Here is a 53,079-nt window from a genome sequence, read left to right on the forward strand (position 1 = left end):
CGCGACGACAGACACCGCTCGGGGCGAAAAACGCTTGCCCAGCGAGCAAAATCAGGCGATCTTGAAGTCAAGCGGCGGGCCACTTGGGGAATGTCGGATAAATAAGGTACGGTCCAAATGGGCGGGGATAACATCCTCACGACCGAAGGGCTGACGAAGGAATTTGCGGGCTTCGTCGCCGTCAGGGACGTCAATCTCAACGTGCGCCGGCACAGCATTCACGCCCTGATCGGGCCGAATGGCGCCGGCAAGACGACGTGTTTCAACCTGCTGACCAAGTTCCTCCGCCCCAGCCGGGGACGCATCACCTATAACGGCCGCGACATCACCAGCGCCAAGCCGGCCGATATCGCCCGCAGCGGCCTGGTGCGCTCGTTCCAGATTTCGGCGGTCTTCCCGCATCTCAGCCTGCTGGAAAACGTGCGCGTCGCGCTGCAGCGGCCACTCGGCACCTCGTTCCACTTCTGGCGCCCGGAAGGCAGCCTTGATGGTCTGAACGACCGTGCCGAGCAACTGCTGGAAGCGGTCGGCCTGATCGAATATCGCCGCCATACTGCCGGCGAGCTGCCCTATGGCCGCAAGCGGGCGCTGGAAATCGCCACGACCCTGGCACTCGAGCCGGAAATGATGCTGCTCGACGAGCCGATGGCCGGCATGGGCCATGAGGATATCGAGAAGATCTCCGACCTGATCAAGCGCGTCTCGGCCAACCGCACCGTGCTGATGGTCGAGCATAACCTGAACGTGGTGGCCAAGCTGTCGGACACCATCACCGTGCTGCGCCGCGGCGAGATCCTTGCCGAAGGCGATTACGAGACGGTGTCGAAGAATCCCGAAGTCGTCGAAGCCTATATGGGGACCGGCCATGCATGACGCCGCCATCGCGCCGGCTGGCACCATCGGCACCGCCGAACTTGTGGTCAGCGGCCTGAACGCCTGGTACGGCGAGTCCCATGTGCTGCACGGCATGGAGTTCGAGGTCCGTCGCGGCGAGGTGGTCACCCTGCTGGGGCGCAACGGCGCCGGCAAGACCACCACCATGAAGGCGGTGATGGGCATGATCCCGGACCGCAAGGGGTCGGTCCGCTTCGGCGGCACCGAACTGATCGGTATGCCATCGAACAAGATCGCCCGCCTGGGGCTGGCCTTCTGCCCGGAGGAGCGCGGCATCTTTTCCAGCCTGAACGTGCTGGAAAACCTGACCCTGCCGCCGGTGGTCAAACCCGGCGGCATGAGCCTCGAGGAGATCTACCAGATCTTCCCGAACCTGCAGGAACGCCTGAAAAGCCAGGGCACCAAGCTGTCCGGCGGCGAGCAGCAGATGCTGGCGATCGGCCGCATCCTGCGCACCGGCGCCGATTTCCTGCTGCTGGACGAGCCGACCGAAGGCCTTGCCCCGGTCATCGTGCAGCAGATCGGCGCGATGATCCGCCTGCTCAAGCAGCGGGGCTATACCATCCTGCTGGTCGAGCAGAACTTCCATTTCGCCAGCACGGTGGCCGACCGCCACTACGTGGTGGAACACGGCAAGGTGATCGACACCATTGCCGGCGACCAGTTGCAGGCCAATATCGCAAAACTCGAGACCTATCTCGGCGTCTAACCAGAAGTCAAAACCAGGAGGAAACTATGCGATTGAAATCCCTTGCCATTACCGCAGCGATGACGCTCGCCGCCGGCGCGGCCCATGCCCAGTATACCGACGGCGTCATCAAGATCGGCGTCCTCAACGACCAGTCCGGTCTCTATGCCGACGTTTCCGGTCCCGGCGGTACCTGGGCGGCCAAGCAGGCTGTCGAGGATTTCGGTGCCGCCAAGAAGGGCATGAAGGTCGAGGTGGTCTTCGGTGATCACCAGAACAAGCCCGACGTCGGCTCGAATATCGCCCGCCAGTGGTACGACGTCGATCATGTCGACATGATCGTCGACGTGCCGACCTCGTCGGTCGCGCTCGCCATCAACCAGATCACCAAGGAAAAGAACAAGGTGTTTCTGGCTTCCGGTCCGGCCACCGCCGACTTGACCGGTCCGCAGTGCAGCCCGAACACCGTGCACTGGACCTATGACACCTGGGCGCTGGCCAACGGCACCGGCAAGGCGATCGTGCAGACCGGCGGCAAGAGCTGGTTCTTCATCACCGCCGACTACGCCTTCGGCCATGCGCTGGAGCGCGACACCAAGGCCGTCGTCGAAGCCAACGGCGGCAAGGTGGTCGGCGCCGTGCGCGCGCCGTTCCCGGGCACCGACTTCTCGTCCTTCCTGCTGCAGGCGCAGGCCTCGAAGGCGCAGATCATCGGTCTGGCCAATGCGGGCGGCGATACCATCAACTCGATCAAGCAGGCGGCCGAGTTCGGCATCGTCGAAGGTGGCCAGAAGCTGGCCGGCATGCTGATGTTCATTTCCGACGTGCATGCGCTGGGCCTGAAGACTGCCCAGGGCCTGAACTTCACCACGGCCTGGTACTGGGATGCCAACGACGCCAACCGCGCCTTCGCCAAGCAGTTCGCGGCGGCCAACGGTGGCAAGATGCCGACCATGGTACAGGCCGGCATCTATTCCGCGGTCACGCATTACCTGAAGGCCGTGGAAGCGCTGAAGAGCGATGCCGATGGCGCCAAGGTGGTGGCCGAAATGAAGAAGCTGCCGACCGAGGACAAGCTGTTCGGCAAGGGCATGATCCGCGAGGACGGCCGCCACATGCATGACATGTATCTCGTCGAGGTGAAGAAGCCGAGCGAGTCGAAGGGTCCGTGGGATTACCTGACCATCAAGAAGACCATCCCGGCCAACGAGGCGTTCCGTCCGTTGAAGGACGGCGGCTGCCCGCTGGTGAAGAGCTGATCGTCTGAAACAGGGCCGGCCGTGCCGATCGTCCGAGATCGGCCGGCCGGCCCGCCTTTTCTGTCCAAGGGACCGCCCGCATGTTCGAATTGCTTGGCATACCGTCGCAGGCGTTGTTCGGCCAGCTGCTGCTCGGCCTGATCAATGGTGCCTTCTATGCCATGCTCAGCCTTGGGCTGGCCGTGATCTTCGGCCTGCTCAACGTCATCAACTTCGCCCATGGCGCACAGTACATGATGGGTGCCTTCTGCGCCTGGATGCTGCTCAACTGGCTCGGCATCCCCTACTGGGGCGCCCTGATCCTGGCGCCGCTGATCATCGGCGCCTTCGGCATCCTGCTCGAGCGCCTGTTTCTGCGCCGGCTCTACCATCTCGACCATCTCTACGGCCTGCTGCTGACCTTCGGCCTCGCCCTGATGATCGAAGGCGTGTTCCGCCAGCAGTTCGGCTCGTCCGGCGAGCCCTATGCCAATCCGCTGCCCGGCGGCACCCGGCTCAGCTTCATGTTCCTGCCGAACTATCGCGCCTGGATCGTCATCGCCTCGTTGGTGATCTGCTTTGGCACCTGGTTCCTGATCGAGCGCACCAAGCTCGGCGCCTATCTGCGCGCCGCCACCGAACGGCCGGATCTTGTGCAGGCCTTCGGCATCAATGTGCCCCGCATGATCATGCTGACCTACGGTTTCGGCGTCGGCCTGGCCGGACTGGCCGGGGTGCTGGCCGCGCCGGCCTACAATGTCAGCCCGCTGATGGGCTCCAACCTGATCATTATCGTGTTTGCCGTGGTGGTGATCGGGGGCATGGGCTCGATCATGGGATCGATCGTCACCGGATTCGGCCTCGGCATCATCGAGGGCCTGACCAAGGTGTTCTATCCGGAAGCGTCCAACACCGTCATTTTCATCATCATGGCGATCGTGCTGATGGTGAAGCCGGCGGGCCTGTTCGGCACCCCCAAGTGAGGCCCGCGTGATGACGAAGAACCGCGATCTCCTGATCTTCGCCGGCCTGATGGTCATCGGCCTGGTGGCGCCGGCGGTGGTCTATCCCGTCTTCCTGATGAAGGTGCTGTGCTTCGCGCTGTTCGCACTCGCCTTCAACCTGCTGATCGGCTATGTCGGCCTGCTGTCCTTCGGCCACGCCATGTTCTTCGGCGCCGCCGCCTATATCGCCGCCCATACCGTCAAGGTCTGGGGCTGGACGCCGGAACTCGGCATCCTCGCCGGCACCCTCTGCGCCGCCCTGCTCGGCTTCGTCGCCGGCCTGCTGGCGATCCGCCGCCAGGGCATCTATTTCGCCATGGTCACCCTGGCGCTGGCGCAGATGATGTTCTTCTTCTGCGTCCAGGCGCCGTTCACCCATGGCGAGGACGGCATCCAGGCAGTGCCGCGCCGCGCCGTGCTCGGCCTGATCGACACCACCAAGGACCTCAACCTCTACTACGTCGTCCTGATCGTCTTCGCCTTCGGCTTCCTGGTGGTCTGGCGCACCATCCATTCGCCGTTCGGCCAGATCCTCAAGGCGATCCGCGAAAACGAGCCGCGCGCCATCTCGCTGGGCTACCGGGTCGACCAGTACAAGCTGCTGGCTTTCGTGCTCTCGGCAGCGCTCGCCGGCATGGCCGGCGCCACCAAGGCGATGGTGTTCCAGCTCGCTTCGCTGACCGATGTCGCCTGGCAAATGTCAGGCGAAGTGGTGCTGATGACGCTGGTCGGCGGCATGGGCACGGTGTTCGGCCCGATCGTCGGCGCCGGCATCATCGTCACCATGCAGAACTACCTCGCCGGCTTCGGCGAATGGGTGCTGGTGATCCAGGGCGCCATCTTCGTGGTGGTGGTGATGGCCTTCCGCAAGGGCATCGTCGGCGAGATCCAGGCCTGGTGGCAGCGCCGCCAGGCCCGCAAGTCGGCTTAAACGCAAACCGCGCTATGCCGGCGGCAAGGCGAGGCCGTTCGGCAGCGATATCCAGATGACCGTCTGCGCCTCCGGGGAATGGCGGGACAGATGGCCCTTGCCGTGCGTGTCCTCGACCAGCACGAAGCTGCCCGCCGGCACATGGCACACCTCCCCGTCGCTCGTCTCGTAGTCGACCGAACCGTCCAGGCGGACCGTCAGCACCGGTTCCGGGACCGTATGCCAGGCAACCTCGCGCATGCCTGCCGGGATGCGGGTGAGGCGGACGCGGGATGCCGGATAGCTGGCCGAAACTTCGAACGGCACGGCATCGGGGTGCACCGCTCTCTGCGTCACCGGCAAATCGACTTCGTCAAAATGCGACTCGCCATCCGGGGTGGCATAGATGCGCAGGCACTTCATTGCGGCCGGGTCTCCCCTAGCCCAATCCGATACGCTGGCGGCCGTAGGTCTCGGTCGCCCGCCGGCACCAGGTGCCGTTGTCGAGATACCATTGCACGGTGGCGCGCATGCCGGTGGCGACGTCATACGTCCGCCGCCAGCCGAGCTCGCGCTCGCATTTCGCCGGATCGATGGCATAGCGGGCATCATGGCCCGGCCGGTCGGTGACGAAGCGGATCTGGCTGGCATAGCCGGCGCCGTCGTTGCGCGGCCGCAGGTCGTCGAGAATCGCGCAAAGCGTATGCACCAGGTCGATGTTGCGCTGCTCGCCGCGGGCGCCGACCAGATAGGTCTCGCCCGCCCGGCCCTTCTCGACCGCAAGCTGCAGGGCGGCAGCATGGTCGTCGACATGGATCCAGTCGCGCACCTGCAGGCCCTTGCCGTAGACCGGCAGGTCCTTGCCCTCCAGCGCGTTCAGCACGGTCAGCGGGATCAGCTTCTCGGGGAACTGGTAGGGCCCGTAATTGTTGCCGCAGTTGGTGATCAGGATCGGCAGGCCGTAGGTGCGGCCGAAGGCGCGCGCCAGATGGTCGGAGGACGCCTTGCTGGCGGCATAGGGTGAGTTCGGCCTGTAGGGGCTGTTCTCGTCGAACAGGCCGGTCTCGCCCAGTTCGCCATAGACCTCGTCGGTCGAGACCTGCAGGTGGCGGAACTGCTGCTGCGCGGTGCCGTCCAGCCCGCGCCAGTGCTCCAGCGCCGCCTCCAGCAGCACCAGCGAACCGGTGACATTGGTCTCGATGAACGGCGCCGGGCTGTCGATCGAACGGTCGACATGGCTTTCGGCGGCCAGATGATAGACCGCGGTCGGCTTCACCTCGGCATAGATGCGCCGGATCGCCGCCCGGTCGCAGATATCGACCTGCTCGAAGCGGTGCAGCTCCGGCCGCGGCAGGTTGGCGATATTGTCCGGATTGCCGGCATAGGTCAGCTTGTCGATGGTCACGACCGCCTGGCCCTGGGCATTCAGCCGGCGCACCAGCGCCGATCCGATGAAGCCGGCGCCGCCGGTAACAATTACAGTCATGTGCCCTTCACGCGGTTATGGCGAGGCCTGGCGGGGGTTGCATCCAGCCCCCTGTATAGCGGAGGCCCCGGCAGCCCGGAAGCCCCCGCCCGGTTGCTGACAGCGTCCTGGCAGCAGCCGGCTGCCCGGGACAAAAGCCCGCTGTGCCGGGCCATTCCGGGGCGGGGCCGGCGCTTGGCGCGGCGCCCCCGGCACCCCATATTGGCAGCCATGAGCCAGGCCCCGACTCCCCAGACCGTCGAACGCCAGATCGAGGATCCGGACCGTTTCGCGGACGCGAATTTCCCGGATTTCACCCCGCATCGCCCCGAACGGCCGGCGAAGAGCGAGGGCGGCATCGCCTATGACCTGCAGGCCCCCTACGAGCCCAGGGGCGACCAGCCGCAGGCGATCGGCGAACTGGTCGCCGGCGTGACCGGCGGCGAGAAGGACCAGGTGCTGCTCGGCGTCACCGGCTCGGGCAAGACCTTCACCATGGCCCAGGTGATTGCCCGCACCGGCCGGCCGGCGCTGATCCTCGCCCACAACAAGACACTGGCCGCCCAGCTCTACGGCGAGATGAAGGCCTTCTTCCCCAACAATGCGGTCGAGTATTTCGTCTCGTATTACGATTATTACCAGCCGGAAGCCTATGTGCCACGCAGCGACACCTACATCGAGAAGGATTCCTCGATCAACGAGCAGATCGACCGCATGCGGCATTCGGCTACCCGTGCCCTGCTGGAGCGCGACGATGTCATCATCGTGGCTTCGGTGTCCTGCATCTACGGTATCGGCTCGGTCGAGACCTACACGGCGATGACCCTGTCGCTGGAAGCCGGCCAGATGGTGTCGCGTGACGAACTGCTGCGCCGGCTGGTCGACCTGCAGTACAAGCGCAACGACGCCGCCTTCGCCCGCGGCACCTTCCGGGTGCGCGGCGACGGCGTCGAAATCTTCCCCTCCCATATGGAAGACCGTGCCTGGCGGCTGTCGCTGTTCGGCGACGAACTGGAAAGCATCGTCGAGTTCGACCCGCTGACCGGCCACAAGACCGGCGAGATGAAGTCGGTGAAGATCTACGCCAACAGCCACTATGTGATCCCGAAGCCGACGCTGCAGCAGGCGATGAACCAGATCAAGAGCGACCTGCATCTGCGGCTCGACCAGCTCAACAAGATGGGCCGCCTGCTGGAAGCCCAGCGGCTGGAACAGCGCACCAGCTTCGACCTAGAAATGATGGCGGCGACCGGCGCCTGCGCCGGCATCGAGAATTATTCCCGCTACATGACCGGCCGTAACCCGGGCGAGCCGCCGCCGACCCTGTTCGAATACCTGCCCGACGACGCCATGCTGTTCGTCGACGAAAGCCATGTCACGGTGCCGCAGATCGGCGGCATGTTCCGCGGTGACTTCCGGCGCAAGGCGACCCTGGCCGAATACGGCTTCCGCCTGCCATCCAGCATCGACAACCGGCCGCTGCGCTTCCGCGAATGGGACCGCCTGCGGCCGCAGACCGTGTTCGTCTCGGCGACACCGGGCAAATGGGAGATGGAACGCACCGGCGGCGTGTTCATCGAGCAGGTGATCCGCCCGACCGGCCTGATCGATCCGCCGGTCGAGATCCGCCCGGTCGAGCACCAGGTCGACGACCTGCTGGCCGAATGCAAGCTCGTGATCCAGCAGGGCTATCGCGTGCTGGTCACCACCCTGACCAAGCGCATGTCGGAAGACCTGACCGAATACATGACCGAGGTTGGCCTCAAGGTGCGCTACCTGCATTCCGACATCGACACGCTGGAGCGCATCGAGATCATCCGCGACCTGCGGCTCGGCGTCTTCGACATCCTGATCGGCATCAACCTGCTGCGCGAGGGCCTCGACATCCCGGAATGCGGCCTGGTCGCCATTCTGGATGCCGACAAGGAAGGCTTCCTGCGCTCGGAAACCTCGCTGATCCAGACCATCGGCCGCGCCGCCCGCAATGTCGATGGCCGCGTCATCCTCTATGCCGACAGGATGACCAACAGCATGCAGCGCGCGCTCGACGAGACCGACCGCCGCCGCACCAAGCAGCAGGCCTACAACGCCGAACACGGCATCACGCCCGCCAGCATCAAGAAGCAGATCGGCGACATCCTGCAGTCGGTCTACGAGCAGGATCACTACACGGTGGATGCCGGCGCGGCGCAGGACGGCCATCTGGTCGGCCATAACCTGAAGGCCTATATCGCCGAACTCGAAAGCCGCATGCGCGATGCTGCCGCCAATCTCGAATTCGAGGAAGCTGCCCGCATGCGCGACGAGATCAAGCGGCTGGAAATGAGCGAACTGGAAGTCCCCACCGGCGGCATGGCGCTGAAGCCGCTCGGGCTCGCCGAGGACGGCGCACCGGCTTTGCGCCCGGTCGGCCGCTCGACCGCCGGCAAGGCCGGCTCGCGCCGCACCTACCGGGGACGGAAAAACTGATGGCTGTCGCGAAGCAAGCTCCGGCCGCGCTGGTCACCGGCGCCGGCGTCCGCATCGGCCGCGCCATCGCGCTGGAACTCGGCCGGCGCGGCCATGCCATCGCCGTGCATTGCAACCGCTCGCGCCAGGATGCCGAGGCCGTCGCCGCCGAGATCACGGCGGCCGGCGGTCGCGCCGCCGTCGTGCAGGCCGACCTGTCCGACCATGCCGCGGTGGCCGGGCTGGTGGCGCAGGCCGCCGCGGCGCTGGGTCCGCTGGCGGTGCTGGTCAACAATGCCTCGCTGTTCGAATACGACCATGTCGAGACCGCCAGCGAGGACAGCTGGGACCGTCATCTCGATACCAACCTGAAGGCGCCGTTTTTCCTGTCGCAGGCGTTTGCCGCGCAGCTGCCCCAGGATCTCCCCGGCGGCGCGGCCGGCAACATCGTCAACATCGTCGACATGCGGGTCTGGCGCCTGACGCCGCATTTCGCCTCCTACACGGTGGCCAAGGCCGGTCTGTGGACCCTGACCCAGACGCTCGCCATGGCGCTGGCGCCGCGCATCCGGGTCAATGCCATCGGCCCCGGCCCGGTGCTGCCCAGCCCGCGCCAGAGCCCGGAGCAGTTCCAGCGCCAGTGGCAGGGCACCCCGCTCAGGCGCGGCGCCCATCCGGAAGAGATCGCCGCCACGGTCGGTTTCCTGCTTGACGCCCCGGCCGTGACGGGCCAGATGATCGCCATGGACGGCGGCCAGCACCTGCCCTGGCAGCAGGCAGGCGCGCCGCTGTCGCCCGGCTCCGCGGATCTGGAGGAATGACATGACGATCCATGACCGCGCCCGCGCCGCCTGGGCGGAAATCCCGGTCCCCGGCCTCGCCGCGGCCGAACATCCGGCCCGCCGGGTGTTCGTGCGCGACCTGATGCTCGACGGACTGATCGGCATCTACCCCGAGGAACGGCTCAAGCCGCAGAAAATCCTCATCAATATGGAATTATGGGTGGCCGAGACGCCAGGTCGGCCACCGCGCGACTACAGCGAGGTGGTCTGCTACGAGCAGCTCGTCACCAGCGCCAAGGCGCTGCTGGCCGAGGGTCATGTCGACCTGGTCGAGTCGCTCGCCGAACAGCTGGCCGCCCTCTGCCTCGCCGACAGCCGGGTTGACCGCTGCCGCGTGCGGGTGGAAAAGCCGGATGCCATCGCCGAGGCCTCTGGCGTTGGGGTTGAGATAGAGCGCAGGCGTAATCAACTGTAGATTTCTCTACAGGGGTGTGACCAGCGCTTGACATTGCAACACCGAGCGGTTCCACGCCTGCGGTTGTGCACAGGCGGGCCGGGCGACTCGGCGCCGGCTACAATCGGCAGGGCTGCACCCGGCATGCTGTGCATAACGGTAAAAACCATATAGATGCCAATGGCTTGTTTTGTGGCTTGGACATTACATCTCCGGATATGGGCCGGCGTGGCGATACAATCTTTCCCCGTCCACAGAGTTTCCCCACAAAGTTATCCACAGGCTTGGGACGCTTTTGTCAACGCCGTGTAATCGTTGATCTTTTCTGGATATGGTTCTGCGTATGAGTGAGACCGGCAACGACCTTCCGCCTGATGTCGCACCGCCCGCCGGCAAGATCGGCGCCGCCGCGATCGCCCGCCATCTGCGCACCCTGCCGATGGGGCCCGGCGTGTACCGGATGATCGATGGCGCCGGCGAGATCCTCTACATCGGCAAGGCGCGCAGCCTGCGCAAGCGGGTCACCAGCTACACCAAGCCGACCGGCCTGAGCATCCGCATCCAGCGCATGGTGCGCCAGGTCGCCACGGTCGAGGTCACCACGACCCATACCGAGGCCGAGGCCCTGCTGCTGGAAGCCAACCTGGTCAAGCGCCTGCAGCCGCCCTTCAACGTGCTGCTGAAGGATGACAAGTCGTTTCCTTATATCCTGGTGGCGCGCGATCACGACTTCCCGCGCATCACCAAGCATCGTGGCGCCCGCACGGTGCCCGGCGACTATTTCGGTCCCTTCGCCTCGACCGGCGCGGTCAACACCATGCTGAACGCCCTGTCGCGCGCTTTCCCCTTGCGCAACTGCAGCGACAGCGAATTCGCCGCCCGCACCCGGCCCTGCCTGCAGTACCAGATCAAGCGCTGCCGGGCGCCCTGCGTGCAGCGCGTCACCGCCGAGGATTACGGCCGCATGGTCGACGAGGCGCGCGACTTCCTGCAGGGCCGCAATCGCCGCATCCTCGACGAATGGCAGCGGCGCATGCAGGCGGCCAGCGATGCACTGGACTTCGAGGCGGCGGCCGAGATGCGCGACCGCATCCGCGCGCTGGCCCATATCAGCCAGAAGCAGGACATCAACCTCGAGGAGCTCGGCGACGCCGACGTGATCGGCGTGCATGCCGAGGGCGGCCTGGTCTGCGTGCAGGTGTTCTTTTTCCGCGCCGGCCGCAACTTCGGCAACCGTGCCTATTTCCCGGCCCATGCCCGCGACGCGGAAATCAGCGAGGTGCTGGATGCCTTCATCGGCCAGTTCTACGCCACCCGCGATCCGGCCCCGCTGATCCTGATCAGCCATCCGGTCGACGGTGCCGCGCTGATCGAGGAAGCGCTGACCAAACATGGCGGCCACAAGGTCGAGCTGCACCAGCCGCAGCGCGGCCCGAAGCGCGACCTCGCCGATTATGCCGTCACCAATGCGCGCGACGCCCTGCACCGGCGGCTGGCCGAGACCAGCTCGCAGCAGAAACTGCTGGCCGGCGTCGCCGACCTGTTCGGGCTGGATGCTCCGCCCGAACGCATCGAGGTCTACGACAACAGCCATATCATGGGCCGCCATGCGGTCGGCGGCATGATCGTCGCCGGGCCGGAAGGCCTGCGCAAGAACGCCTATCGCAAGTTCAACATCAAGGGCGAGGACATCGAACCGGGCGACGATTACGGCATGATGAAACAGGTGCTGACCCGGCGGTTCCAGCGCCTGCTGAAAGAGGAAGACCGCGCGGAAGGCGACTGGCCCGACCTGCTGCTGATCGACGGCGGCAAGGGCCAGCTCGGTTCCGTGCTGGAGGTGATGCGCGAACTGGGCGTCGACGACGTGCCGGTGGTCGGCATCGCCAAGGGCCCGGAGCGCAATGCCGGCCGCGAGCAGTTTTTCCTGCCCGGCCGCGAACCCTTCATGCTGGAACCGCGCGACCCGGTGCTGTTTTTCCTGCAGCGCCTGCGCGACGAGGCGCACCGCTTTGCCATCGGCACCCACCGGGCCAAGCGGGCCAAGGACCAGATCCGCTCGCCGCTCGACGAAATCCCCGGCATCGGCGCCGCGCGCAAGAAGGCCCTGCTGCTGCATTTCGGCTCGGCCAAGGCGGTGTCGCGTGCCGGCCTCACCGATCTCGAGGCGGTGCCCGGCGTCAGCGGCACGGTCGCCCGGAAGATTTACGACCATTTTAATGGCGGTTGACACACCCGTGACGGCTGCGGCTCTGGCCGCGGCCGGCCCGTCATGCGATACTCGATTCCGATGCTGAACGGCCTTCCGAATATCCTGACCGTATCGCGTATCCTGGCGATTCCCGCGATCTGTGCCGCGTTTTTCCTGCCCGGCGTCTGGAGCGCCTGGGTGCCGCTGGCGCTGTTCGCCGCGGCCGGCATCACCGACTGGTTCGACGGCTATCTCGCCCGCAAATGGGGCCAGATGTCCGATCTCGGCCGTTTCCTCGATCCGGTGGCCGACAAGCTGCTGGTTGCCGCCGTCATCCTGATGCTGATCGCCTTCGAGCGCATCGACCGCACCACCAGCCTCGCCGCCGTGGTCATCATGTGCCGCGAGATCACGGTGACCGGCCTGCGCGAATTCCTCGCCGACCTGCGCGTGAAAGTACCGGTCTCCCGGCTGGCCAAATGGAAGACCACCGTGCAGCTGATCGCGCTCGGCATCCTGATTGTCGGCGATTACGGGCCGGACGGCTTCCACATCCGCCTGGTCGGCGAGATCGGCATCTGGGTCGCCGCCGTGCTGACGCTCTATACCGGCTGGGATTACCTGCAGTCCGGCCTGCGCTATATGGCCGGCCATCCGACGCCTGCGGCCAAACCGCCAGTCTCGGAAATTCCGGGCCAGGACGCATCGGAGCAGGAATTCCCCGCCAAGGGAGCGGAATGACCATGCGGGTGCTGTATTTCGCCTGGCTGCGCGAACGGGTCGGAATCCCTGAGGAAACCGTCACCCCGCCGGCCGAGGTGCGCAACGTGGGCGAGCTGGTCGCCTGGCTGCGTGGCCGCAGCCCGCAGCACAGCGCGGCGCTGGCCGATCCCGCCATCGTCCGCGTTGCCGTCAACCAGGATTACGCGCGGCCCGACCATGCGGTCGGGCCGGACGACGAGATCGCCATCTTCCCGCCGGTGACCGGGGGCTGACCGTGACGGTCCGTGTCCAGCACGAGGATTTCGACACGGCGGCCGAGCTGGATCGCCTGGGGCGCGGCAACGCGCAGATCGGCGCCGTCGTCAGCTTCACCGGCCTGGTCCGTGAATTCGCCGGCGGCACAGGCAGCAGCCAGCGCATGACGCTTGAGCATTACCCCGGCATGACCGAGCGCCAGCTCGAGACCATTGTCGCCGAGGCGCGGCAGCGCTGGCCGCTCGACGACTGCCTCGTCATACACCGTTATGGGGAGCTGGCGCCCGGCGACCGCATCGTCCTCGTGATCACCGCCTCGGCCCATCGCAAGGCCGCCTTCGAGGCAGCCGAATTCCTAGTCGACTGGCTGAAAACCCGGGCGCCGTTCTGGAAGCTGGAAGACAACGGCACGACGCGCCAGTGGGTCGAAGCCAAGGCCGGCGACGACCAGGCCGCCGACCGCTGGCAGCGCTGAAAAGCCCCCCTGCACTACTGACAGTTATATAGCTTTCGGTTTACTGCGGGGCTGGCGTGTGCTGTCATAAAGCCGGCGGGGAACAGCAGCCTTTATACAAACAGTAGTGCTGGCGATGGCTGACTCCCGCGTCGGTTTGTCGTAATAGCTTCGAAGTCGGCAGTCGCCATGAACAGTCCTCCGTCAGATCCGAATATTCCCCGCGTCGAGGTCATCCGGTCCGTGACGTCCAGTCGTATCCGAAGCAAATCACTGCGCGGGCTGCTTGCCTATTGGGAAGCCAAGGAACAGGCGCTCGGCCGCATGCCGGCCAGGCAGGACCTGCAGCCGGACGAGATGGTGCCCTTCCTGCCCTTCGTGTCGCTGATCGACATCCAGCAGCAGCCGCTGCGGTTCCGCTTCCGCCTGGTCGGCACCGGCATTGTCGGCGCCTTCGGCCAGGAAACCACCCGTCGCCTGGTCGACGAGGACCTGTTCGGCTCCAATGCCGACGAGGTCGAACGCTTCTTTTCGATTCCGCTGCAGACCCATGGCCCGGCCTATGCGGCGGGCGAATATGCCGTGGCGCCGACCGGCCGCTCGCTGGGTTTCGAATCCCTGCTGCTGCCGCTGTCGACCGACGGCCAGGCCATCGACATGCTGCTTGGTGGGCTGGTCGGCCAGCGCCTGCAGCCCGACGAGCGGGTCAGCGGCTTCCAGTACGAATTCTACTGCCCGGTCGTGCCGACGGCCGCCGGATAACCGGCGGCCGTCAGTTTCGTCCGTTCCAGAGCGGGCTTGCGCGTCAGGCGGCAGCCTTGCGATGCGTCGCCGCATCGAAATCGGCCAGCAGCTGCTTGCAGATCGTGCCCGGGGTGAACTTGTAGGGACCGATCTCGGAGACCGGGGTGACCTCGGCGGCGGTGCCGGTCAGGAAGCATTCCTGGAACCCGGTCATTTCTTCCGGCTGGATCGCCCGCTCGATCACCTCGATGCCACGTGCCTTGGCCATGGCGATGACGGCGCGGCGGGTGATGCCGTCGAGGAAACAGTCCGGCGTCGGCGTGTGCAGCTTGCCGTCCTTGGCGAAGAAGATGTTGGCGCCGGTCGCCTCGGCGATCTGGCCGCGCCAGTCGAGCATCAGGGCATCCTGATAGCCTTCGCGCTCGGCCTTGTGCTTGGACAGCGTGCAGATCATGTACAGGCCCGCCGCCTTCGCCTTGGTCGGCGCGGTGTTCGGGGCCGGACGGCGCCAGTCGCTGATCTGCAGGCGCAGGCCCTTCATCTTGGCCTCCGGCGAGAAATAGCTCGGCCATTCCCAGACGGCGATGGCGACATGAATCTTGTTGTTCTGCGCCGAGACGCCCATCATCTCGGAACCACGCCAGGCCACCGGCCGCACATAGCAGCTCGGCATCTTGTTGGCGGCCACGGTCGCCCGGGTCGCCGCGTCGATCTCGGCCGCCGAATACGGCAGCGTGAAATCCATCAGCTTGGCGGAATCATACAGGCGCTGGCTGTGCTCGGTGAGGTGAAAGACCTCGCCGTCATAGGCGCGCTCGCCCTCGAAAACGCAGGAGGCATAATGCAGCGCGTGGGTCAGCACATGCAGCTTGGCGTCGCGGAACGGGATTAGCTGACCGTCGAACCAGATAAAACCGTCGCGGTCATCATAAGGGATCAGGGACATGCTCAACTCCTTCGGCGGAACGGGCGGACAGGGTATTATTATTACCAAACACTTGGTGATGGGGTAACATTATGAGGCAAATATGTCAATACTGCTGACATAATTTTCCCGGAGGCCGGCGCGGCATTATATTCCCTGCGTGCTTGCTGGCAGCTATCTCTTTGGGCGATATAGAGGTTATGACCGATCTGAAATCGCTGGCTAACCCTCTGTTCCTGCGTGAGGACGAACTTCGCCAGGGCATCGAGCTGCTGTTCTATGCCTATCGCGACTTCACCCGCGGGCCGGACGAACTGCTCGAGCGCTATGGCTTCGGCCGCGCCCATCACCGGGCCCTGCATTTCATCGGCGGCAACCCCGGCATCACGGTCGCCGAGCTGCTCGGCATCCTGCGCATCACCAAGCAGAGCCTGTCGCGTGTCCTCTCGGCGCTGGTCGAGGGCGGCTTCGTCCGCCAGCAGCAGGGCACCCGCGACCGCCGCCAGCGGCAGCTCTATCTCACCGACGAGGGCAAGACGCTGGAGCGACAGATCAGTGCCGTGCAGCAGGCCAAGGTGGCACAGGCCTACCGCGAGGCCGGCGCCGAGGCCGTCGCCGGCTATCGCAAGGTGCTGGCCGGCCTGATCGACGAGCCGGAACGACCGACCGTCCTGCGCGCGATCCAGCGGCGCTGACGGCGGCGGCATGGACCACACCGAGCCGCATATCCTGGTCGTCGATGACGACGAGCGCATCCGCACGCTGCTGGCGCGCTTCCTGACCGGACAGTCGTTCCGCATCACCACTGCCGAGGACGCCGCCGATGCCGCGGCGAAAATGACCGCGGTCGCCTTCGACCTGCTGGTGGTCGACGTCATGATGCCGGGGCAGGACGGCTTCGAATTCGTCGCCGCCCTGCGGCAGCGGCAGAACCATGTCCCGGTCATCCTGCTGACCGCGCGCGGCGAGGCCGAGGACCGCATCCGCGGCTTCGAGACCGGAGCCGACGATTATCTGCCCAAGCCGTTCGAGCCGCGCGAACTGGTGCTGCGCATCAATGCCATCCTCAAGCGGGCGGCCCTGCCCGCCCCGGCCCCGGTGGCGCAGACGATCCGCTTCGGCGATTTCGTTTTCGACCTGGTGCGCGGCGAGCTGAAGCGCGACGGCACCCCGATTGCCCTGACCACCGGCGAAGCCCAGCTGCTGCGCATTCTCGGCCGCAGTCCCGGCATCACCGTGCCGCGGGCTGCCCTGTCTGAGCCCGGCGTTGCCGTCGAAAGCCGCGCCGTCGACGTGCAGATCACCCGCCTGCGCCGCAAGATCGAGGCCGATCCACGCAACCCGCGCTACCTGCAGACCGTCTGGGGTGAGGGCTATGTCCTCTGGCTGGAATAGCCGGCGCCGGAAAGACCGGCCCCAGAAAGATTGGCGATGCGGCTGATCAAACGGTTGCTGCCGCGCACGCTGTTCGGCCGCTGGCTGCTGCTGCTGATGGCGCCGATCGTCATCCTGCAGGGCCTGCTCACTTACATCTTCTACGAACGGCACTGGGATACGGTGACCAGGCGTCTGGCGCTCGGGCTGTCGGGCGAAATCGCCACCATCATCGACATGCGCGACCGGTCGAGCAGTCCAGTGGTGCTCGGCGACCTGCTGCTCGGCATGCAGAGCACCCTGCAGCTTTCCGTGACCTTCACGCCGAACACGAAATTCCCCGTCGACCTGCCGCCACCGCGCGTCTATTCGATTCTTGACCGCATGCTGGTACAGGCGCTCGGCGAACGGCTGACCCAGCCCTACCTGATCGACACCCAGCGCGACGACGGCAATATCGCCATTTACGTGCAGCTGCCCGACAGCCTGATGACCGTCATCGCTCCGGAGAACCGGGTGTTCTCCAGCAGCACCTATATCTTCATCATCTGGATGGCCGGCGCATCGGCGATCCTGCTGGGTATTGCCGTGCTGTTCCTGCGTAACCAGATCAAGCCGATCCGGCGTCTGGCCGAAGCGGCAGATGCCTTCGGCAAGGGCCGCGAGCTGGCCTCCTTCCGGCCGGCCGGTGCCGAGGAAGTTCGGGCCGCCGCGCGTGCTTTTCTTGCCATGCGTGACCGCATCCGCCGCCATATCCGCGAACGCACCGACATGCTGGCCGGCGTCAGCCACGACCTGCGCACGCCACTGACCCGCATGAAGCTGCAGTTGTCGATGATGGCGGCCGGCAGCGAAACCGCGGAACTGAAGCGCGACGTCGACGAGATGGACAAGATGGTCGCCGCCTATCTCGCCTTTGCGCGCGGCCAGAGCGAGCAGCCGGCCGAACCGACCGATCTGAATAACCTGCTGCAGGAACTGGCCGACGATGTGCGCCGCAGCGGCCGTGAATTGCAGTTCGAGACGGCGCAACCGGTGACTCTGATGCTGCGCCGCCTCAGCTTCAAACGCGCATTGTCCAACCTGATCGAGAATGCCCTGCGGTTCGGCCGTCGCGTGCGTCTGACCATGGAACGGCGGCGCGACAGCGTGGAGCTGCATATCGACGACGACGGGCCGGGCATCCCCGAAAAGGAACGCCACAAGGTGTTCCGCCCGTTCTACCGCCTCGACCAGGCCCGGCATGGCAGCGGCAATGTCGGCCTCGGCCTGACCATCGCCCGCGATGCCGTGCTGGCGCATGGCGGCGAAATCAGGCTGGCCAATTCACCGATGGGCGGCCTGCGGGTCAGTGTCCGCCTGCCGATCTGAAGCGCCGGATGCGCTTCAGTTGGCTGGCGCGGTATCGTCAGGCTTGGTGAAGACGAAACGCTGTTCGGCCTGCAGACGGCCCTCGCCATCCTTCAGCAGCACCGCCCAGTCGCCGGGGAAAATCCGCGACTGAGACCAGATCCGCCAGTTATGGCTGATATCCACGCGCGCCTTGGATTTAGCGACCTCGCGGTCGTTGTGCATCCAGTGGAACCAGAAGGTCTCGCCACCCTGGCCGACCTGACTGCAATCGAGCCGGGCGAAGGCATAGGCGCGTTCGGTGTCGGGCGGGTAGATGCCGTCGACGATACCGACCGGCTCGAGGTTGACGACATTTTTCGCCGTGGCGAACTGACGCACCACGCAGTCATGATCCTGGGCTGCGGCCGGCAATGCGGCGGCGGCAAGCGCGATCGACAGGGCAAGGGCAGCGGGGCGAAGCATGGGCGGGTCCGTGGTGATTGTCGGATGGGGATCGGGCGGGGTCAATACATTCGGCCGCCGTCCGGGACCGGATGACCGGGACCGATCAGCACCACTTCGCCATCGGGATCGGGCAGGCCAAGCACGAGAATCTCGGACATGAACGTGCCGATCTGGCGCGGCGGGAAATTCACCACCGCGAGCACCTGACGACCGACCAGGTCTTCAGCGCGGTAATGCCGCGTGATCTGCGCCGAGGATTTCTTCACGCCGATCCCGTCGCCGAAATCGACCCACAGCTTGATCGCCGGACGACGCGCCTCGGGGAACGGCTCCGCCTGCCGGATGGTCCCGACGCGGATGTCGACCTTCTGGAAATCGTCGAAGCTGATCGTTGCCATGCGTTCCTCTCGCGGCCCGCCGGCAAAAAAATAGCGGGCGGGTGTTGTAACCCGCCCGCCCGTATCAGGCAAATCCGCTGCCGGCTGCTGCCGTTATTTGCCGGGCTTGATGAAACTCTTGCGGAAATCTTCCATCGTCTCATTCATGCGCTGGCTGATTGCCTCGAAGGCCTCGGTGTTGGTCTTCGATGCCATCTCGGCCAGCTCGCGCATCTGGGCGACGGCCTTCTCGACTGCCTGGCGCATGACGTCCGCCTGCTTGGTGGCATTGACGTCGGGCGTCGACTTCATCATCGAGGCAACCTCTTTCAGGTTCTCCTGGAAGATTTCAGCCTGCCGCTTGGCAATGGCCTGATAGCCCTCGATCGCCCGCTTGTTGGCGGCCGTGATGGCGTCGATATTCTTCTGCTGCGCCGCGGCCACGGCGGCCGGGTCGAAGCCCGGCATCTTCAGGTCACCGAGCATCTTGTTCAGGTCGAACGCGGCGAAGGGGTTGTCGATCTTGGTCATTCGGGGCTCCATGGGAACGGGTTTGCGAGGGCGGGACTACAGGCAGTCTAGTCCTCAGGCTGGGCATCGTCAAACACTTATTGTGCACTGCAACATAAAATATTATCATCTATATCAGATGATTATGCGGCATCCGCCATTTTATCTCGCATATGCGAGAAAAACCCCGGGCGGCTGAGCGGGCCGATCGCCTGACTGAGCCGCTTGTCGAGCCGCGCCATGGTCGGCCCGAGATCGGCGCTGTCATCCTTCAGCCAGACCCGCAGCGTGTCGAGATAAACCAGTCCGAGCAGCTTGCGCCGCAGCAGCCCGCGCGGCCCGGCGGCATCGAGGGCCGCGGCGGCCAGGGTCCAGTCGAGGCCACGGCGCAGGCCGCCATACAGGAAACAGAGCAGGGCCGCCGGGTCGCCGGGCAATTCCCGCGCCAGCACGCGCACGGCCGCCTTGTGCGGCGCCAGGGCATCGAGCCGGGCCATCACGGCTTCGAACAGCCGGTCCTTGGCGGCATCGGGCGTGGCAGCGGCTTCGGCCGGCGCATCCCCCAGGGCGGCCAGCATGGCGGCATCGATCCGCCGGGCATAAGCCGCCAGCAGGTCGTTCTTCGCGCCATACTGCAGGTAGAGGTCGGACAGTCTGAGGCCGCTGGCCTCGGCGATGCGGGCGAGCGTCAATCCCCGCCAGCCTTCCGTCGCCACCAGATCCAGCATGACCTCGACCGGATCGGCCTCGACCGGCGCGCCGGCCCTGCCCTGGGCCTTACCCTTGCCCTGCGACTTGCCCTTGCTCTGCGACTTGCTGTGGGCCGGTTTCGCCATGGCAGCCTCCCGTCAATCTATCCCAGTGATGTGGGGATGCCCGGGCGACCGGACAAGGCGGCCTCAGCCGGCAAGTTCACGCGAGCGCCGGGCGGCGGCGGCCACCGCGCGGTCCATCAGCGGGCCGAGCCCGTCCGGCGCCATCAGCACGTCGAGGGCGGCTTGGGTGGTGCCGTTCGGGCTGGTTACATTCTTGCGCAGCTGGGCCGGACTGTCCGGGCTCTGGCGCATCAGTTCGCCGGCGCCGAACACGGTGGCCCGTGCCAGCCGGGCGCTGAGCGCGGCATCAAGGCCGGCCTTCTCGCCGGCCGCGGCCAGGCATTCGGTCAGCCAGAAGACATAGGCCGGGCCAGAGCCGGAGACCGCCGTAACCGCGTCGATCAGGGCCTCATCCGCGACCCAGCCGACTTCGCCCACCGCTTCCAGCAGGGACTGGCAGGCGTCGCGCTGGCCGGCGCCGACCGTGGCGCTGGCGCAGCAGACAGTGATGCCGCGACCGACGGCGGCCGGTGTGTTCGGCATGCTGCGCACGATCGCCGCGCTGCCGCCGAGCAGCGCATTCAGCCCCGCGATGGTCTTGCCGGCGGCAATCGACAGGAAGCAGGCGCCCTGCGCGGCATACCCCGCATAGGCCGGCGTCGCCTGGTCCATGGCCTGCGGCTTCACCGCCAGCATCACGATGTCGGGGGCAAAGTCCGCCGGGATCGCGGCTGCTTCGGCGACCTGCCGCAGACCGGCCGGCAGGTCGGGCACGGGGTTGGGTTCGACCACCACGACATCGGCTGCCGCAATCCCGCGGTTGAGCCAGCCGGCCAGCAGTGCACCGCCCATCTTGCCGCAACCGACCAGCAGTATTTTCGTCATGCGCCCAGTTCCTCCAGAGAAGAGAAGAGATAAGTCCCCGCATTAAAATGCGGTTATCCATCAAATCCTAGCTGTACAGCAACCGTGGCGAGCCGGGCGCTGCGCGACTGTGCTGTGGCGCCATGGATCGACCTGATACAATTGCGGCATTGCGGGGCTGTGGTGGTCTGGCAGATGGCTCTTACCGAAGGCGCGATGCCGGAGATTCATGCCCGGCTATTCGCCCAGATGCTGGATCAGGCCGCCTTCGACCTGCCGATACCCAAGCGCGCCCTGCCGGATGCGCGTTTCCGCATCGACTGGGCGATCGTCCCCCCCCCGAAAAGCGGTCGGCTCAAAGGCGAGGCTGATCGCGACTGCCTGCCCATACCGAGACGCGCCATCGACGATTAGGCCGGGCTCAGGCCTCGCCGACGCACTCGAACATGGCGGCGGCGACGGCATCTTCCGGCGTGCGGCCGCCCCAGACGAGGAACTGGAAGGCCGGGAAGAAGCGCTCGCATTCCGACAGGCCGATTTCCATCAGGTCCTCGATCTGCTCGGTGGTGGCACCGAGTCCACCGCGCAGCAGCAGCGCCTGGCGGAACACCACCATGCCCTCCTCGACCCAATAGTCGAAATGGCCGATCAGGGCCTTCTCGTTCACATAGGCCAGCAGGGAGTGCAGGTCGCGGCGGCGGTTGGCCGGCACCTTCATGTCGAAGGCGCAGGTGAAGCTGAGTGCCCCGAGTTCCTCGCGCCAGGAGAACCACATCTGGTGTTCGCAATAACGGCCGGACACGCCGACGGTCAGCTCGTCCTGACCCTGGCGGTCGAACGGCCATTCATGCTCGCCGACGATCTGTTCGACCAGATCCAGGGGATTGAGACGGCTGGTGGTCTCGATTTCAGTCAGAGTCCGCATGTGCTAGCGCTCCCCCTGTGCGACAGGCCGGTTCTCGGCGAATGGCCCGGTTGGAATGGCTCTGATGGCGTGGATCCGGACGGGATTGCTCCGGGGCGGGTGATCTGTGGGGCAATCTGTGCGCGGGTCGGGCTGGTCATCTGGCTGGCAATCCGGCCCTTCGCTGGGGCGGCAGCGAGTCGTGCCGAGTATGCCCCCATCCCCTCGGCTGACCATAGATATTGGTGTCGTGAAACGAAACACACCATAGATTTAGAGTATGCGGCAGTATCCGGGGGCGCAAGAGCAGATTTAGGATAAATTCATGAAAAGCTGTGGATAGACCCGGCTTTAGCTCTGCTTCAGCCTTGGCTGCCCAGTTTCGCCTCCAGCGCCGCGAGGCGCTCGGCGAGCCGGATATTCTCCTCGCGGGCCACCGCCGCCATCGCCTTCACCGTCTCGAATTCCTCGCGGCTGACCAGGTCCATGTCGGCGAGCGCCCGTTCCAGGCGCTGGCGGACGGCCTGTTCGACCTCGCCCCTGGCACCCTGCAGGGCGCCCATGGCGCCGGTGGCAAGGCGGGCGAGATCGTCGAGAAGGCGGTTGTCGGTCTGCATGGCACGACTCCGGAAAGCAGCTGTCCGATCCGATATGGACATCCCCTCCCGTCACCGCAAGCGTCAGGACCGGCAATCCGCAGGAATCCGCGACGCAACGCCGCTCCGTCGCCGCACCCGGAAGTGTTGGAAAGCCGGGGGGCGGATGCTAGGGTCCGCCCCCAACATCCCGTTTTATCGCCAGAAATTGACCGTGACCCAGCAGACCGACAAGACTGCCCCGGCAGCAACCGACAGCACCGCCGCCGGCGAACGCGCCAACCGTGAAGCCAAGCTGCTGCAACTGCGCCAGCTCGGCCTCGATCCCTATAACGCGCCGAAATTCCCCAAATCGCACAAGAACGCCGCGGTGCATGGGGCCTATGCCCATCTGCAGCCCGACGAGCGCACCGAGGATACGGTGGCGGTGGCCGGCCGCGTCATGGCGATCCGCAACAGCGGCATGTTCATCGATCTGGTCGACGACACCGTCAAGCTGCAGGTCTATACCGCCAAGGAAGACGTGCAGGGCCGCCTCGCCCCGGTGCTGAAAGCGCTCGATCTCGGCGACATCATCGGCGTGCGCGGCACCGTGCGGCGCACCAAGCGCGGCGAGATCACCGTCGACAGCCGGGACATCGTGGTGCTGGCCAAGGCGCTGGAGCCGCCGCCGGAGAAATGGCACGGCCTGAAGAACGTCGAGCAGCGCTATCGCCACCGCGAATACGACCTGATCGGCAACGAGGAGAGCCGCGCCACCCTGCGCACGCGTTTCCGCGTCATCCAGGCGGTGCGCCAGTTCCTCAACGGTGAAGGCTTCCTCGAAGTCGAGACGCCGATGCTGCACAGTATCCCCGGCGGCGCCATCGCCAAGCCGTTCGAAACCCACCACAACGCGCTCGACATTCCGCTCTACATGCGCATCGCGCCGGAGCTGCATCTCAAGCGGCTGGTGATCGGCGGGCTGAGCGAGAAGGTGTTCGAGATCAACCGCTGCTTCCGCAACGAGGGCATCTCGCCGCGGCACAATCCCGAATTCACCACCATGGAACTCTACCAGGCCTATGCCGACTACGAGGACATGATGGACATCGCCGAGCGCACCATCGCGCAGGCCGCCATCATCGCCACCGGTAGCACCAGGGTGACCTTCGGCGACCACGAGATCGACTTCACGCCGCCGTTCCGCCGCGCCACCATGCTCGGCCTGATCGAGGAACACGGCAAGGTCAAGCTGGAAGGCCTTGACGACGCGCAGGCACGCGACGCGGCGAAGCAGGCCGGTGTCGACATCGCGCCGGGCGCCAGCTGGGGCAAGGTGGTCGAGGCCTGCTTCGAGCATTTCGTCGAGCCGAACCTGATCCAGCCGACCCATGTTGTGGCCCTGCCCAAGGCGATCTCGCCGCTGGCCAAGGCGAACCATGCCAATCCGGCGATCGCCGAACGCTTCGAGACCTTCTGCAACACCTGGGAAATCGCCAATGCGTTTTCCGAGCTGGCCGATCCGCAGGAACAGCGTGCCCGCTTCGAGGACCAGCAGAGCCAGCGCGACGGCGGCGACGACGAGGCGCATCGCATCGACGAGGATTTCCTGCGCGCCCAGTCGGCCGGCATGATGCCGATGGGGGGCTTAGGGATCGGCATCGACCGGCTGGTCATGCTGCTGACCAACTCGCCGACCATCCGCGAAGTCATCGCCTTCCCGACCCTGCGCCCGCGCCCCGACGACCAGGGCGGCGCCGGCGAGGACAACGACGGCGGTGCCGCCTGATGCTGTTCCTGTCCACCCTGCCGGTGCTGGCCTTCCCGGTGATGAATCCGGTCGCCTTTGCCATCGGACCCTTCGCCGTGCGCTGGTATGCGCTCGCCTATATCGCCGGCCTGGTGATCGGCTGGCGGCTGGCCATGAAGATCGCCGGGCGCTGGGGCAGTCCGGTCACGCCGCAGCAGGTCGACGGCTTCCTGCTGTGGGCGACGCTCGGCGTCGTGCTCGGCGGCCGCAGCGGCTATGTACTGTTCTACAATCTCGACTATTACCTGCAGCATCCGCTCGAGATGTTCGAGGTCTGGCATGGCGGCATGTCGTTCCACGGCGGCATGCTCGGCGTGATCATCGCCATGGTGGTCTATTGCCGCTGGCTGCGCCTTCCCTTCTTTGCGTTTACCGACATCATCGCCTGCGTCACCCCGGTCGGACTGTTCTTCGGCCGCATCGCCAATTTCATCAACGGCGAACTCTGGGGCCGCGTCGCCTACGATGTGCCCTGGGCCATGGTGTTCCCCGGCGGCGGCCCGGAGCCGCGCCACCCGAGCCAGCTGTACCAGGCGGCGATGGAAGGCGTGATCCTGTTCCTGCTGCTCAACGTCCTGCGCTGGACCACGAAGGCGATGGACCGCCCGGGCGTGATCTCCGGCCTGTTCCTCGCCGGCTACGGCGTGGCACGCATCGTCGGCGAACTGTTCCGCCAGCCGGATGCGCAGATCGGCTATCTGGTCGGCGGCACCACGATGGGACAATGGCTGTCGCTGCCGATGGTGCTGCTCGGCCTGGGAGTGGTCTGGTGGGCAAGCCGCCGGTCGCGCGCGTAGACGCGCCGCTGCTCCCGCTGCTGCGGCAGCGCATCGCCGCCGAGGGGCCGATCACCGTCGCCGCCTTCATGGCCGACTGCCTGCTGCATCCAGAACACGGCTATTACCGCACACGCGAGGCGATCGGGCTGGGCGGCGATTTCACCACCGCGCCGGAAATCAGCCAGATGTTCGGCGAACTGCTCGGCCTGTGGGCCGCGGATATCTGGCAGAAGCTCGGCGCGCCGGCGCGCTGTTACCTTGTCGAACTGGGGCCGGGCCGCGGCACGCTGATGCGCGACGCCCTGCGCGCCGCCCGTGCGCTGCCGGCCTTTCGGGCTGCGGTACAACCCCTGCTGGTCGAGGCCTCGGAACGGCTGCGCGGGGTGCAGCGCGAGGCGCTGGCGGACGAGGCCATCGCCTGGCATGACGATGTCGCCGGCCTGCCGAAAGACGCACCGCTGATCGTGCTGGCCAACGAATTCCTCGATGCCCTGCCGGTGCGCCAGTTCCAGCGCGGCGATGACGACGGCTGGCACGAGCGCCGCGTCGGCCTCGCTGACGACGGCCAGACGCTGCGCTTCGTGCTCGATCCGCGCAGCCTGCCCTTCGAGGACCTGCTGCCGCCCGAGTTGCGCGACGCGCCGCATGGCGTGATCGTCGAATCGAGTCCCGCCGTGCGCGCCGTGACCGGCGAAGTCGCGGCCCGCCTGCGCGATCAGGGTGGCGCGGCCCTGTTCGTCGATTACGGCTATGACAAGCCCGGCTTCGGCGAGACGCTGCAGGCGGTCTTCCGCCATGCCTATACCGATCCGTTTGCTGAGCCCGGCATGGCCGACCTCACCGCCCATGTCGATTTCGTCTCGGTGGACCGTGCCGCCCGCCATGCCGGCGCCACGGTGCACGGGCCGCGCGGCCAGGGCGCCTTCCTGCAGGCGCTGGGCATCGCGATGCGCGCCGAAAAGCTGAAAGCGCACGCCGCGCCCGGCAAGGGCGCCGATATCGACCGCGACCTGCATCGGTTGACCGCACCGGAAGAGATGGGCACGCTGTTCAAGGTGCTGGCGCTGACGCCGGCCGCCTCCCCGTCCTCCGCAGGATTTGTCCCCGCAGGATTCGCATGACCGCCAGTCTCCATGCCGTCTCGTCGACCAGCCTGCCCGCCCCGCTCACCGCGGCCGGCCTGGCGCCGCTGGCGCATGGCTTTTTCACCCGCCAGGGCGGCGTCTCGGGCGGCATCTACGGATCGCTCAACTGCGGTGCCGGCTCGGGCGACGATCCGGCTGCGGTGGCGGAAAACCGCCGTCGTGTCGCCACCGCCATCGGCGCCGATGCGGTGGCGTCGCTCTATCAGATCCATAGCCGCGCGGTCATCACCGTCGGCGCCGATCACGATCCGGCCTCGCGACCGAAGGCCGATGGCCTGGTGACCGACCGGCCGGGCATCGCGCTCGGCGTGCTGGCGGCCGACTGCACACCGGTGCTGTTCGCCGACCCCGCCGCCGGCGTGATCGGCGCCTGCCACGCCGGCTGGCGCGGCGCGCTGGCCGGCATCACCGACGCCATGATCGAGGCGATGGAAAAGCTGGGCGCCCGGCGCGCCCGCATCCGTGCCGCCGTCGGACCGACCATCCACCAGAAATCCTACGAGATCAGCGATCCCTTCCGCGCCACCTTCCTTGAGACCGATGCCGGCAATGCCGCCTTCTTCGCCGCCGGACGCCGCGATGGCCATTGGCAGTTCGACCTGCCGGGCTATGTGATGCAGCGGCTGCAGCGGGCGGAGGTCGCCGCCGAGGATCTCGGCCTCGACACCTGTTCGGACCCGGCGCGGTTTTTCAGCTATCGCCGCACCACCCTGGCCGGCGAGCCGGATTACGGCCGGCAGATTTCGGCGATTGTGTTGCCGCGGTAACAGATTCCGTCGCGGAGACATGCTGGAATGCCGCATCTGTTCCTGTTCGTGGCGATTTTCCTCCTCGGAATGATGGTGAGCTGTGTTCTCGGTTAAATTCCTGCCCGCCCTTGTCGTTGCCGCTCTCGGCCTTGCGGCCTGCCAGCCGCTGCCGCAGCCGTTCCGGCCGGAGGCCAAGGGCGCAAGCGTCAGCCCGCTGGCGCTGCCGATCGGCGAATCGAGCGTATTCGTGCCGCCGCTGGAAGGCCTGCCGGAAGACCAGGGCCGGCTGATGGCGGAGGCCATCGCCGCCGCACTGGACGACCAGGACATCCCGGCCACCGCGACCTATCGCAATGCGCTGTCGTCCGAGCTTGTCATCAGCCTGGATCGGAATCCGCCGGCCGGCGGCCCCAGCTGGCGCTGGCGACTCGACAAGGGCGGCAAGCAGGCCAAGGCGGGGGCGCCGCAGCCGCTGCGCCATGCCCTCGAAAAGGCCACCGCTTCCGCCGAACCCGCCGACCGCAAGCAGGTCGCCGAAGCCATCGCCGCGGTGATCGGCCCGGCCCTGCAGCCCGACCTGCCGGAATCGCTCTATGGCAGCGCCGGCAAGAAGCTGGCGGTGCTGGAGTGCGACGGGGCGCCGGGCGACGGCAACAAGAGCCTGCGCCAGGCGATGCGGGAAATGCTGATCCTGTCGAACCGGCCGCCGGTGGCCGACCCGGCCAGGGCGGATTACCTGATCTCCTGCACCGTCAAGGTCTGGTCGGATACCGCCGATTCCGAGCGGGTCGCCATCGAATGGGCCCTGCTGGGGACCGATGGCAACCGGCTCGGCCAGGTCCGCCAGACCAACCGCATCCCCAAGGGCCAGCTCGACGGAATCTGGGGCCGCACCGCCCATGTCATCGCCCAGGGCGGCTGGCAGGGAATCACCGAGATTCTCGACCGCCAGCGCCGTACCGACAGCCCCTCGCCCGGGCTGACCGCGCCGCCGTCCGCCAAACCGCCAAAGTCCTGATATTTCTTGATTTTTCACGGTTTACAGGTGGGGCCCCGGCGGCTATAGTCCCGCCCGATTTCTCCCCCCGGTCCGGCATCCACAGAGCGCAGTTATGAAAGTTTTGGCGGGTAACTCCAACCGTCCGCTGGCGGAAGCCATTGCGGCGTATCTGTCCGTTCCGCTCGCCAAGGCCAGCGTGCGCCGGTTCTCCGACATGGAAGTCTTTGTCGAGATCCACGAGAACGTGCGCGGCGAGGACGTCTTCGTCATCCAGTCGACCTCGTATCCGGCCAACGATCACCTGATGGAGCTGCTGGTCTGCATCGATGCGCTGAAGCGCTCGTCGGCGCGCCGCATCACCGCCGTGCTGCCCTATTTCGGCTATGCCCGCCAGGACCGCAAGCCGGGCCCGCGCACGCCGATCTCGGCCAAGCTGGTCGCCAACCTGATCACCGCTGCCGGCGCCAACCGCGTGCTGACGCTGGACCTGCATGCCGACCAGATCCAGGGCTTCTTCGATATCCCGACCGACAACCTGATGGCCGCTCCGGTGCTGACCGCAGATATCAAGCAGCATCTGCAGGGCGACGACCTGATGGTGGTGTCGCCCGACGGCGGCGGCGTGGTGCGTGCCCGCAACATCGCCAAGCGGCTCGATGCCGACCTTGCCATCGTCGACAAGCGGCGCGAGCGCGCCGGCGTGTCCGAGGTGATGAACATCATCGGCGACGTCGAAGGCCGCCGCTGTATCCTGGTCGACGATATCGTCGATTCCGCCGGCACGCTGTGCAACGCCGCCGAGGCGCTGAAGAAGCATGGCGCCAAGGCGGTCTATGCCTATGTCAGCCACGGCGTGCTGTCGGGCGGCGCGGTGGCCCGCGTCACCGCCAGCCAGCTCGAAGGCCTGGTCATCACCGACTCGATCCTGGCGACCGAAGCGGTCCGCCTGGCGCGCAATATCCGCCAGGTGTCGATCGCGCCGCTGATCGGCGAGGCGATGCGACGGATCAGCGAGGAGACTTCGGTCTCCAGCCTGTTCGATTAACAGTTTCAGAGTTTCGGCGTGCGGCACCCCTGGAGGCCGGCGCCGGAAACGGACCCGGCATGGTGCCGGGGCCGTATCTAGCAAGGAGCGCAATCATGCGTGACGCAACTACCATCGCCGCCGAGGCGAGGTCGAGGGCCGGCAAGGGGACCGCCCGTGCAACGCGACTGAAGGGTCGCGTGCCGGGGGTCATCTATGGCGAAAAGCAGACCCCGGAACTGATTTCAGTCGACAGCCGCGAACTGCTGAAGGAGCTCAACAAGGGCAACTTCTTCTCGCGCCTGTTCACCGTTGAGTTCAGCGGCAAGGCCGAGCGTGTGCTGGCCCGCGACGTGCAGCTCGACCCGGTCTCCGACCGGCCGATCCACGTCGACTTCCAGCGCATCGGCAAGGGCTCGCGGGTCCGCATCTTCATTCCGGTGCACTTCACCGAGCAGGACCAGTCGCCGGGCATCAAGAAGGGCGGCGTGCTGAACATCGTCCGCCACGAGGTCGAGTTCTTCTGCCAGCCGGAGAGCATCCCGGAGAGCATCTCGATCAGCCTGTCGGGCATGGAGATCGGTCACTCGATCCACATCTCGGCTTTCGAGCTGCCGGGCGGCGTCAAGCCGGTGATCCAGGATCGCGACTTCACCGTTGCGACCATCGCCGCGCCGACCAAGGAAGACGAGAAGCTGGTCGCCGCCGAGGCGGCTGCCGCTGCGCCTGCCGCTGCTGCCGCTGCGGCGCCGGCCGCCGGGGCCAAGGCTGCCGACGCCAAGCCGGCTGCCAAACCGGCCGCCAAGAAGTAACGGTCCGGGCCGGCGCGCCACTGGTGCGCCGGCCCTCCCCGCCCTCCTGCGGATTGCTGAACGGCCATGCTGCTTCTCGTCGGACTGGGCAATCCTGGCCCCGAGCACAGGCGGCAGCGCCACAATGTCGGCTTCATGGCCGTCGATGCCATCGCCGAACGCCACAATTTCCAGCCGTTTCGCAAGCGCTTTCAGGGTGAGCTTGCCGAAGGCGTACTCGACGGCACCAAGGCCCTGATCCTGAAGCCGCAGACCTACATGAACCTGTCGGGCAAGTCGGTCGGCGAAGCGGCGCATTTCTTCAAGATCCCGCCGCAGCAGGTCGTCGTGCTGCATGACGAACTCGACCTTGCCGCCGGCAAGATCCGCATGAAGACCGGCGGCGGCCATGCCGGCCATAACGGCCTGCGCTCGGTGGATGCCGCGATCGGCCCGGCCTATCGCCGGCTGCGCATCGGCATCGGCCATCCGGGCAAGGACCGCGTGCTGGGCTATGTGTTGCAGAATTTTGCGGCCGACGAGCATGACTGGCTCGATCCGCTGCTCGACGCCATCGCGGCCGAGGCCGGCTATCTGGCCCGCGGCGACGATGCCGGCTTCATGACCAGGGTGGCGCTGATCCTGCAGCCGCCGAAACCGATCAAACCGAAGGAAGCGTAACATGGGTTTCAAGTGCGGCATCGTCGGCCTTCCCAATGTCGGCAAGTCGACCCTGTTCAATGCGCTGACGCAGACGGCGGCAGCGCAGGCGGCGAATTATCCGTTCTGCACCATCGAGCCGAACACCGGCCTGGTCGGCGTGCCGGATGAGCGCCTCGACGTGCTGGCCAAGATCGCCGGCTCGCAGAAGATCATCCCGACCCAGCTGACCTTCGTCGACATCGCCGGCCTGGTGCGCGGCGCCTCGAAAGGCGAAGGCCTCGGCAACCAGTTCCTCGCCCATATCCGCGAGGTCGATGCGATCTGCCATGTGCTGCGCTGTTTCGAGGATGGCGACATTACCCACGTCGAGGGCAAGGTCGATCCGATCGCCGATGCCGAGACGGTCGAGACCGAGCTGATGCTGTCCGACCTCGACAGCCTCGAACGCCGCGCCGAGCAGACCGCCAAGCGCGCCAAGCAGGGTAACGAGGAAGAAAAGGCCCGCCTCGCCGTGATGGAAAAGGTGCTGGTGGCTTTGCGCGCCGGCAAGCCGGCCCGCACGGTGAAGCCGACCGAGGACGAGCAGCGACTGTACCAGGAGTTGATGCTGATCACCGCCAAGCCGGTGCTCTACGTCTGCAATGTCGAGGAAGCCGCGGCGGCCGAGGGCAATGCCTTCTCGGCGCGGGTGAAGGCCAAGGCCGATGCCGAGGGCGCCGCCATGGTGGTGATCTCGGCCGCCATCGAGGCCGAGGTCGCCCAGCTCGACAGCGACGAGGAGAAGCAGGCTTTCCTGGCCGATCTCGGCCTGAAGGAGACCGGCCTGACCCGGGTGATCCGCGCCGGCTATGGCCTGCTCGGCCTGCTCACCTTCTTCACCGTCGGCCCCAAGGAAGCGCGCGCCTGGACCGTGCGCAAGAACGCCAAGGCGCCTGAATCCGCCGGCGTCATCCATACCGATTTCGAGAAGGGCTTCATCCGCGCGGAGACCATCGCCTATGCCGACTATGTCGCCGGCAAGGGCGAGGCCGGTGCGCGCGATGCCGGCAAATTGCGTCTGGAAGGCAAGGACTACATCGTGCAGGATGGCGACGTCATGCACTTCCGCTTCAATACATAAGAGAAGAGATGAAATATCTGGAGGATATTGCTGTCGGGCAGGTAACCGAGTTTCCGCCGCGACAGGTCAGCGAGGAGGAGATCATCACCTTCGCCCGCGCCTACGATCCCCAGCCCTTCCATCTCGACAAGGAGGCCGCCAAGCAGTCGCTGTTCGGCGGCCTCTGTGCATCCGGCTGGCACACCATCGGCATGATGATGCGCCTGATGGTCGACCACATGATCGGCCAGTATGCCTCGATGGGCTCGCCCGGCGTCGACCAGCTGCGCTGGCTGAAGCCGGTCTTCCCCGGCGACACCCTGCACCTGCGCGGCGAGGTGCTGGCGGTGCGGCCCTCGCAGTCCAAGCCCGACCGTGGCGTGGTGACCACCCGCTACGAGCTGCGCAACCAGAAGGGCGAGCCGGTGCTGACCATGACCGGCAAGGGCATGTACCGCCGCCGCCCGCAGGACGCGGCGCAGGATCGGACGTAAGGGGGCGGCCGGCATGCAGTATTTCGAGGATATCGTGGTCGGGCAGTCGCGCGAGACCGCAGGAAAGACCTTCACGGAAGACGCGATCATCGCCTTCGCCCGCCAGTTCGATCCGCAGCCGTTCCACACCGACCCGGAAGCCGCGGAGAAAAGCAATTTCGGCGGCCTGATCGCCTCCGGCTGGCATACGGCATCGACCGTGATGCGACTGATGGTCGATGCCGCCATCGATCTTGAGGCCAGCCTCGGCTCGCCCGGTTTCGACGACCTGGTCTGGCTGCGCCCGGTGCGGCCGGGCGATACCATCCGCGCCCGCATGACCTGCCTGGACAAGACGCCGTCGAAAAGCCGGCCCGGCATCGGCTCGGCCCGTTTCCGCACCGAAGCCTTCAACCAGAACGACGAGCTGGTGATGTCGTTCACCAGCATCGGCATCATGCGTTTCCGCAATCCGCCACCAAGCCAGGGATGATTTGATCATGGGCAGCATCACTAACCTGACTGCCGCCGACGGCCATCGTTTCGAAGCCTATATCGCCGAGCCCAAGGGCGCGCCGAAGGGTGGCATCGTCGTGATCCAGGAGATCTTCGGCATCAACGGCCATATCCGCGCGGTCTGCGACGGCTATGCCGCCGACGGCTATTACTGCGTGGCGCCCGGCCTGTTCGACCGCGTCGAGCGCGGCGTCTATCTCGGCTATACCGGCGACGACGTCGCCCGCGGCCGCGACCTGCGCGGCAAGATGACGTGGGACGCGTGCATGCAGGATGTCGGTACCGCCGTGGCGGCCGCAAGCTCCGCCGGCCGGGTCGGTACCGTCGGCTACTGCTATGGCGGCGGCGTCACCTGGATGGCCGGCGCCACGATTGCCGGGCTGTCGGCTGCGGTCGGCTATTACGGCGGCCCCTGGGCGGAACTGGCCGACCGCGCGCCGCTCTGCCCGTCGCTGCTGCATTTCGGCGCCAGGGATTCGATGATCCCGGCCAGTCTGGCCGACCAGATGAAGGCCAAGCACCCGACCATCACCACCCATGTCTACGACGCCGATCACGGCTTCAACTGCGACCAGCGCGGCGTCTATGACGCCACCGCGGCGACCATTGCACGGCGCCGCACCCTCGGCTTCTTCGAGGCCTGCCTGTAAGGATGCAGACGGCAAAGATGCAGGCGGCGGCCGGGCTCAGGCCCGGCTGGTGAATTCCAGGAAACAGCCATGCGCGGCCGCGGCCGGCACCAGCACGGTGCCGTCGAGGCTGAGGACATGGTCGGCGCCCGAGGCGGCGAAGAACGCCGCGGCGGCGGCCGGATTGTGCACGCGGAACCGCATGCCGGCGACATAGGGCGTCGGCTTTTCGGCATGGTCGAGGTCGGGAAACAGGGTATCGAGATCGTCGGGCGTGACGAACAGGATGGTCTCGTTGCCGGCCCGCACGGTCAGCATGCGGTCGGTGCGGATGGCATTGCCGGCGCCCAGCAGGCGCTCGTAAGGCTGCTCCAGCGCCACCGGATCGTCGACCACCACCACCACGCCGGCCAGCCGCTCGGCGCCGTTCGGGTGCAGCAGCCAGTCCGGGCGGCGCACCAGTTCCGGCGTCAGATGCTGGCAGATGAACATCGACAGCTGCGGCGTTGCTTCCGGCGGCAGATGCACCAGGGTGAAGGCCGGCATCACCGTGCCCTCCGGCAGTTCCAGCGCGCGCGACAGGCTCTGCGGCTCCGACGGCGCGAAACCGGCCGCCACCAGCGAGGCGCGCGCCTGCACGGCGTCGTCGGTGCCGAGCACCACCTTGTGCACGCCCTCGCCGCGCGTCGCCAGCATCTCTTCCAGCCCGGCGGTGAAGCCACCCGGTTCGGCGATGCCGAGCAGCTCGACGTAATTCCGCGGGAACATGATGCAGTAGTTGCCGGTCGCCCAGCCGACATGGCGGCCGCGCGGCGTCAGCGTGAAACCGAGCTTGCGCCAGGTCTCGCGGGCGGCCTCGAGATCGGCCGTCGCCAGCAGCGTGTGATCCAGTCCGGTCAGATGATGCGCCATGGCAACCGCCCGCTCAGCCCCCCTCGGCTCAGTGGCCCTCGAACTCGCAGAGGCTGAGCACCTTGACGTCGAGCGCCTCAAGACGCTTGCGGCCGCCGAGTTCCGGCAGGTCGATGATGAACGAACAGCCGACCACCACGCCCTTGTGGGCGCGGATCAGCTTGATCGCCGCTTCGGCGGTGCCGCCGGTGGCGATCAGGTCGTCGACGATCAGCACCTGCTCGCCCGGCTGGATCGCGTCGATATGGATCTCCATCGAGTCCGTGCCGTATTCGAGCTGGTATTCCTGGGCCAGCGTCTTGTAGGGCAGCTTGCCGCGCTTGCGGACCGGCACGAAGCCGATCGACAGCTGGTGCGCCAGCGCGCCGCCAAGAATGAAGCCGCGCGCCTCGATGCCCACCACCTTGTCGATGCGGGTGCCGGCAAACGGCTGCACCATCTCGTCGACGGTCTTGCGGAAGCCGCGGGCGTCCTGCAGCAAGGTGGTGATGTCGCGGAAAATGATGCCCGGCTTCGGATAATCCGGGATGGACCGGATCTTGTCCTTGATCCCCTGCATGGCTGTCAGCAATCCTTCCTGTATCAGGCCCTGAGAATGCGGCCGGCGACCGCATCGAGCTTGCGCATGAGCGCGGGATCGCGCCGTTCCGGCGCGGTGATCAGTGCATTGTCGAGCGCGTGGTTGCAGCCCTTCTGGCAATGGCCCGGCCGGTGCTGCAGATGCGGCACGGCTTTGGCAACCAGGGCCTGGCCCTTTTCGGCATTTTCCAGCAGCACACGGATCACGGCCGCCACGTCGACATGGTCGTGGTCCGGGTGCCAGCAGTCATAGTCGGTGACCATGGCGACCGAGGCATAGCAGAGCTCGGCCTCGCGGGCGAGCTTGGCTTCCGGCGCATTGGTCATGCCGATGACGTCGCAGCCCCAGCTCTTGTAGAGGAAGCTTTCCGCCTGGGTCGAGAACTGCGGGCCTTCCATGCACAGATACGTGCCGCCACGCTGCGCGGTGATGCCGGCCTCGGAAGCCGCCGCCTCAAGCGCATCGCCGAGCCGGCAGCAGACCGGATGCGCCGCCGAGACATGGGCCACCAGTCCGGTGCCGAAGAAGCTTTTCTGCCGCATGAAGGTGCGGTCGATGAACTGGTCGACGATCACGAAGGTACCCGGCGCCAGCGCTTCCTTGAACGAGCCGCAGGCCGAGACCGAGATCACGTCGCTGCAGCCGACCCGCTTCAGCGCGTCGATGTTGGCGCGGTAATTCACTTCCGACGGCGAATGCACATGGCCGCGGCCATGGCGCGGCAGGAAAACCAGTTCGGCCGCGCCGAGCGTGCCGAACAGCAGTTCGTCGGACGGATCGCCCCACGGCGTGGCAACCTTGCGCCATTTGGTGTTCTTCAGCCCGGCCATGCCGTAGATGCCGCTGCCGCCCAGCACGCCGATGCGCACCGGATCGCCCGGCTTTGCCACATGCGGCTTCGCGATGCCGGCGGCCGGCTTCGCGGCGCCGCGCACCGAACGGGCGGCGGCGCGTGCGATGCCGGCAGCGGCCGCGCTGGCGCCTTCGGCCCGGCGGCGCGGCTTCGCCTTCGCGACCTTGGCCTTCGTCCTGGATTTTGCCGCCGGTTTTGCGACCGGCGTCTTCGCCTTGCGGGCTGTCTTCTTTGCCTTCGACGCCATCGCTGCTGCTCCGCTGTGGTTCGAAACCGGGACTCTGGACCGGCCGGAAAATGCCGCGCGACTTAAGCAAACCGCCTGTCGGGGCGCAACAAAAAAGGCCGCCGGAACGGCGGCCTTTTCCGGTTCGGTGAACGGGCGACGGTCAGTGCACGTCGCGCCAGATGCGCTTCTTGGCGGCAATGAACAGGCCGGTCAGCACCACCAGGAAGATGATGACCTTGAAGCCCATGCGATGGCGCTCCTCAAGCTTCGGCTCCGCCGTCCACATCAGGAAGGCGGCGACGTCGGTGGCCTGCTGGTCCAGCGTCGACTTGGTGCCGTCATCGAAGGTCACCTGATCGTCGCTCAGCGGCTTCGGCATCGAGATGTTGTAGCCGGGGAAATACTTGTTGTAGCTCTTGCCCTCGGCGACCGTGAAATCCGCCGGCGCGTCGACATAGCCGGTCAGGATCGCATGGATGTAGTTCGGACCGCCCTCGCGGGCCTTGGCCAGCAGCGACAGGTCCGGCGGATAGGCGCCGCCGTTGGCAGCCCGGGCCGCCTTCTCGTTGGCGAACGGCGCCGGGAAGATATCCGACGGCAGCCCCGGACGCTGGAACATCTCGCCATCGTCGTTCGGGCCGTCGGTGATCTGGTAGCCGGCGGCCAGCGCCTTCACCTGGGCTTCGTTGTAGCCAATGTCGCCAAGGTTGCGGAAGGCGATGTACTTCATGCTGTGACAGGAGGAACAGACCTCCTTGTACACCTTGTAGCCGCGCTGCAGCTGCGCCCGGTCGTAGGTGCCGAACACGCCGTTGAAGCTCCAGTCGAGCTTGGGCAGCTCGACCTCGCCTTCCGCGGCGAATGCCGGGGCCACGACGCCAAGGGCCAGGGCGGCGACGAGGGCCGCACGCTTGATCATGGTTTTCATTCTCTGGTCCCCCGCCTTACGACTTGTTTCCGGCCAGCACGGGTTCGCTGATCGATGCCGGCAGCTTGAGCGGCTTTTCGAACCAGCCGACCAGCGGCATCAGGATGAGGAAATGCACGAAGTAATAGACCGTGCAGATGCGGCCGATCATCAGTGCCAGACCTTCCGGCGGACGGCCACCGGCATACCACAGGCCGACGCAGCAGAGCAGGAAGACCCAGAACAGCTGCTTGTAGATCGGCCGGAACTTGGCCGAGCGTACCTTGCTGGTATCCAGCCAGGGCAGCAGGAACAGGATCAGGATCGACCCGAACATGGCCAGCACGCCGGCCAGCTTGGCCGGGATGAACAGGATGTCCGGCACCGAACGCAGGATCGCGTAGAACGGCAGGAAGTACCATTCCGGCACGATATGCGGCGGAGTCACCAGCGGATTGGCCGGAATGTAGTTGTCGGCATGGCCCAGCGCGTTCGGCAGGTAGAACAGGATCACCGCGAAGAACAGCAGGAAAAAGCCGACGCCTACCGCATCCTTGATCGTGTAGTAGGGATGGAACGGGATGCGGTCCTGCGGGCCCTTGGTGTCGATGCCCTTCGGATTGTTCGAGCCATGCTGGTGCAGGGCCAGGATGTGCAGGATCACCACGCCGACGATGACGAACGGCAGCAGGTAATGCAGCGAGAAGAACCGGTTCAGCGTCGGGTTGCCGATGGCGAAACCGCCCCACAGCCACTTCACGATCGGCTCACCAACACCCGGGAAAGCCGAGAACAGGTTGGTGATGACGGTGGCGCCCCAGAAACTCATCTGGCCCCACGGCAGCACGTAACCCATGAAGGCGGTCGCCATCATCAGCAGGAAGATAGCCAGGCCAAGGAACCACAGCAGCTCGCGCGGCGCCTTGTAGGAGCCGTAGTAGAGGCCACGGAAGATGTGGATGTAGACGGCGATGAAGAACATCGATGCGCCGTTGGCGTGCATGTAGCGCAGCAGCCAGCCGTAGTTCACATCGCGCATGATGTGCTCGACGGAGTCGAAGGCCATCGAGATATGCGGCGTGTAGTGCATCACCAGCACGATGCCGGTGACGATCTGGATCACCAGGCAGAGGCCGGCCAGCGAGCCGAAGTTCCACCAGTAATTCAGGTTTTTCGGGGTCGGATACTGCGAACCGACCATATGGTCGAGGGTGGAGAACACCGGCAGGCGGTATTCGATCCACTTGACGACCGAGTTGTTCATGAAACCGGAAGTATTGTCAGCCATCGGTTCGTATCCTCAGCCGATGCGAATGCGGGTATCGTTGACGAAGGTATACGGCGGAATCTCGAGATTCTTCGGCGCCGGACCTTTGCGGATGCGTCCCGAGGTATCGTAGACCGAACCGTGGCACGGGCAGAACCAGCCGCCATATTCACCCTGATGGCCGAGCGGCACGCAGCCCAGATGGGTGCAGATGCCGATGGTGACCAGCCACTCCGCCTTCTGGACGCGGTCGGCATCCTTCTGCGGGTCGCGCAGGTCAGCCGTATCGTCCTTGCGGGCTTCGGCGATTTCCGCCGCGGTGCGATGGTCGACGAAAACCGGCTTGCCGCGCCACAGGATGGTGACGATCTGGCCTTCGGCGATCTGGCTGAGATCCACCTCGGTGCTCGACAGCGCCAAAACATCCGCCGACGGATTCATCTGATCGATAAACGGCCATACCGCGGCCGCCGCGCCTACTGCGCCGAACGCGCCCGCCGCGATGACAATAAAGTCGCGACGGTTCGGTTCGGCCGTGCCGGCCTTGTGGGTCGCTGTCCCTGCCATAGCCCCCTCGAAGAATAAGGTCCTGGAAACGAGAGGGATATTTCTCACTATATGTTGACGAAGTCCAGCATTTCGGTCGCGGCATGCGACAGGTTGCCGCAGGCCTCTTGTCGTTGGAATCGTCTCGGGAAACCGCGAAAAATGCAACATCCTTCTCTGGCTCCTGGTTCCCCATGCGTCTTGCCCTCTTCGAACCCGACATCCCCCCGAACCTGGGCACGATTCTGCGCCTCGGCGCCTGCCTGGAAACCCCGGTCCATGTGATCGAGCCCTGCGGCTTCCCGTTTTCCGTCCAGGTCGTCCGCCGCAGCGCGATGGATTACCTGGAGCATGCCGAAATCCACCGCCATGACAGCTGGCAGCAGTTCCAGGCCGAGCGACCGGCCGGCCGGCTGCTGCTGCTGACCACCCGCAGTTCCGTTCCCTATACAGAGTTCCGCTTTGCCGCCGGCGACATCCTGCTGCTCGGCCGCGAGAGCGCCGGCGTGCCGGCTCATGTGCATGACGCCGCCGACGCGCGGCTTGCCGTTCCACTGAAGCCCGGCCTGCGCTCTATCAATGTCGCGACGGCGGCCGCCATGGTATTGGGCGAGGCCCTGCGCCAGTTGCAGGCCTTTCCCCGCCCCGCGGAACAAGGACCGCCGAGACCATGACCGATACGCCCCTCGCCGCCAATCTTGCTGAACGCCAGCAGCGCGCGAAAACCTGGTTCGAAGCGTTGCGCGACCGGATCTGCACCGCCTTCGAGGCGCTCGAGGATGCGCAGACCGGCCCGCTCGCCGACCGGCCCGCCGGCCGCTTCGAACGCAAGAGCTGGGAGCGGCCCGGCGGCGGCGGCGGCGTGATGAGCGTGATGCATGGCCGGGTGTTCGAGAAAGTCGGCGTCAATGTTTCCACCGTGCATGGCGAATTCACCCCGGAGTTCCGCAAGCAGATTCCCGGTGCCGACGCGGATGGCCGCTTCTGGGCCTCGGGCATCTCGCTGGTCGCCCACATGCAGTCGCCGAAGGTGCCTGCGGTGCACATGAACACCCGCTTCATCGTCACCCGCGAAGCGTGGTTCGGCGGCGGCGCCGACCTGACACCGATGGTTCCCGATGCGGCGGATACCGCGACCTTCCATGCGGCGCTGCAGGCGGCCTGTGACGGTTTCGATGCCGCCTACTACCCGCGCTTCAAGGCGTGGTGCGACGACTACTTCTTCCTGCCGCACCGGAACGAGCCCCGCGGCGTCGGTGGAATCTTCTTCGACCGTCATGCGACGGGCGACTGGGAAACCGATTTTGCTTTCACCCGGGCGGTCGGCGAATCGTTCCTCGCGACCTACCCGAAAATCGTCCGCCGACACCAAAATGATTCGTGGAGCGAGGCCGAAAGGGAGCATCAACTGGTCCGTCGCGGCCGCTATGTGGAGTTCAATCTGCTCTACGATCGCGGCACGACTTTCGGTCTGAAGACCGGCGGCAACACCGATGCGATCCTCATGTCGCTGCCGCCGAGCGTGAAATGGCCATAGCCGGAATCACCAGTATTCATGCGGCTTCGCGCACGCTGATGATTTTCTCAAGCATCGCATAGTCACGGCGCACGTTTTACTTGAGCGATGCTTTTTCGTTCGAGCAAATCCCCATTCAGTGGGGCAAAGCGGACACGCTTTTAACAATTTTTTAAGCGCACGCAAGATTTAGTGGTTAATACTGCAGCGTTGTGCTACAGATACGCTTGTTCGAGAAACATTTCTCGAAACTTCGTTGCGGTGTGAACCGCATTTATCCATGGAGGAGAACATGGCTGCTGCGAAGAAAAAGGCTGCTAAGAAGAAGGCCGCCAAGAAGACCGTGAAGAAGGCCGTCAAGAAGGTCGCCAAGAAGGCTGTGAAGGCCAAGAAGGCACCGAAGGCCAAGAAGAAGGCTGCCAAGAAGAAGGCCGCCAAGAAGAAGTAAGTAAGCGTTCGGCCTCGAGCTCCACATCGACGACCGGGTTTACGGCGCCGACGTGGAGCTCGAGTTCTTTCTGAGGGTCGGTTGAAGTATCCACGGCGAATACTTGAGCGTGGAGCACTGAACAGGACCGGCTCAGGACCAGCAACAGATTGCGGTCCCATCCCGCCCCATCGGCGGAACATCGAAAAATCCCCATAAATTTCAGATAATTAAACAGGCCTCAGCGCTTTCAGCGCGTGCTGTCGGCGCCGTCATCGGCTTCTGCCGCATCCTGCATCTGCAGGCGCTGCAGACAGGTTTCGCGGTCGGCGCGAAAGCCGTCCGCGGCCCACCAGGCTTCCAGTTCCTTCAGCACGCCGCTGATCGTCGGGCTCGGCGGAAAGCCGAGCGCCAGCAGATCGGCGCCGCGCACCGGGAAGACCGGCCGCCGCCAAGCCGTCGCCTCGGCCAGCCGCCGTTGCGCCAGCGCATAGCGAGCCGGATCATCCACGGCGGCGAGCAGCACATGATCGCGGCAGCGCTCGGCGCCGTGGCGATAGAGCGCCTGCCGGAAAGCCTCGTCATCGGCAACTGCGGCCCAGTCGAGCGGCAGCGGCGTCAGCAGTCCGTCGAGCCGCAGCCGCTGGGCGTTCGACAGCTTCAGCCGGTCGGCGACCGCATCGGCGCGGCCGGCTTCGGCCGGACTGAACAGCAGAGCAAGCCGCGGCCAGACCTCGGGCTCGATGCCGCCGGCTGCGGCCACCTGTTGCTGCAGTGCGACAAGCCGCGCGACCGCCATCGCGTCGAAACGTGCATCGGGCAGCAGGGCAGCCAGCACACCGGCCTGGCTCATCAGCGCCAGGGCCTCGGCGGCATTCGGCAGCGCGAGTATCTTCAGCAGTTCGTCGCGCACCCGTTCACCCGACAGCCGGGCGAGTTGACCAGCGGCGGCGGCGGCGGCGCAGGCCATAAGCGACGCGGCATCAGGCGCGCCGCGACCAAACCGGGCGTGGAAGCGGAAGAACCGCAATACCCGCAGGTAATCCTCGGTGACGCGCGCCGCCGGATCGCCGATGAAGCGCACGATGCCGGCCGCCAGGTCGGCGCGGCCGTCGGTGAAATCATGCAGCCGGCCATCGGCATCGGCATACAGCGCGTTGATGGTGAAGTCGCGCCGGCGGGCATCGGCGGCCCAGCTTTCCGGCGTGCCGTCGGCGGCGAAGGCGACCTCGGCATGGCGGCCGTCGGTGGCGACGTCGCGGCGCAGCGTGGTGATCTGGAACAGCGCCGGCGGCACCACGGCGGTGACCGTGCCATGGGCGATGCCGGTCGGGACCGCCTTCAGCCCGGCCGCCCGCAGCCGGCGCACCACCACCTCCGGCGTCTCCGGCGTCGCTAGGTCGATATCGGCCGGCGCCAGGCCGAGAATCGCGTCGCGCACGCAGCCGCCGACGAAGCGCGGCGCCGTACCGCCGCCGGCGACCAGCGCCGCGAACAGCCGGCGGGTTTCCGCCGTCGCCATCCAGTCGGGCAGCGGCCCAGGGAGGCTCTCGGGCAGGCTATCGGGCAGCGTCGTATTCATTTGACCCGGCCCGGCATGATCTTGCCGTTCTCGAAGCGCGCCGGCACATACTGGCCCGGCGCCTCGCCGAAGATCAGCCCGCCGATGATCATGCCGGCGATCACCAGGGTCATGCCGATGGCCGCCAGCCAGAACCATGGCGTCACCCGCGGGCCGTCGCGCCCGTTGCGCTTCAGATGCCAGATGTACAGGCCATAGAGCAGGAACGGCAGCGCCAGCGGCATCAGCTCGACAAGGACGCGGCTCATCCCGTCGCCCCGGCATTCGTCACAGCATCGGGATCCGCATGCAGCAGGTCGTGCAGGTTGCGCAGCATGCCGGCGGTGGCGCCCCAGATGTAATAATTATTGTAGGGCATCGCCCACCACTGCCGTTCAATGCCGTTGAATACGCCCTTGTGCTGCTGGTGATTGCGGCTGTCCATCAGGAAGGCGAAGGGCACCTCGAAGACCTCGGCCACCTCGTGCTGCTGCAGGTTGAGCGAGAAACCCGGCCGAATCAGCCCGACCACCGGCACCACCACGAAGCCGGTGCCGGTGACGTAAGGATCGAGCGTGCCGAGCACCGAGATGTGATCGCGGTCGAGGCCGATCTCCTCTTCCGTCTCGCGCAGGGCCGTCGCCGCCACGTCGATATCCGCCTCGTCGACCCGGCCGCCGGGGAAGCTGATCTGCCCGGCATGATTGGACAGATGCGCCGTGCGCCGGGTCAGGATCACCCGCTCGCCGTCGCCGTAATGCACCACCGGCACCAGCACGGCAGCCGGCATCAGCGGCCCGCTACGGGTCGGCCGGAAATTCGGATTGAGCTGGAAATCGCCCATGCGCGCCGCCGTGTAGTCGCGTGGCACGCTGTCGAGCGCCGGCACCGGCTGCAGCCGGTGGCGCAGCGTCTCGATGGTCGCGATGCCGGTCGCGGCAGCGCCCATGACGGTGCGGGCAGTCATTCCGCATCTCCCAGCAGGAAGCGCCGGCCGCCGCTGCGCAGGCCCAGGCGGCGCCGGCCGTCTTCCTCGTAGCCCTCGGCCAGGTCGACCAGATCGTAGAACACCGCCCGGGCGATCAGCGCCTCGAGGCGGTCGCGCACCAGGATATAAGGCGACGGCGCGCCGGTTGCGGGGTCGATCTCGACCCGCAGCGGGTGGTCGGCATCCAGCGCCACCACATCGTCGACATTGGTGCGGAAGGCGATCAGCCGGTCGTCTCCCGTGCCGTCCACGGTCATCTCCACGGCGAGGAAAGGCGCGTCGTCGACCCGGATGCCGCATTTCTCCACCGGCGTCACCAGCACGTAACTGCCATCCGGTTCGCGCCGCAAAATGCCGGAAAACAGCTTGACCAGCGCCGGCCGGCGGATCGGCGAGCCCATGTAATGCCAGCTGCCATCCCGGGCGATGCGCATGTCGATTTCGCCGCAAAACGGCGGATTCCACAAATGGACCGGTGGCTTGCCGCGCGCCGCATCGGCGCCGCCGAAGCGGGCGATCACATTCTGGAGACTGGGTGCTCCTGTACCGGGTACCGTCATACGTGACATCTGGGCTTTCATTCCGCTTCTACTATATACTCGACTGCATGCACAATTTCAGCGATACCGCCGAGCAAATCCTCCCCGAGATCGAGCGTATCGGCGGCCGACTCGGTGCCGCGCGCGAGGCGGTCGGTCGCAGCATCTTCGGCCAGGACACGGTGATCGAGGAAACCCTGATCACCCTGCTGGCCGGCGGCCATGCGCTGCTGGTCGGCGTGCCGGGCCTCGCCAAGACCAAACTGGTCGAGACGCTGGCCCGGGTGCTCGGGCTGGATGCCCGCCGCGTGCAGTTCACCCCCGACCTCATGCCGGCCGATATCACCGGCTCGGAAGTGCTGGAGGAGACCGACGGCGGCCGCCGCTCGTTCCGCTTCATCCCCGGCCCGATCTTCTGCCAGCTGATGATGGCCGACGAGGTCAACCGCGCCAGCCCGCGCACCCAGTCGGCCCTGCTGCAGGCAATGCAGGAGCGCCAGGTCTCGGTCGGCGGCCAGCGCCATGACCTGCCGGCGCCGTTCCATGTACTGGCGACCCAGAATCCGCTGGAGCAGGAAGGCACCTATCCGCTACCCGAAGCCCAGCTCGACCGTTTCCTGCTGCAGATCGACGTCGGCTATCCCGACCGCGAGGCCGAGCGGCGCATGCTGTTCGCCACCACCGGCGCCACCGAGGACGCCGTACCGACGGTGTTGACGGCCGCCGATCTGTTGGCGGCCCAGCGGCTGGTGCGCCGCCTGCCGGTCGGCGACAGCGTGGTCGAAGCCATCCTCACGCTGGTGCGCAACGGCCGGCCGGAAGAGACCGGTATCGACGGCATCGCGGGACTGGTCGCCTGGGGCCCCGGCCCGCGCGCCAGCCAGGCCCTGATGCTGGCGGTCCGCGCCCGCGCCCTGCTGCAGGGCCGGCTCGCGCCGTCACTGGAAGATGTCTTCGCGCTGGCCGCGCCGGTGCTGCGGCATCGTATGGCGCTGACCTTCGCTGCCCGTGCCGATGGTGTCACCGTCACCGACGTGATTGCACGCCTGGCCGATCCACTGAAGTGAGGGTTGCCCGATGACCGGCCGGCCGAGCGGCACCATCCGGACAAGTGAGATGCGATGAGCAGCGGCGCAGCGGCCGGGGCGACCTTGCAGGCCCGACGCCAGCGCGCCGAACATATTGCCGCTTTTCTGCCGCCCCTGCTGGTGGCCGCCGAACGGGTTGCCGCCACCGTCGAGCAGGGCGTGCATGGCCGCCGCCGCGTCGGTCCCGGCGATGCCTTCTGGCAGTTCCGCCGCTACAGTCCCGGCGACGCAATCAGCCGCATCGACTGGCGCCAGACCGCCAAACGCACCCATACCTTCATCCGCGAAAACGAATGGGAAGCCGCCGAGAGCGTCTGGCTATGGCGTGACGCTTCGCCGTCGATGCGCTGGAAATCGCCGCAGGGCGCCGAACGCAAGGACGAACGCGGCGACCTGCTGCTGCTGGCATTGGCCAGCCTGCTGCTGCGCGGCGGCGAGCGCATCGCCCTGCTCGGCCATCCCGGCCGGCCGGCCCATGGCCGGCTGGTGATGGAGCGGCTGGCCGAACGCCTGCTGCGCTCCCGCGAGGACACGGCGGACGCCAGCCTGCCGCCGACCCAGATCCTGCCGCGCCATGCCCAGGTCGTGCTGATCGGCGACTTTCTCTATCCGGTCGACGAAATCGCGGCACGGCTGCGCAGCTTCGCCGACATGGGCGTGAAAGGTACCGTGCTGCGGCTGGTCGATCCGGCCGAGGAAGACTTCCCCTATACCGGCCGCACCCGCTTTCTCGGCCTTGAAGGCGAGGGCATGCTGCTGGCGCCGCGCGCCGAAGCGCTGGCCGCCGACTGGCATGCCACCTTTGCCGCGCATCAGCAGGCGCTGGCCGAGGCCTGCCGCCGGCTCGGCTGGCGCCACCTGAAACACCGCACGGACGCACCGCCGCAGACGGCCCTTATGGCCCTGTTCATGGGCCTGCAGGGCGACCGCGGCCCGCGCATGGCCCGGTAATGCTCACGGGGCCAACATGCTGACTCTGGGCAGCCTCGCCTTCGCCACCCCCTGGGCGCTGGTCGCACTGGCCGCCCTGCCGGTGCTGTGGTGGCTGCTGCGCATCACCCCGCCGCAACCGAAGGACATCACCTTCCCGCCTTTGCGCCTGCTGCTGATGTTGCAGCCGCGCGAGGAGACGCCGGCGCATACGCCGCTGTGGCTGCTGCTGCTGCGCCTGCTGATTGCGGCGCTCGCCATCATCGCGCTGGCCGGCCCGGTGCTGAACCCGCAGCCGGCGCAGCATGGCGGCGGCCCGCTGATCCTGGTGATTGATGACGGCTGGACCGCGGCGCCGCGCTGGCGCGAGCGGCTCGCCCATGCTGATGACCTGCTGACCCAGGCCGCCCGCGAGGGCCGCTCGGCCCTGCTGCTGACCACCGCCGCGCCGGCCAGCGGCGATGCCATGCAGGCCGGGCAGCTGATGCCGGCCGACGACCTGCGGCCCGTGGTGGCCGCGCTGGAGCCCAAGGCGTGGCGCAGCGACCGCGCCGCCCTGCTGCAGGCCCTGCAGAAAGCCCGCCTGCCCGAGCATGCCGAAACCGTCTGGCTGACCGACGACCTGCAGGACAACAGTGGTCGCGACAGCGGCGAGTCGGCCTATACCCTGGCCGAATGGCTGCTGCGGCTCGGACCTGTCACGGTGATCGCGCCGCCGGCCGGCGACCGGCCGATCACCCTGCTGCCGCCGGTGACCAACGCCCAGGGCGACAGTGTCACCGTGCGGCGCCCCGCCGGCGGCAGCCTGCCGCCGCGCAACCTGACGCTGCGCGCCGTCACCGACCAGGGCCGCATCCTGCAACGCGACACGCTGTCCTTCGCGTCCGGCGCGGAAACCGCCGCAGTCAAGCTCGACCTGCCGAGCGAACTGCGCAACCAGCTCTCGCGCCTCGAAATCGAGGAACAGCCGAGCGCCGGCAGCGTGCAGCTGCTGGATGATCGCTGGCGTCGCCGCCCGGTCGGCCTGGTTGCCGGCGGCGCCATCGAGACGCGGCAGCCCTTGCTGGATGACCTGTTCTACCTGCAGCGCGCACTCAATCCCTATGCTGAGCTGCGCACCGGCAGCATTTCCGACCTGCTGCAGCGCGACATCTCGGTGATCGTGCTGGCCGATGTGGCGCAGGTGATCGGCAGCGACGAGAAGCCGCTGCGCGACTGGCTGGACCGCGGCGGCGTGCTGCTGCGCTTCGGCGGGCCGCGCATGGCCGAGGCCAGCGACGACCTGCTGCCGGTGCATCTGCGCCGCGGCGCGCGCCAGCTCGGCAGCGCGCTGTCATGGACCCAGCCGCAGCATCTTGGCCCGATCCCCGAAACCAGCCCTTTCTACGGGCTGGCCGGCGGCGACGAGATCACGGTCAGCCGCCAGGTGCTGGCCGAGCCCGACGAGCGGCTCGGCGAGAAGACCTGGCTGCGGCTGCAGGACGGCACGCCGCTGGTCACCGCCGACCGCCGCGGCAAGGGCTGGCTGATCCTCGTGCATACCACCGCCAATACCCTGTGGTCGGACCTCGCGCTCAGCGGCTTCTACGTCAGCATGCTGCGCAAGGTGATCGACCTGTCGCAGGGCGTGGCCGCCGCCGGTGCCGATGCCGAAGCACCGCTGCCGCCGCTGGCCGTGCTGGATGGCTTCGGCCGTTCGGTGCAGCCCGGCCCCGCCGTGCAGCCGGTGCCCGCCCGCGAGCTGGCGACGCTGCAGCCGGCGCCGCGTCATCCGTCCGGCTGGTATGGCCGGCTCGACGCCCGCCGTGCGCTCAATACCGTCGCCGCGAACACCGTGCTGATGCCGGTGACGCGCTGGCCGGCCGACGTGCAGCTCCGCGACCTCGACCAGCAGAGCCAGGAAATCCGCCTGCTGCCGCCGCTGCTGACCACGGCCCTGCTGCTGTTCCTCGCCGACTGGCTGATCGGCCTGGCGCTGCGCGGCCTGCTGCCCCGCATCCGCCGGCCGGCAACCGCGGTCTTCGCACTGGCGGCCGTCCTGCTCGGTGCCGCCATTGCCGGCAACGCCCAGGCACAACAGGCGCCGCCGCAAAATCAGCAGCGCCGTGGTGCCGCCACGCTGTCGGCCGGCGACGAATTCGCCATGAAGGCGTCGCTCGACCTGCGGCTCGCCTTCGTGGTGACCGGCCAGCCGGACATCGACCAGATGAGTCGCGCCGGCCTTTATGGCCTGACCGAGGTGCTCTACCGCCGCACCTCGATCGAGGCGGCCGAGCCGATCGGCGTCAATCTCGAAAGCGACGACATTTCGGTGCTGCCGTTCCTGTACTGGCCGATCGCGCCGACCCAGCCGCAGCTGTCCGATGCCGCGCTGCGCCGGGTCGACCAGTTCATGAAGACCGGCGGCATGATCCTGTTCGATACCCGCGACCAGGCGAACGGCTTCAGCGGCACGGCGGCCAGCCCGAATACCGAAAAGCTGCGCCAACTGCTGGCCAAGCTCGACATTCCGCCGCTGATGCCGGTGCCGAACGACCATGTGCTGACCAAGGCCTTCTACCTGCTGCAGGACTTCCCGGGCCGCTATGCCGGCGGCACCGTCTGGGTCGAACGCAATCCCGGCGGCGACAAGGACGGCGTCACCTCGATGGTGGTCGGCAGCCATGACTGGGCGGCGGCCTGGGCGATGGACCCGGGCGGGCGGCCGCTGGCGGCGACGATCCCGAACAATCCGCGCCAGCGCGAATATGCCTACCGCTTCGGCGTCAACCTGCTGATGTACACGCTCACCGGCAACTACAAGGCCGACCAGGTGCATGTGCCGGCCCTGCTCGAACGCCTCGGGCAGTAGCGGCGGGGCCTCGCATGACCGGCGCCATCTCCTTCGATTTCGCACCGCTGATCCCCTGGTGGGCGATCATTGCCTGTGCCTCGGTTGCCCTGCTGCTGACCGCGCTCGGCCTGTGGCGGCGGGCGCGCGGCAGCCTGCTGCGCCTGCTGGTCGCGATCCTCGTGCTGGCGGCGTTGGCCAATCCGGTCGCCCGCAACGAGGACCGCGCCGAACTGCCCGACATCGCCGTGGTGGTGGTCGACGACAGTCCGAGCCAGTCGATCGGCCAGCGTCGTCAGCAGGCGGAAGCCGCCGAGGCCGCCCTGCGCGAAAAGCTGGCCGGCATCGGCAATCTCGAGGTCCGCATCGTACATGCCGGCAAGCCGGCCGCCGGCAGCGCCGAACGCGACGAGGGCACCCGGCTATACTCTGCGCTGTCGCTGGCGCTGAGCGACCTGCCGCGTCATCGTCTGGCCGGCAGCATCCTCGTCACCGACGGCCAGGTGCATGACATGCCCGACCCGGCGGCGCTGCAGGATGTCGCCATCGCACCGGTGCATGTGCTGCTGACCGGCCGGCCCGACGAGCGCGACCGCCGCCTCGTCGTGAAGAACGCGCCGACCTTCGGCATGGTCAACCAGGATCTCAGCGTCACGCTGCGCATCGACGATACCGGCGCCAAGCCGGGCGAGACCGCACAGCTGCATGTCCGCCAGCAGGATGTCGGCGACCAGATCCTGACGGTGCCGGTCGGCCGCGACCTGACCATTCCCTTCAAGCTGCGCCGCGCCGGCCGCAGCCTGCTGGAATTCGACGTGGCGCCGATCGAGGGCGAACTGACCCCGCTCAACAACCGCGCGGTGCTGTCCGTCAATGGCGTGCGCGACCGCCTGCGCGTGCTGCTGGTCAGCGGCGAGGTGCATGCCGGCGAGCGCGTCTGGCGCAACCTGCTGAAGGCCGATCCCAATGTCGACCTCGTGCATTTCACCATTCTGCGGCCACCGGACAAGCAGGACGGCACGCCGATCCGCGAGCTGTCGCTGATCGCCTTCCCGATCCGCGAGCTGTTCGAACTCAAGCTCAACGAGTTCGACCTGATCATCTTCGACCGCTACCGGCGGCGCGGCATCCTGCCGAACGCCTATTTCGAGAATATCGTCAAATACGTCGAGAACGGCGGCGCGCTGCTGGAAGCCTCGGGCCCGGCCTATGCCACACCGCTCAGCCTGTACCGCACGCCGCTGGCGGAAATCTTCCCCGGTGCGCCGACCGGCCAGGTGCGCGCCGAGCCCTTCACGCCGCGCCTGACCGCGACGGGCTGGCGGCATCCGGTCACGGCGGGTTTGCCCCAGGCCGGCACGCCGACGACGAATCCGGCCTGGGGCCGCTGGTTCCGCGCCATCGGCGCCGACGCGCAGCGCGGCCAGACCCTGATGCAGACGCCGCAGGGCGAGCCTTTGCTGCTACTCGACCGCGTCGGCAAGGGCCGCGTCGCGCAGCTGTTCTCCGACCAGATCTGGTTGTGGTCGCGCGGCTACGAGGGCGGCGGGCCGCAGGCCGAACTGCTGCGCCGCCTCGCCCATTGGGCGATGAAGGAACCAGACCTCGAGGAAGAGGCTCTGCGCGCCGACATCAAGGGCGGCCAGCTGCAGGTCGAACGGCGCAGCCTGACCGAGCACAAGGAGCCGGTGACGGTGACCGCGCCGGACGGCAGCGAGAGCAAGCTGTCGCTGGTCGAACGCGGCAACGGCGTTGCCAGCAACGCCATGCCAGTCGAACAGGCCGGCATCTACCGGGTGCGCGCCGGCGATCTCGAGACCGTCGCCACCATAGGCGCGATCAACCCGCGCGAATTCGCCGATCCGCGGGCGACGCCCGCCGTGCTCAAGCCGCTGACCGATGCCAGCCATGGCAGCGACCGCTGGCTGATCAACGGCCTGCCCGACATCCGCATGATCGAGAAGCCGACCCGGGTGGCGGCGCGCGATGCCGCCGGCAGCGGCTGGATCGGGCTGTATCGCCAGCATGACTATGTGGTGACCGGCCTGCACCTGACGCCGCTGGCCCTGCCGCTGGCGGTACTGGCCGCCGTGCTGGCCGGCCTGCTGCTGATGTGGCGGCGCGAAAGCCGCTGAGCCGCCTCAGCCGCCGGCGAGCTGGCGGAAGGCCGCCTGCACGGTCATGCCGCTTCGCAATCCGGCGGCTTGTGCCGCTGCATTCACCGCACTGACGATCCCGTTGTCCCAGGCATCCTGCGGATCGCCGATCCGCGCCGACCGATGGCTGCAGGCCAGCGCCGGATAGGCGAGCGCGGCAAGGCCGGCGATCCCGGCGTCGTCCTTGCCCGTGCCCGCATCGTTGAAGACGCAGCCGGCCAGCACCACGGCAGCGGCATAGCGTGCCGCCGACCGGCCGCCATGGCTGCCGGAAATCACCAAGCACCCGGCGTCATCGCCGTTGATTTCGGTGATGCTGTCGACCAGCAGCACGGTCACGCCGAGATCCGCTGGCAGGATCCGGCGTGCCATCGCTCAGGCCGCCCTGCGCCGTCCGCGCGGGCTTGCGCTGCGGAGGGGCTTGCCGACCATGCCGGCGACACCGTCCAGCGCGCCGGGCAGCAGCTCCATCACCTGGAAGCGCTCGCGCTCGACCCAGCCCGGCATCTCCAGCCCGCGGTCGGCGGCACTGGTGAAGCCGAAGGGCTCGTAATAGGGCTTGTCGCCGACCAGGATGCAGATGCGGTGGCCGAGCCGGGTGGCGGCATAAAGGCTGTGCCGGATCAGCGCCCGGCCGATGCCCTGGCCCTGGTAGTCCGGATGCACCGCCACCGGCCCCAGCATGATCGCGGGGGACTGCGCTTCGCCCAGGCCGACCGGCCAGTAGCGGATCGAGCCGAGCAGGCGGCCGCCGCTCGCGCGGATGTCCTGCTCGCGCACCACGAAGGCGAGCGGCCGGAGATGGGCGACGCCCTCGCGCAACCGGTAGACGGTCTTCTTGGCGCGGTCCGACCCGAAGGTCAGATCCAGCAGGGTTTCGATCTGGGCGGCATCGGCGGGCCGCTCGGCGGTAATGGGGAACATGAGCTTGCTTCCGGCAACATAGTCAGAGACCACGGGCGGACGGGTGGCCTGAGCCTGCCGTCCGTTCGGCCGGTGATTCGCGGTCATGCTGGAAGCTGTCTGGCGACGAGAGATGGCGTCTGCGACCTCTGCTTCAGTGCACGCGAACAACCGCCGGGCACCGCTTTCGTTGCGGTGCGCCGTGTTGCGGTCGTCGATGTCGCCACTGGCGGGTCATTGCTCTGCGCCTTCTTGTCGCACCGGTTCGATAGCACAGCCCCCCGGCGGCCGTAAACCCGATTTACGGCGTCAGGCGATCTTGTCGCCCACTGTGTCCAGCCAGACACAGTCCCAGGGCGGCCGGGTCCCGAACCGTTCGGCAAGAAAGTCGATAAAGGCCCGCACCTTGGGAGTCAGGTAGCGCTGGGCCGGGTAAACCGCGTAGATCCCCAGCGGTGGCGGCGTGAAGGCCTCCAGCACCGGCACCAGGCTGCCGGCGGCAAGGTCGGCGCCGACGATGAAACTGGGCAGCCGGGCGATGCCATGGCCAGCCAGCGCCGCCAGCCGCAGCACGTCACCGTTGTTGGCATGCAGCCGCCCCGAGACCCGCACGGTGCCCGGTGCACCCGATTCGTCGATCACCGGCCAGTCCTCCGGCGCGGCGAGATAGCTGTAGATCAGGCATTCATGCTGGCGCAGGTCGCCGGGCTTGAGCGGCACGCCGGCCTTGCGCAGGTAGGATGGCGCGGTACAGAAGACCGTGCGGGCCGGCGCCAGCCGGCGCGCCACCAGGCTGGAATCGCGCAGGTCGCCGATGCGGATGGCGAGGTCGACGTCCTCTTCCAGCAGGTCGATCTGGCGGTCGCTGAAGCTGAGGTCGACATGCAGTTCCGGGCAGAGCGCCAGGAAGTCGGGCATCAGCGGCGCGATGTGGCCGATCCCGAAGCTGAGCGGCAGGTTGACCCGCAGGCGGCCGCGCGGCGCCGTATACAGCGACTGCACGGCGATCTCGGCTGCATCCGCCTCGGCCAGCACCCGCTGGGCATGGGTCAGCACGATCCGGCCGGTTTCGGTCAGCACCAAGCGCCGGGTGGTCCGCTGCAGCAGCTGGGCACCCAGCCGCTCCTCCAGCCGGGCCACCTGCTTGGAGACCGCCGATTTCGACAGTTTCAGGCTGCGGGCGGCGTCGCTGAAGCTGTTCAGCTCGACCACCTTGGCGAAAATCGCCAGATCTGCGAGATTGTCTATCATAGGAAACAATCATATTCCAAACGTGAGATTGTTTCAAATCATCAATGCGCCTACATCTGACCACGAACCGATCACCCCCGGACTTCCCCGGACTGCCAAGGAGGCAACAATGACCAAGGTTCTGGTGCTCTATCATTCGATGTACGGCCATGTGGAAAAGATGGCCGAGGCCGTCGCCGCCGGCGCCCGCGAAGTGGGCGGCGTGCAGGTGACCGTCAAGCGCGTGCCCGAGACCATGCCGGAAGAGGCCTTCAAGAAGGCCGGCGGCAAGTGGGACCAGGCCGCCCCGGTGGCCGATCCGGCCGAACTGGCCGATTATGATGCCATCATCTTCGGCACCGGCACCCGCTTCGGCAACATGACCGGCCAGATGCGCAACTTCCTCGACCAGACCGGCGGCCTGTGGGTCAAGGGTGCGCTGGTCGGCAAGGTCGGCAGCGTGTTTGTTTCCACCGGCACCGGCGGCGGCAACGAGACCACCGCCAGCAGCTTCCATACCACCCTGCTGCACCACGGCATGGTGA

Annotated in this window: 60 protein-coding genes (1 of these 60 only partly in view); 37 read left to right on the plus strand and 23 right to left on the minus strand. The window is 66.8% G+C overall.

What is annotated here, in order from left to right; all coding sequences use genetic code 11:
- The first annotated feature begins 117 nt into the window (after nucleotides 1–117).
- From ACFOOQ_RS19995 to ACFOOQ_RS20015, 5 genes are all read left to right on the plus strand, one after another.
- On the plus strand, nucleotides 118–873 hold the full coding sequence (locus ACFOOQ_RS19995) for an ABC transporter ATP-binding protein (RefSeq protein ID WP_379729457.1): 756 nt from the start codon (nucleotides 118–120) through the stop codon (nucleotides 871–873).
- On the plus strand, nucleotides 866–1,603 hold the full coding sequence (locus ACFOOQ_RS20000; RefSeq protein WP_379729458.1) for an ABC transporter ATP-binding protein: 738 nt from the start codon (nucleotides 866–868) through the stop codon (nucleotides 1,601–1,603). The genes ACFOOQ_RS19995 and ACFOOQ_RS20000 overlap by 8 nt, the downstream gene beginning before the upstream one ends.
- 26 nt (nucleotides 1,604–1,629) lie before the next feature.
- Entirely contained in the window at nucleotides 1,630–2,841 is a 1,212-nt protein-coding gene (locus ACFOOQ_RS20005; RefSeq protein WP_379729459.1) for an ABC transporter substrate-binding protein, read from the plus strand.
- 80 nt (nucleotides 2,842–2,921) lie between these two features.
- A complete protein-coding gene (locus tag ACFOOQ_RS20010; RefSeq protein ID WP_379729460.1) occupies nucleotides 2,922–3,803 on the plus strand; it encodes a branched-chain amino acid ABC transporter permease in 882 nt (293 codons plus the stop codon).
- 10 nt (nucleotides 3,804–3,813) lie between these two features.
- Nucleotides 3,814–4,755 carry a branched-chain amino acid ABC transporter permease gene (locus ACFOOQ_RS20015; protein ID WP_379729461.1) on the plus strand — a complete coding sequence of 314 codons (942 nt, stop codon included), beginning with the start codon at nucleotides 3,814–3,816 and terminating at the stop codon, nucleotides 4,753–4,755.
- Nucleotides 4,756–4,767: 12 nt separating this feature from the next.
- On the opposite strand, the gene ACFOOQ_RS20020 is transcribed toward ACFOOQ_RS20015, so the two are convergent.
- Together ACFOOQ_RS20020 and rfbB are read right to left on the minus strand one after the other, a co-directional pair.
- Nucleotides 4,768–5,157, minus strand: a complete 390-nt coding sequence (locus ACFOOQ_RS20020) for a hypothetical protein (RefSeq protein WP_379729462.1) — start codon at nucleotides 5,155–5,157, stop codon at nucleotides 4,768–4,770.
- 16 nt (nucleotides 5,158–5,173) lie between these two features.
- Entirely contained in the window at nucleotides 5,174–6,220 is a 1,047-nt protein-coding gene (gene rfbB, locus ACFOOQ_RS20025) for a dTDP-glucose 4,6-dehydratase (protein ID WP_379729463.1), read from the minus strand.
- A gap of 210 nt (nucleotides 6,221–6,430) precedes the next feature.
- Between rfbB and uvrB the strand changes: the two genes are divergently transcribed.
- The 8 genes from uvrB to ACFOOQ_RS20065 all read left to right on the plus strand — a co-directional run bounded on the left by uvrB (nucleotide 6,431) and on the right by ACFOOQ_RS20065 (nucleotide 14,268).
- Complete coding sequence (uvrB, locus tag ACFOOQ_RS20030) at nucleotides 6,431–8,668, plus strand: excinuclease ABC subunit UvrB (protein WP_379729464.1); 2,238 nt, start codon at nucleotides 6,431–6,433, stop codon at nucleotides 8,666–8,668.
- On the plus strand, nucleotides 8,668–9,468 hold the full coding sequence (locus ACFOOQ_RS20035; protein WP_379729465.1) for an SDR family oxidoreductase: 801 nt from the start codon (nucleotides 8,668–8,670) through the stop codon (nucleotides 9,466–9,468). The genes uvrB and ACFOOQ_RS20035 overlap by 1 nt, the downstream gene beginning before the upstream one ends.
- 1 nt (nucleotide 9,469) lies before the next feature.
- Entirely contained in the window at nucleotides 9,470–9,904 is a 435-nt protein-coding gene (gene folB / locus ACFOOQ_RS20040) for a dihydroneopterin aldolase (protein ID WP_379729466.1), read from the plus strand.
- 322 nt (nucleotides 9,905–10,226) lie between these two features.
- Nucleotides 10,227–12,113 carry an excinuclease ABC subunit UvrC gene (uvrC, locus tag ACFOOQ_RS20045; RefSeq protein WP_379729468.1) on the plus strand — a complete coding sequence of 629 codons (1,887 nt, stop codon included), beginning with the start codon at nucleotides 10,227–10,229 and terminating at the stop codon, nucleotides 12,111–12,113.
- Nucleotides 12,114–12,173: 60 nt separating this feature from the next.
- Nucleotides 12,174–12,815: a CDP-diacylglycerol--glycerol-3-phosphate 3-phosphatidyltransferase gene (gene pgsA / locus ACFOOQ_RS20050; RefSeq protein ID WP_379729469.1), complete on the plus strand. Its 642-nt coding sequence runs from the start codon at nucleotides 12,174–12,176 to the stop codon at nucleotides 12,813–12,815.
- Nucleotides 12,812–13,069, plus strand: coding sequence for a molybdopterin converting factor subunit 1 (gene moaD / locus ACFOOQ_RS20055; protein ID WP_449265825.1), 258 nt, complete (start codon nucleotides 12,812–12,814; stop codon nucleotides 13,067–13,069). Before pgsA ends, moaD begins: the two co-directional genes overlap by 4 nt.
- 2 nt (nucleotides 13,070–13,071) lie before the next feature.
- Complete coding sequence (locus tag ACFOOQ_RS20060) at nucleotides 13,072–13,527, plus strand: molybdenum cofactor biosynthesis protein MoaE (protein ID WP_379729470.1); 456 nt, start codon at nucleotides 13,072–13,074, stop codon at nucleotides 13,525–13,527.
- A 222-nt stretch (nucleotides 13,528–13,749) separates the two neighbouring features.
- The gene (locus tag ACFOOQ_RS20065) at nucleotides 13,750–14,268 is read left to right on the plus strand and encodes a PAS domain-containing protein (RefSeq protein WP_379729471.1); all 519 of its coding nucleotides are present in this window, start codon (nucleotides 13,750–13,752) and stop codon (nucleotides 14,266–14,268) included.
- A gap of 43 nt (nucleotides 14,269–14,311) precedes the next feature.
- On the opposite strand, the gene ACFOOQ_RS20070 is transcribed toward ACFOOQ_RS20065, so the two are convergent.
- On the minus strand, nucleotides 14,312–15,196 hold the full coding sequence (locus tag ACFOOQ_RS20070) for a branched-chain amino acid aminotransferase (protein ID WP_379729472.1): 885 nt from the start codon (nucleotides 15,194–15,196) through the stop codon (nucleotides 14,312–14,314).
- A 179-nt stretch (nucleotides 15,197–15,375) separates the two neighbouring features.
- Here ACFOOQ_RS20070 and ACFOOQ_RS20075 point away from each other — a divergent pair, with 179 nt between their 5' ends.
- From ACFOOQ_RS20075 to ACFOOQ_RS20085, 3 genes are read left to right on the plus strand one after another with little or no spacing between them, the layout of a single operon-like run.
- Nucleotides 15,376–15,870, plus strand: coding sequence for a MarR family winged helix-turn-helix transcriptional regulator (locus ACFOOQ_RS20075; RefSeq protein ID WP_379729473.1), 495 nt, complete (start codon nucleotides 15,376–15,378; stop codon nucleotides 15,868–15,870).
- Nucleotides 15,871–15,880: 10 nt separating this feature from the next.
- Nucleotides 15,881–16,570 carry a response regulator gene (locus ACFOOQ_RS20080; protein WP_379729475.1) on the plus strand — a complete coding sequence of 230 codons (690 nt, stop codon included), beginning with the start codon at nucleotides 15,881–15,883 and terminating at the stop codon, nucleotides 16,568–16,570.
- Nucleotides 16,571–16,606: 36 nt separating this feature from the next.
- Nucleotides 16,607–17,920, plus strand: coding sequence for an ATP-binding protein (locus ACFOOQ_RS20085; protein ID WP_379729476.1), 1,314 nt, complete (start codon nucleotides 16,607–16,609; stop codon nucleotides 17,918–17,920).
- A 15-nt stretch (nucleotides 17,921–17,935) separates the two neighbouring features.
- On the opposite strand, the gene ACFOOQ_RS20090 is transcribed toward ACFOOQ_RS20085, so the two are convergent.
- The 5 genes from ACFOOQ_RS20090 to proC all read right to left on the minus strand — a co-directional run bounded on the left by ACFOOQ_RS20090 (nucleotide 17,936) and on the right by proC (nucleotide 20,933).
- On the minus strand, nucleotides 17,936–18,364 hold the full coding sequence (locus tag ACFOOQ_RS20090) for a DUF2914 domain-containing protein (protein ID WP_379729477.1): 429 nt from the start codon (nucleotides 18,362–18,364) through the stop codon (nucleotides 17,936–17,938).
- Between the two features lie 41 nt (nucleotides 18,365–18,405).
- Entirely contained in the window at nucleotides 18,406–18,744 is a 339-nt protein-coding gene (locus tag ACFOOQ_RS20095) for a tRNA-binding protein (protein ID WP_379729478.1), read from the minus strand.
- Nucleotides 18,745–18,837: 93 nt separating this feature from the next.
- Nucleotides 18,838–19,254, minus strand: coding sequence for a phasin family protein (locus tag ACFOOQ_RS20100; RefSeq protein WP_379729479.1), 417 nt, complete (start codon nucleotides 19,252–19,254; stop codon nucleotides 18,838–18,840).
- A gap of 122 nt (nucleotides 19,255–19,376) precedes the next feature.
- Nucleotides 19,377–20,069: a hypothetical protein gene (locus tag ACFOOQ_RS20105; protein WP_379729480.1), complete on the minus strand. Its 693-nt coding sequence runs from the start codon at nucleotides 20,067–20,069 to the stop codon at nucleotides 19,377–19,379.
- Nucleotides 20,070–20,132: 63 nt separating this feature from the next.
- Nucleotides 20,133–20,933: a pyrroline-5-carboxylate reductase gene (proC, locus tag ACFOOQ_RS20110; protein WP_379729481.1), complete on the minus strand. Its 801-nt coding sequence runs from the start codon at nucleotides 20,931–20,933 to the stop codon at nucleotides 20,133–20,135.
- 174 nt (nucleotides 20,934–21,107) lie between these two features.
- On the opposite strand from proC, the gene ACFOOQ_RS20115 reads away from it, so the two are divergent.
- A complete protein-coding gene (locus tag ACFOOQ_RS20115) occupies nucleotides 21,108–21,326 on the plus strand; it encodes a hypothetical protein (RefSeq protein WP_379729482.1) in 219 nt (72 codons plus the stop codon).
- Nucleotides 21,327–21,333: 7 nt separating this feature from the next.
- On the opposite strand, the gene ACFOOQ_RS20120 is transcribed toward ACFOOQ_RS20115, so the two are convergent.
- Both ACFOOQ_RS20120 and ACFOOQ_RS20125 read right to left on the minus strand, forming a co-directional pair.
- A complete protein-coding gene (locus ACFOOQ_RS20120; RefSeq protein WP_379729483.1) occupies nucleotides 21,334–21,837 on the minus strand; it encodes a type III secretion system chaperone family protein in 504 nt (167 codons plus the stop codon).
- Between the two features lie 341 nt (nucleotides 21,838–22,178).
- Nucleotides 22,179–22,433 (minus strand): accessory factor UbiK family protein, encoded by a 255-nt coding sequence (locus ACFOOQ_RS20125; RefSeq protein WP_379729484.1) that lies wholly within the window; start codon nucleotides 22,431–22,433, stop codon nucleotides 22,179–22,181.
- Nucleotides 22,434–22,626: 193 nt separating this feature from the next.
- Here ACFOOQ_RS20125 and lysS point away from each other — a divergent pair, with 193 nt between their 5' ends.
- From lysS to ACFOOQ_RS20185, 12 genes are all read left to right on the plus strand, one after another.
- On the plus strand, nucleotides 22,627–24,183 hold the full coding sequence (gene lysS, locus ACFOOQ_RS20130) for a lysine--tRNA ligase (protein WP_379729485.1): 1,557 nt from the start codon (nucleotides 22,627–22,629) through the stop codon (nucleotides 24,181–24,183).
- On the plus strand, nucleotides 24,183–25,001 hold the full coding sequence (gene lgt / locus ACFOOQ_RS20135; RefSeq protein WP_379729486.1) for a prolipoprotein diacylglyceryl transferase: 819 nt from the start codon (nucleotides 24,183–24,185) through the stop codon (nucleotides 24,999–25,001). The genes lysS and lgt overlap by 1 nt, the downstream gene beginning before the upstream one ends.
- Nucleotides 24,974–26,104 (plus strand): class I SAM-dependent methyltransferase, encoded by a 1,131-nt coding sequence (locus tag ACFOOQ_RS20140; RefSeq protein ID WP_379729487.1) that lies wholly within the window; start codon nucleotides 24,974–24,976, stop codon nucleotides 26,102–26,104. The genes lgt and ACFOOQ_RS20140 overlap by 28 nt, the downstream gene beginning before the upstream one ends.
- Complete coding sequence (gene pgeF, locus ACFOOQ_RS20145) at nucleotides 26,101–26,895, plus strand: peptidoglycan editing factor PgeF (protein WP_379729488.1); 795 nt, start codon at nucleotides 26,101–26,103, stop codon at nucleotides 26,893–26,895. Before ACFOOQ_RS20140 ends, pgeF begins: the two co-directional genes overlap by 4 nt.
- A gap of 82 nt (nucleotides 26,896–26,977) precedes the next feature.
- Complete coding sequence (locus ACFOOQ_RS20150; protein ID WP_379729489.1) at nucleotides 26,978–27,895, plus strand: hypothetical protein; 918 nt, start codon at nucleotides 26,978–26,980, stop codon at nucleotides 27,893–27,895.
- Between the two features lie 94 nt (nucleotides 27,896–27,989).
- Nucleotides 27,990–28,922 (plus strand): ribose-phosphate pyrophosphokinase, encoded by a 933-nt coding sequence (locus tag ACFOOQ_RS20155; protein ID WP_379729490.1) that lies wholly within the window; start codon nucleotides 27,990–27,992, stop codon nucleotides 28,920–28,922.
- 95 nt (nucleotides 28,923–29,017) lie between these two features.
- The gene (locus ACFOOQ_RS20160; protein ID WP_379729491.1) at nucleotides 29,018–29,713 is read left to right on the plus strand and encodes a 50S ribosomal protein L25/general stress protein Ctc; all 696 of its coding nucleotides are present in this window, start codon (nucleotides 29,018–29,020) and stop codon (nucleotides 29,711–29,713) included.
- Nucleotides 29,714–29,779: 66 nt separating this feature from the next.
- Nucleotides 29,780–30,373 carry an aminoacyl-tRNA hydrolase gene (pth, locus tag ACFOOQ_RS20165; RefSeq protein ID WP_379729492.1) on the plus strand — a complete coding sequence of 198 codons (594 nt, stop codon included), beginning with the start codon at nucleotides 29,780–29,782 and terminating at the stop codon, nucleotides 30,371–30,373.
- Nucleotide 30,374: 1 nt separating this feature from the next.
- Nucleotides 30,375–31,475 carry a redox-regulated ATPase YchF gene (gene ychF, locus ACFOOQ_RS20170; RefSeq protein ID WP_379729493.1) on the plus strand — a complete coding sequence of 367 codons (1,101 nt, stop codon included), beginning with the start codon at nucleotides 30,375–30,377 and terminating at the stop codon, nucleotides 31,473–31,475.
- A gap of 8 nt (nucleotides 31,476–31,483) precedes the next feature.
- Nucleotides 31,484–31,948: a MaoC family dehydratase gene (locus tag ACFOOQ_RS20175; RefSeq protein ID WP_379729494.1), complete on the plus strand. Its 465-nt coding sequence runs from the start codon at nucleotides 31,484–31,486 to the stop codon at nucleotides 31,946–31,948.
- A 13-nt stretch (nucleotides 31,949–31,961) separates the two neighbouring features.
- Nucleotides 31,962–32,420, plus strand: coding sequence for a MaoC family dehydratase (locus tag ACFOOQ_RS20180; RefSeq protein WP_379729495.1), 459 nt, complete (start codon nucleotides 31,962–31,964; stop codon nucleotides 32,418–32,420).
- Nucleotides 32,421–32,427: 7 nt separating this feature from the next.
- The gene (locus ACFOOQ_RS20185) at nucleotides 32,428–33,093 is read left to right on the plus strand and encodes a dienelactone hydrolase family protein (RefSeq protein WP_379729496.1); all 666 of its coding nucleotides are present in this window, start codon (nucleotides 32,428–32,430) and stop codon (nucleotides 33,091–33,093) included.
- Between the two features lie 36 nt (nucleotides 33,094–33,129).
- On the opposite strand, the gene ACFOOQ_RS20190 is transcribed toward ACFOOQ_RS20185, so the two are convergent.
- The 6 genes from ACFOOQ_RS20190 to petA all read right to left on the minus strand — a co-directional run bounded on the left by ACFOOQ_RS20190 (nucleotide 33,130) and on the right by petA (nucleotide 38,387).
- Nucleotides 33,130–33,984: a VOC family protein gene (locus tag ACFOOQ_RS20190; protein WP_379729497.1), complete on the minus strand. Its 855-nt coding sequence runs from the start codon at nucleotides 33,982–33,984 to the stop codon at nucleotides 33,130–33,132.
- A gap of 28 nt (nucleotides 33,985–34,012) precedes the next feature.
- The gene (locus ACFOOQ_RS20195; protein WP_379729498.1) at nucleotides 34,013–34,543 is read right to left on the minus strand and encodes an adenine phosphoribosyltransferase; all 531 of its coding nucleotides are present in this window, start codon (nucleotides 34,541–34,543) and stop codon (nucleotides 34,013–34,015) included.
- 23 nt (nucleotides 34,544–34,566) lie between these two features.
- Entirely contained in the window at nucleotides 34,567–35,664 is a 1,098-nt protein-coding gene (locus ACFOOQ_RS20200) for an S-methyl-5'-thioadenosine phosphorylase (RefSeq protein WP_379729499.1), read from the minus strand.
- A gap of 142 nt (nucleotides 35,665–35,806) precedes the next feature.
- Nucleotides 35,807–36,565, minus strand: coding sequence for a cytochrome c1 (locus tag ACFOOQ_RS20205; RefSeq protein WP_449265826.1), 759 nt, complete (start codon nucleotides 36,563–36,565; stop codon nucleotides 35,807–35,809).
- Between the two features lie 25 nt (nucleotides 36,566–36,590).
- A complete protein-coding gene (locus ACFOOQ_RS20210; RefSeq protein ID WP_379729502.1) occupies nucleotides 36,591–37,841 on the minus strand; it encodes a cytochrome b in 1,251 nt (416 codons plus the stop codon).
- Between the two features lie 12 nt (nucleotides 37,842–37,853).
- Entirely contained in the window at nucleotides 37,854–38,387 is a 534-nt protein-coding gene (gene petA / locus ACFOOQ_RS20215) for a ubiquinol-cytochrome c reductase iron-sulfur subunit (protein ID WP_379729504.1), read from the minus strand.
- A gap of 173 nt (nucleotides 38,388–38,560) precedes the next feature.
- Here petA and ACFOOQ_RS20220 point away from each other — a divergent pair, with 173 nt between their 5' ends.
- From ACFOOQ_RS20220 to ACFOOQ_RS20230, 3 genes are all read left to right on the plus strand, one after another.
- Nucleotides 38,561–39,040, plus strand: coding sequence for a tRNA (cytidine(34)-2'-O)-methyltransferase (locus ACFOOQ_RS20220; protein WP_379729505.1), 480 nt, complete (start codon nucleotides 38,561–38,563; stop codon nucleotides 39,038–39,040).
- Nucleotides 39,037–39,903: an oxygen-dependent coproporphyrinogen oxidase gene (gene hemF / locus ACFOOQ_RS20225; RefSeq protein WP_379729507.1), complete on the plus strand. Its 867-nt coding sequence runs from the start codon at nucleotides 39,037–39,039 to the stop codon at nucleotides 39,901–39,903. The genes ACFOOQ_RS20220 and hemF overlap by 4 nt, the downstream gene beginning before the upstream one ends.
- A 271-nt stretch (nucleotides 39,904–40,174) precedes the next feature.
- Nucleotides 40,175–40,330 (plus strand): hypothetical protein, encoded by a 156-nt coding sequence (locus ACFOOQ_RS20230; RefSeq protein WP_379729508.1) that lies wholly within the window; start codon nucleotides 40,175–40,177, stop codon nucleotides 40,328–40,330.
- A gap of 229 nt (nucleotides 40,331–40,559) precedes the next feature.
- On the opposite strand, the gene ACFOOQ_RS20235 is transcribed toward ACFOOQ_RS20230, so the two are convergent.
- From ACFOOQ_RS20235 to ACFOOQ_RS20250, 4 genes are read right to left on the minus strand one after another with little or no spacing between them, the layout of a single operon-like run.
- Nucleotides 40,560–41,891, minus strand: a complete 1,332-nt coding sequence (locus ACFOOQ_RS20235) for a CCA tRNA nucleotidyltransferase (protein ID WP_379729509.1) — start codon at nucleotides 41,889–41,891, stop codon at nucleotides 40,560–40,562.
- On the minus strand, nucleotides 41,888–42,139 hold the full coding sequence (locus ACFOOQ_RS20240) for a DUF6111 family protein (RefSeq protein ID WP_379729510.1): 252 nt from the start codon (nucleotides 42,137–42,139) through the stop codon (nucleotides 41,888–41,890). The genes ACFOOQ_RS20235 and ACFOOQ_RS20240 overlap by 4 nt, the downstream gene beginning before the upstream one ends.
- Nucleotides 42,136–42,837 (minus strand): CoA pyrophosphatase, encoded by a 702-nt coding sequence (locus ACFOOQ_RS20245; RefSeq protein ID WP_379729511.1) that lies wholly within the window; start codon nucleotides 42,835–42,837, stop codon nucleotides 42,136–42,138. The genes ACFOOQ_RS20240 and ACFOOQ_RS20245 overlap by 4 nt, the downstream gene beginning before the upstream one ends.
- On the minus strand, nucleotides 42,834–43,418 hold the full coding sequence (locus ACFOOQ_RS20250; protein WP_379729512.1) for a DUF1285 domain-containing protein: 585 nt from the start codon (nucleotides 43,416–43,418) through the stop codon (nucleotides 42,834–42,836). Before ACFOOQ_RS20250 ends, ACFOOQ_RS20245 begins: the two co-directional genes overlap by 4 nt.
- Nucleotides 43,419–43,465: 47 nt before the next feature.
- Here ACFOOQ_RS20250 and ACFOOQ_RS20255 point away from each other — a divergent pair, with 47 nt between their 5' ends.
- Genes ACFOOQ_RS20255 through ACFOOQ_RS20270 form a run of 4 tightly spaced genes read left to right on the plus strand, consistent with a single transcriptional unit; the run spans nucleotide 43,466 to nucleotide 50,380 of the window.
- The gene (locus ACFOOQ_RS20255) at nucleotides 43,466–44,464 is read left to right on the plus strand and encodes an AAA family ATPase (RefSeq protein WP_379729697.1); all 999 of its coding nucleotides are present in this window, start codon (nucleotides 43,466–43,468) and stop codon (nucleotides 44,462–44,464) included.
- 54 nt (nucleotides 44,465–44,518) lie between these two features.
- Nucleotides 44,519–45,436 carry a DUF58 domain-containing protein gene (locus ACFOOQ_RS20260; protein ID WP_379729513.1) on the plus strand — a complete coding sequence of 306 codons (918 nt, stop codon included), beginning with the start codon at nucleotides 44,519–44,521 and terminating at the stop codon, nucleotides 45,434–45,436.
- A gap of 16 nt (nucleotides 45,437–45,452) precedes the next feature.
- Entirely contained in the window at nucleotides 45,453–48,266 is a 2,814-nt protein-coding gene (locus tag ACFOOQ_RS20265) for a DUF4159 domain-containing protein (protein WP_379729514.1), read from the plus strand.
- Nucleotides 48,267–48,280: 14 nt separating this feature from the next.
- Nucleotides 48,281–50,380 (plus strand): hypothetical protein, encoded by a 2,100-nt coding sequence (locus ACFOOQ_RS20270; protein ID WP_379729515.1) that lies wholly within the window; start codon nucleotides 48,281–48,283, stop codon nucleotides 50,378–50,380.
- A 6-nt stretch (nucleotides 50,381–50,386) separates the two neighbouring features.
- Here ACFOOQ_RS20270 and ACFOOQ_RS20275 read toward each other — a convergent pair whose 3' ends face one another.
- The 3 genes from ACFOOQ_RS20275 to ACFOOQ_RS20285 all read right to left on the minus strand — a co-directional run bounded on the left by ACFOOQ_RS20275 (nucleotide 50,387) and on the right by ACFOOQ_RS20285 (nucleotide 52,555).
- Nucleotides 50,387–50,773, minus strand: a complete 387-nt coding sequence (locus ACFOOQ_RS20275) for a hypothetical protein (RefSeq protein ID WP_379729516.1) — start codon at nucleotides 50,771–50,773, stop codon at nucleotides 50,387–50,389.
- Between the two features lie 3 nt (nucleotides 50,774–50,776).
- Entirely contained in the window at nucleotides 50,777–51,325 is a 549-nt protein-coding gene (locus tag ACFOOQ_RS20280; RefSeq protein WP_379729517.1) for a GNAT family N-acetyltransferase, read from the minus strand.
- A gap of 288 nt (nucleotides 51,326–51,613) precedes the next feature.
- On the minus strand, nucleotides 51,614–52,555 hold the full coding sequence (locus tag ACFOOQ_RS20285) for a LysR family transcriptional regulator (RefSeq protein WP_379729518.1): 942 nt from the start codon (nucleotides 52,553–52,555) through the stop codon (nucleotides 51,614–51,616).
- A gap of 109 nt (nucleotides 52,556–52,664) precedes the next feature.
- Here ACFOOQ_RS20285 and wrbA point away from each other — a divergent pair, with 109 nt between their 5' ends.
- Nucleotides 52,665–53,079, plus strand: partial view of an NAD(P)H:quinone oxidoreductase gene (wrbA, locus tag ACFOOQ_RS20290; protein WP_379729519.1) — the 5' portion only. Its footprint extends 185 nt past the window's final position; 415 of the gene's 600 nt are visible here — the first part of the coding sequence; the start codon lies at nucleotides 52,665–52,667; its stop codon lies off the right edge, out of view.

Source organism: Ferrovibrio xuzhouensis (assembly GCF_042648965.1).
GTDB lineage: Bacteria > Pseudomonadota > Alphaproteobacteria > Ferrovibrionales > Ferrovibrionaceae > Ferrovibrio > Ferrovibrio xuzhouensis.

Excerpts from the sequence above, each read along its gene's own strand:
- ACFOOQ_RS19995 (WP_379729457.1), top strand. The coding sequence starts at position 118 with ATGGGCGGGGATAACATCCTCACGACCGAAGGGCTGACGAAGGAATTT.
- ACFOOQ_RS20000 (WP_379729458.1), top strand. The coding sequence starts at position 866 with ATGCATGACGCCGCCATCGCGCCGGCTGGCACCATCGGCACCGCCGAA.
- ACFOOQ_RS20005 (WP_379729459.1), top strand. The coding sequence starts at position 1,630 with ATGCGATTGAAATCCCTTGCCATTACCGCAGCGATGACGCTCGCCGCC.
- ACFOOQ_RS20010 (WP_379729460.1), top strand. The coding sequence starts at position 2,922 with ATGTTCGAATTGCTTGGCATACCGTCGCAGGCGTTGTTCGGCCAGCTG.
- ACFOOQ_RS20015 (WP_379729461.1), top strand. The coding sequence starts at position 3,814 with ATGACGAAGAACCGCGATCTCCTGATCTTCGCCGGCCTGATGGTCATC.
- ACFOOQ_RS20020 (WP_379729462.1), bottom strand. The coding sequence starts at position 5,157 with ATGAAGTGCCTGCGCATCTATGCCACCCCGGATGGCGAGTCGCATTTT.
- rfbB (WP_379729463.1), bottom strand. The coding sequence starts at position 6,220 with ATGACTGTAATTGTTACCGGCGGCGCCGGCTTCATCGGATCGGCGCTG.
- uvrB (WP_379729464.1), top strand. The coding sequence starts at position 6,431 with ATGAGCCAGGCCCCGACTCCCCAGACCGTCGAACGCCAGATCGAGGAT.
- ACFOOQ_RS20035 (WP_379729465.1), top strand. The coding sequence starts at position 8,668 with ATGGCTGTCGCGAAGCAAGCTCCGGCCGCGCTGGTCACCGGCGCCGGC.
- folB (WP_379729466.1), top strand. The coding sequence starts at position 9,470 with ATGACGATCCATGACCGCGCCCGCGCCGCCTGGGCGGAAATCCCGGTC.
- uvrC (WP_379729468.1), top strand. The coding sequence starts at position 10,227 with ATGAGTGAGACCGGCAACGACCTTCCGCCTGATGTCGCACCGCCCGCC.
- pgsA (WP_379729469.1), top strand. The coding sequence starts at position 12,174 with ATGCTGAACGGCCTTCCGAATATCCTGACCGTATCGCGTATCCTGGCG.
- moaD (WP_449265825.1), top strand. The coding sequence starts at position 12,812 with ATGACCATGCGGGTGCTGTATTTCGCCTGGCTGCGCGAACGGGTCGGA.
- ACFOOQ_RS20070 (WP_379729472.1), bottom strand. The coding sequence starts at position 15,196 with ATGTCCCTGATCCCTTATGATGACCGCGACGGTTTTATCTGGTTCGAC.
- ACFOOQ_RS20075 (WP_379729473.1), top strand. The coding sequence starts at position 15,376 with ATGACCGATCTGAAATCGCTGGCTAACCCTCTGTTCCTGCGTGAGGAC.
- ACFOOQ_RS20080 (WP_379729475.1), top strand. The coding sequence starts at position 15,881 with ATGGACCACACCGAGCCGCATATCCTGGTCGTCGATGACGACGAGCGC.
- ACFOOQ_RS20085 (WP_379729476.1), top strand. The coding sequence starts at position 16,607 with ATGCGGCTGATCAAACGGTTGCTGCCGCGCACGCTGTTCGGCCGCTGG.
- ACFOOQ_RS20090 (WP_379729477.1), bottom strand. The coding sequence starts at position 18,364 with ATGCTTCGCCCCGCTGCCCTTGCCCTGTCGATCGCGCTTGCCGCCGCC.
- ACFOOQ_RS20095 (WP_379729478.1), bottom strand. The coding sequence starts at position 18,744 with ATGGCAACGATCAGCTTCGACGATTTCCAGAAGGTCGACATCCGCGTC.
- ACFOOQ_RS20100 (WP_379729479.1), bottom strand. The coding sequence starts at position 19,254 with ATGACCAAGATCGACAACCCCTTCGCCGCGTTCGACCTGAACAAGATG.
- ACFOOQ_RS20105 (WP_379729480.1), bottom strand. The coding sequence starts at position 20,069 with ATGGCGAAACCGGCCCACAGCAAGTCGCAGAGCAAGGGCAAGTCGCAG.
- proC (WP_379729481.1), bottom strand. The coding sequence starts at position 20,933 with ATGACGAAAATACTGCTGGTCGGTTGCGGCAAGATGGGCGGTGCACTG.
- ACFOOQ_RS20115 (WP_379729482.1), top strand. The coding sequence starts at position 21,108 with ATGGCTCTTACCGAAGGCGCGATGCCGGAGATTCATGCCCGGCTATTC.
- ACFOOQ_RS20120 (WP_379729483.1), bottom strand. The coding sequence starts at position 21,837 with ATGCGGACTCTGACTGAAATCGAGACCACCAGCCGTCTCAATCCCCTG.
- ACFOOQ_RS20125 (WP_379729484.1), bottom strand. The coding sequence starts at position 22,433 with ATGCAGACCGACAACCGCCTTCTCGACGATCTCGCCCGCCTTGCCACC.
- lgt (WP_379729486.1), top strand. The coding sequence starts at position 24,183 with ATGCTGTTCCTGTCCACCCTGCCGGTGCTGGCCTTCCCGGTGATGAAT.
- pgeF (WP_379729488.1), top strand. The coding sequence starts at position 26,101 with ATGACCGCCAGTCTCCATGCCGTCTCGTCGACCAGCCTGCCCGCCCCG.
- ACFOOQ_RS20155 (WP_379729490.1), top strand. The coding sequence starts at position 27,990 with ATGAAAGTTTTGGCGGGTAACTCCAACCGTCCGCTGGCGGAAGCCATT.
- ACFOOQ_RS20160 (WP_379729491.1), top strand. The coding sequence starts at position 29,018 with ATGCGTGACGCAACTACCATCGCCGCCGAGGCGAGGTCGAGGGCCGGC.
- pth (WP_379729492.1), top strand. The coding sequence starts at position 29,780 with ATGCTGCTTCTCGTCGGACTGGGCAATCCTGGCCCCGAGCACAGGCGG.
- ychF (WP_379729493.1), top strand. The coding sequence starts at position 30,375 with ATGGGTTTCAAGTGCGGCATCGTCGGCCTTCCCAATGTCGGCAAGTCG.
- ACFOOQ_RS20175 (WP_379729494.1), top strand. The coding sequence starts at position 31,484 with ATGAAATATCTGGAGGATATTGCTGTCGGGCAGGTAACCGAGTTTCCG.
- ACFOOQ_RS20180 (WP_379729495.1), top strand. The coding sequence starts at position 31,962 with ATGCAGTATTTCGAGGATATCGTGGTCGGGCAGTCGCGCGAGACCGCA.
- ACFOOQ_RS20185 (WP_379729496.1), top strand. The coding sequence starts at position 32,428 with ATGGGCAGCATCACTAACCTGACTGCCGCCGACGGCCATCGTTTCGAA.
- ACFOOQ_RS20190 (WP_379729497.1), bottom strand. The coding sequence starts at position 33,984 with ATGGCGCATCATCTGACCGGACTGGATCACACGCTGCTGGCGACGGCC.
- ACFOOQ_RS20195 (WP_379729498.1), bottom strand. The coding sequence starts at position 34,543 with ATGCAGGGGATCAAGGACAAGATCCGGTCCATCCCGGATTATCCGAAG.
- ACFOOQ_RS20200 (WP_379729499.1), bottom strand. The coding sequence starts at position 35,664 with ATGGCGTCGAAGGCAAAGAAGACAGCCCGCAAGGCGAAGACGCCGGTC.
- ACFOOQ_RS20205 (WP_449265826.1), bottom strand. The coding sequence starts at position 36,565 with ATGATCAAGCGTGCGGCCCTCGTCGCCGCCCTGGCCCTTGGCGTCGTG.
- ACFOOQ_RS20210 (WP_379729502.1), bottom strand. The coding sequence starts at position 37,841 with ATGGCTGACAATACTTCCGGTTTCATGAACAACTCGGTCGTCAAGTGG.
- petA (WP_379729504.1), bottom strand. The coding sequence starts at position 38,387 with ATGGCAGGGACAGCGACCCACAAGGCCGGCACGGCCGAACCGAACCGT.
- ACFOOQ_RS20220 (WP_379729505.1), top strand. The coding sequence starts at position 38,561 with ATGCGTCTTGCCCTCTTCGAACCCGACATCCCCCCGAACCTGGGCACG.
- hemF (WP_379729507.1), top strand. The coding sequence starts at position 39,037 with ATGACCGATACGCCCCTCGCCGCCAATCTTGCTGAACGCCAGCAGCGC.
- ACFOOQ_RS20230 (WP_379729508.1), top strand. The coding sequence starts at position 40,175 with ATGGCTGCTGCGAAGAAAAAGGCTGCTAAGAAGAAGGCCGCCAAGAAG.
- ACFOOQ_RS20235 (WP_379729509.1), bottom strand. The coding sequence starts at position 41,891 with ATGAATACGACGCTGCCCGATAGCCTGCCCGAGAGCCTCCCTGGGCCG.
- ACFOOQ_RS20240 (WP_379729510.1), bottom strand. The coding sequence starts at position 42,139 with ATGAGCCGCGTCCTTGTCGAGCTGATGCCGCTGGCGCTGCCGTTCCTG.
- ACFOOQ_RS20245 (WP_379729511.1), bottom strand. The coding sequence starts at position 42,837 with ATGACTGCCCGCACCGTCATGGGCGCTGCCGCGACCGGCATCGCGACC.
- ACFOOQ_RS20250 (WP_379729512.1), bottom strand. The coding sequence starts at position 43,418 with ATGACGGTACCCGGTACAGGAGCACCCAGTCTCCAGAATGTGATCGCC.
- ACFOOQ_RS20255 (WP_379729697.1), top strand. The coding sequence starts at position 43,466 with ATGCACAATTTCAGCGATACCGCCGAGCAAATCCTCCCCGAGATCGAG.
- ACFOOQ_RS20260 (WP_379729513.1), top strand. The coding sequence starts at position 44,519 with ATGAGCAGCGGCGCAGCGGCCGGGGCGACCTTGCAGGCCCGACGCCAG.
- ACFOOQ_RS20265 (WP_379729514.1), top strand. The coding sequence starts at position 45,453 with ATGCTGACTCTGGGCAGCCTCGCCTTCGCCACCCCCTGGGCGCTGGTC.
- ACFOOQ_RS20270 (WP_379729515.1), top strand. The coding sequence starts at position 48,281 with ATGACCGGCGCCATCTCCTTCGATTTCGCACCGCTGATCCCCTGGTGG.
- ACFOOQ_RS20275 (WP_379729516.1), bottom strand. The coding sequence starts at position 50,773 with ATGGCACGCCGGATCCTGCCAGCGGATCTCGGCGTGACCGTGCTGCTG.
- ACFOOQ_RS20280 (WP_379729517.1), bottom strand. The coding sequence starts at position 51,325 with ATGTTCCCCATTACCGCCGAGCGGCCCGCCGATGCCGCCCAGATCGAA.
- ACFOOQ_RS20285 (WP_379729518.1), bottom strand. The coding sequence starts at position 52,555 with ATGATAGACAATCTCGCAGATCTGGCGATTTTCGCCAAGGTGGTCGAG.